Below are 55,499 nucleotides of genomic sequence, written 5' to 3'. Positions count from 1 at the left end.
CAAGCGCGAAATCCTGTAACGCATGCACCTGCTGCGATGTTCGTTAACGCGCAGCTACCGCGTCCCGGTTCCAGTTCACCAACCGCGAGCTTGATTGCTGGCGGTGCCAGTGGATTTCCGATGTGGAGTGCCTACGAGGCCATATCGGTCCAATATCGCACAATTCCCCTCGCGCGGACGCGAAATTTGCTCGGACTTGCCGTTTCTGTCGAGGAACATTCCTGATTTTTATTGGTTTGCGCACGAAAACCGAGGAGGTCGTGAAATGCCAACCAAAGCGTGGAGTCAGCCTATCAAGATTCAAATCGGCTTCGGAAGCCGTCGTGTCGAAGGACCTTTCCAGGCCTTGATCCACCTTGCAGAACACTGGCCACGACGTACCGGACCCCGATTTGTGCGCGCCGGAATCGCCTGTAAGGCCGCAGTAGAGGGTCGGATAGACGCGGAAGATGCGCGACATGAGTTCCTCGAGGCAGCGAAAGAGGTGGGGCTTTATCTTCACTGACTGCGCAAGGGATTGACTACAGACGTGCGCTAAAAAAACGCAGCCCGACAGCGATGGCGGCAATGAAAATTGCCGTCCCGCACAGTCCCAGAGTGATCGCCACGACAGGAAACCGAGAACGAGGCGGATGGTTGGCCGGGAAGATCGGTCGCATTGCAGAGCCTTCATCACCCGAGACATCAGGGCGCTTTCCATCTCGCTGTGTACTGCGAGCGGTCTCGGTCTGCGCCGAATGTGGTCACGGACGGTGAAGATTGATGCTGCAATGATCTAGAAGGAATGTACGCATGGCGGCCCTCCTTTCGGGCACCCAACCAGCATGAGGGCGGAACGTTCCCTGCTGCACCGACGTGATAGCGAAAAAACGGCGTGCTGCCGGGCTGACAGCCCCGCGCTGAAAAGACGCAAATCCTCCGATTTCCATCGCTGACGATCAAGTCACGACACCAGCCAGCCCGGCCGAAGAATATGCCTCGCCGGGCCGGCAGTCGTTGGATCTGGCTTGCGCCTCAGCAACGATCGATATAGCGGCGGCCGTAGCGGTCGCGGTAGTAGCACTGGCCGGGCTGATCCTGGACGTTGCCGATCAGCGCGCCTGCGACACCGCCGACGGCAGCACCCACAGCCGCACCACGGACGTTACCGGTTGCGACCCCGCCCACGACGGCTCCAGTTGCAGCACCCACACCGGCACCGCGTTCGGTGGCGGTGCAGGCACCGAGCGACAGGCCGATGCAGGCGATAAGGATCATCTTCTTCATTGTTACCTCCATGTTTAGACATCAGCCTAACCCCCGCAAGGCGCTCAGGTTCCAACAACGGCGTGGGCCGCGTCACAATTTTTAGATCGTCATCGCAAGCCTCCGCCCCTCTTCCGCCGGGCGGAAGCGCTGGCGGAGTCCGGACCTTAGGAGCTCTGTTAAAGTCCGATCGCCACAGGATTACGCTGAGCGGACGGTTCGGCTTGCATAGGCGGTGCGCAGGCGCTGCTGGTTCAACGCATCCTGCTTGGGCGCAATGCCGAAGGTCCTCGAATATTCCCGACTGAACTGCGACGCGCTTTCGTAGCCGACCTTGTAGGCGGCCTCGGCAACATTGACCGCCTGCGTGACCATGAGCCGGCGCGCCTCCAACAGACGCAGCTGCTTTTGAAACTGAAGTGGCGTCATCGAGGTCAGTGCCTTGAAGTGCTGGTGGAAGGACGATGGGCTCATCCGCGCAATTTCCGCCAGATGCTCGACGCGAAGCGTGTCTGCAAAGTTCGTGTGCAACGTCGATACGGCCCTGACGACGCGCTCGATATTTGATTCCGGCAAGGCCAGTTTGCAGAGCTCGCCGCCATGGGGGCCGCTCAACAGCCAAAAGCAGATTTCGCGCACGATCGAAGGCGCCAGGACAGGGATTGCTTTCGGTGTCGCCAGCATTCGGACCAGACGAAGAATGCAGTCTGCCAACGGTTCATCCACTTTGGCAACAAAGGCACAGGGGCCCGACTCTTCCACCTCCGCCGGCGGCGTGTCCAGTTGCTCGAGAACCTCCCGCAACGTGGCGACGTCGAAATCGATCATGACGCCAACATATGGAGCCTCTTCGCTTGCCTCTACGATCTGGCCTGTCGCGGGGACCCCGACGCTGACGACGAGGCACTCCATCGTTCCATAGCTGAGGCGCTGATCTCCGAGATGCAGCTCCTTTCCGCCTTCCAGTACCACGCAAAGCGACGGCCGATAAATGTTGCGCATCGGCATCATCGACTGAAAGGACCGTACGATATTGAAGCCTTCGATCGCGGTCGGAAACAGCCCCTGGCCACCTCCCTGCTCGTCGATATACGCCGTTACGGCATCCAGCAATGGCCTGTTCACGTTTGGCTCTCGACCCTTCATGGGCCAGGGAAACACCTGACCCCGCGCCGGCATTGTCACGCCTTTTGCAGGAATAGGCAAGTTTCTTGAGGGTTCAGGCATTCTGGTCATGGGACACTCCATCCAGCTTATGGGTGCAACCAAGCGAGGAGTAGTCTCAAGATGGCAGAAATCGCCGCAGGGTCAAGAGATCCTTCCACGAAAAGGGTGTTCTCTGAAGCATCAAGCCGTGAATACGTAGGCAGATGGCGTATCGTCGCCATCTGCGCCGTGCTCCTCCTGATCAATGCATTGTCGCAGATCGATCGAATACTTCCCTTCATTCTCTCGGAAAAGATCAAGGCCGACTTATCTCTCACGGATACCCAGATGGGACTTCTGACCGGTCTCGCCTTTGCAGTCTGTTATGCCCTTCTCTCATTACCGCTTGCGCGCGCTGCGGATAGAGGGTCACCGCGACTTGTGCTGGTGTCCTGCATCCTGCTCTGGAGCGTGATGACCACACTCGGCGGCTTCGCCGCAAGTTTCGCTTTTCTCGCGCTGACCCGCTTCGGTGTCGCGTTCGGAGAGGCGGGAGCGGTTCCGGCAGGCCACGCATTGATCGCGCGCAAGATCGGACCGGAACGACGCGGCCTTGCGATCGGCCTTTTCGCAATGGGAATCCCGCTCGGAACGATGGTGGGTTTTGCAGCAGGCGGCGCCATTGCGGACATCTTCGGCTGGCGCGTCGTGTTGATGGGCGCCGGCGTCATCGGCATCCTGGTCGGCCTGTTGACGGCGCTTGTCGCAGGCCCGACGCCACGCTTGCCGCTTACGACCACCCGCAGCGAACCCTTCCTGCGGACAAGCCTCGATCTTTTGTCGTCTCCGGCTTTCCGCTGGCTGTTCCTGGGCACGGTTTTCCTCGGCTTTGCCGGCGCGCCCTTCTACGCCTTTTCCATACCCTTTCTGATACGGACCTATGGCTTTACCGCAACCGAGGTCGGCGTTTCCTTTGGCATGCTGCAGGGGCTGATGGGCATCATCGGCACGCTGGGCGGCGGGCGCTGGTTCGATCACGCGGTCCGCTCGGGCTCCGGCAGGGTGCTGGGCCCTCCGGCGGTTCTCTTCCTGCTCGCCAGCCTGACAACGACGGCAGCGCTGTTTGCTCCGGCCGGCTGGATGTCCATCGCATTGTTCGTCCCTGGAATGCTGTCGTTCTCCTTCATGCTGCCCTGGGGATTTGGCGCCGCGCACCTCGTTGCCGGGCCGGGCCGGCAGGCCCAGGCGTCCAGCCTCGTGATGATCGGGAGCGGCCTTGCCGGTCCGGCACTTGGACCGCTCTTCGTCGGCGTTATCAGCGATGCCGCAAGTGCAGCCGGCATTTCCAATGGTCTGGGACTGGGCCTCTTGATCGTGCCCCTCGCCAGTGTCCTGTCGGGCATCACCCTGCTCATCGCAAGTCGCCGCATCGGCATCTTCCTTCGCCAGCACCCAACTGAAACTTAAAACAGCTTTCGGGAGCCTCCCATGAAATACAAAACCCTGGGCAATACAGGTCTATTCGTCTCGGAGCTTTGCCTCGGCACGATGACGTTTGGAGGCAAAGGCCTCTGGTCCAACATGGGCAACGTCCAGCAGGGCGACGCCCAGGCTTTGATCGCGCGTGCTCTCGAGCACGGCATCAATTTCATCGATACTGCGGATATATATTCGAATGGCGTCTCCGAGGAGATGATAGGCCGGTCGCTCAAGAACCTTGGCGTCAGGCGGGAAGACGTGGTCATCGCCACCAAGGTCTGCGGTCCGATGGGCCCCGGACCCAACGAAGCGGGCAATTCACGGGCTCATATCTTCGACAGTATCAAAGCCAGCCTGAAGAGGCTCCAGCTCGACTACATCGATCTATACCAGCTTCACAATTTTGACGACGTGACGCCAATCGAAGAGAGCCTGGAGGCGCTCGACGGTCTCGTCAGGCAGGGCCTGGTTCGCTACGTCGGCGTTTCGAACTGGTCGGCGTGGCAGATGGCCAGGGCGATAGGCCACAGCGAACGCCTCAATGTCGTGAAGATCGCAACGTCGCAGAATTACTACACGCTTGCCGGCCGCGATATCGAACGCGAGATCGTACCGTTCCTCGATGCCGAGAAGCTTGGGCTTCTGGTGTGGAGCCCGCTGGCCGGCGGTCTGCTCAGCGGCAAGTTCGGCCGTGGCCGGCAAGTCGAAGAAGGCAGCCGCCGCAGCACCTTCGATTTCCCGCCGGTCGCCATGGATCGGGCATATGACATAATCGAGACCATGGAGCGTATCGGCACGAAGAAGGGCGTGAGCGCCGCGCGGATTGCGCTCGCCTGGCTCTTGCATCAGTCCCGTGTCACGAGCGTGATCATCGGCGCGAAAACCGTCAACCAGCTCGACGACAGCATCGGATCCACGGAGGTCGCGTTGAACTCCGACGAAATGGCCGAACTCGACAAGGTCAGCAGGCTCCCACCCGAATATCCAGCCTGGATGCAGCGAAGCCGTCAGGTGCCGGCAAGACCACCGCTCGGCAAGATCGTCGACGCGGCTCAGTAAGCCCCGCTTTTCGCTCCGCAATTCAGGATTCATGAGGTCGCGCCCCCACAGCGACCTTTGTCCGCCGCAGGGCCCCTCCCCGCCGGCTCTGCGGCGGACACCCCCGCCCAAGAGAAGGAACTGACAATGTCGAAATACTGGACGCTTGATGACATGCCATCACAGACAGGCCGCACGATCCTCGTCACTGGAACGGGTGGCCTGGCTTTCGAGGACGCCATCGCATTGGCCGGCGCCGGTGGTAACGTGATCCTCGCAGGCCGCAATCCGACGAAAGGCGCCAGCGCCATCCGGCGTATCAAGGAAAACGCGCCTGGTGCTGCGGTAACGTTCGAGCAGGTCGATCTCGGCAACCTCGCGTCCATCGAGGCACTTGCCACAAGACTGAGAGGCAGTCGCGCTCATCTGGATGTGCTCATCAACAATGCGGGCGTCATGACGCCCCCCATCCGCAAGACGACGGACGACGGCTTCGAATTGCAGTTCGGCACCAACTATCTCGGCCACTTCGCCCTGACGGCCCGATTGCTGCCGCTTCTGATCAACGGCCGGGAGCCGCGGGTCGTGACATTGTCCAGCATTGCGGCGCGCACGGCCAACGCCGCAATCAACTTCGACGACCTGCAGGCAGAGCACGATTACAAACCGATGCCGGTCTACAGCCAGTCGAAGCTGGCGTGCCTGATGTTCGCTCTGGAACTCCAGCGGCGCAGCGAGAAGGCCGGCTGGGGCCTCTCGTCCATTGCGGCCCATCCCGGGATATCCCGCACCGACCTTCTGCACAACGCACCGGGCCGGCGCAGCGCTCAAGGCCTCCTGCGGTCGCTGTTGTGGTTTTTGTTCCAGCCGGCGTCCCAGGGAGCACTGCCGACCCTGTTTGCAGCGACATCGCCGGATGCACGTGGTGGCGGCTACTACGGTCCCGACACGCTTCAGGAGACACGCGGCCACCCAACGGAAGCTCGGATACCAAGGCAGGCAATGGAAAACCATGTCGCGCAAAGGCTCTGGGAAATCTCGGAGAGGCTGACCGGCGTTTCATTCGAACAGCCGCGGCTGTCGTCGGCAACCGTCGAACCGGTTACGCAATCCCTCGCTCGGGAAGGCTAAAGGATGGACCCGCTCGCAGATCTCGTCGATTGGATAGCGCTGTATGGGATCATTGGCCTTGTTACGGTCGGCCTTGCGGAGCGCTTCGTTCCTGCACTTCCGTCCCACGGTATCCTTGTTGCCATCGGCATCGCATCCCATGACGATGCATGGTCCATCCACACCGCTGTAGCCGGCACGACCGTCGGCAGCTTCCTGGGCGCCTTCGCACTCTATTTCCTTGTCCGCGCGCTTGGCAAATCGAAGTCCGCCGCGATTCTGTACACAGTCGGCAAATGGGTCGGCCTTCCACGAGAACGCATCGACCGAACAGTGTCGTCCCTGCGCGGCCGGGAACGGTTGATCATCATAACGTCACAACTCATCCCGACCATACGTCTGATCTCGCCTTTGGCCGCGGGGCTCTTGGGAGCGAGTGCCATGAGGCTCGCCTCCGGCCTGGCGGCCGGCATCGTGTTGTGGAACGGGCTGTTCATCGCCGCTGGCTATCTGGCCGGACTCGTACTGCCCAGCATCAACTCATCAGCATTCGCACTCAAGACCATGGTGCTTCTCGTTGCCGTGGAGGTGATCGTCGCCCTGATATTCCGTCTGCAGTTTCGGCCCACGAAGCAGCTTCGTCGGGAGGGAAATGCGCGATGACCGGCAAAGCGGCAGACGCAGTCCTCTTCTTTCGCGCCTGGCTCTCCGCGCCGCTGCAGGTCGCCTCGGTGACACCCTCCGGGCGGGCACTCTCATCGCTGATGACCTCAGAGATCTCGGCCGATACAGGAACCGTCATTGAACTCGGGCCGGGGACAGGCGTATTCACAGAGGCGCTGCTCGATCGCGGTGTTGCGGAATCCGATCTTGTTCTCGTCGAATACGGCCTGGAATTCGCCGCCAAGCTCAGTCTGCGCTTTCCCGCAGCCAGAACCATCCAGATGGACGCTGCGCAGCTGCGCAAGGTGACGGTGCTGCCCTCGGCATCGGTCGGCGCTGTCCTGAGCGGTCTGCCTCTTCTATCAATGCCCATGCGGAAAGTGATCGCGATTCTCGAAGGTGCTTTCTCGCATCTTCGCCAGGAGGGCGCGCTTTATCAGTTCACGTATGGCCCGCGATGCCCGATACCGAGACCGGTCCTCGACCGGCTCGGCTTGAAGGCGACGTTTGTTGGCCGGACGTTCGCGAACATCCCGCCCGCGGCCGTCTATCGTATAAGCAGGCGAAAACCGCGCCCCCAACACGTTTGGACAAGCGTACCGCAAATGCCGGATAAAGGGGCAACCTAGAATCCAGCTGTCGTCATGATCAGCCGTCACCGTAACGGGGATCAATGCCGCCGGTGACGTTGTCCCAGCCGGAAAGCGCAATTTCCGCCACGGCTTGCAGCTCGGCGCGATCCGCGCCATCGCGGGCGCGGATCGCCATGCCGCTTTGGACTGTCTGCACAAATCTCGCCAGCCTGGTCGTATCTGCCGTGACCGTGAGGTCACCGTCGCTTTTCGCTCTGTCGAAGCGCGCCTTGAGGAGATCGAAACCGCCCGCGCGCGTCGCTCGCATGAGTTCGGCCAGTTCGGAGTGTCCTTCGCTGCCCACGGCTGCGAGCGTCGCCATGCAGCCGTGCGGCAGATCGCGGTCTCCACCGGTCATGGCGACAGCGGAATCCTGGAGAAACGCCAGCGCCGCCTCTCTTGCGGTCGACGCAGCCCTGAAGCGGGTCCAGACCAGCCCTTCATACGTCGTGTAGTAATATTTGAGCGCCTCGGCATAGAGCGCATCCTTCGAACCGAAAGCCGCATAAAGGCTCTTGGTCCCTATCCCCATCGCTTCCGTCAGATCAACGATCGACGTCGCCTCGTAACCCTTGACCCAGAACAGTCTGGTTGCGGCGGCGAGTGCGGCAACGCGATCGAATTCGCGCGGCCGACCGCGCGAGCGCGGGGTCGGTTCTGAATGGTCGGTACAGGGTGAAACATTATTCTGCATCGACCACTGTATAAATTGATTGACGGCCATTTGCAATGTCGCTAACGATTTATGCATCGATCACTGCATAAAGGAAACGATCATGGAATTGCTTGGAAAGCGCGCGCTGGTAAACGGTGGATCCCGGGGCATAGGGGCCGCGATCGCAATTGCGCTCGCCGAGAAGGGCGCGGATGTCGCGTTCACCTATCAGCGCTCGGCCGACAGAGCTGCATCGGTGGTTCAGGCGATCGAGGAAACGGGCCGGCGCGGGCTTGCCATCCAGGCCGACAGCGCCGACCCGGACGCTATCCGTCGCGCCGTCGGCCAGACGGTCGACACGCTTGGAGGGCTTGATATCCTCGTCAACAGCGCGGGCGTCGGGACCGCCGGCATGACTGCGGATCTGGCACTCGCCGACCTGCAGGCCATGCTTGACGTCAACGTTCGCGCGCCGTTCCTGTTCGCACAGGCGGCGATCCCGCATCTGTCCTCCGGCGGCCGGATCATCTCGATCGGCTCGTCTCTGGCGGAGCGTGTGCCCTTCCCGGGTGTGACGGCTTACGCGATGTCGAAGTCCGCACTCTTGTCGTTTACGCGAGGCCTTTCGCGCGAACTTGGGCCTCAGGGCATCACCGTCAATCTCGTCCTCCCCGGTTCAACGGATACGGACATGAACCCTGCTAATGGGGAGAACGCGGATTATCAACGGAGCCTCACATCGCTCGGCCGCTTTGGCGAGCCCCGCGAAGTTGCCAGCGTCGTCGCATTCCTGGCCGGTCCAGGGGCAGATCTCATCACGGGGGCGGTTCTCAGTGTGGATGCAGGCTTCAACGCGTGATTTTGGCCTCGCATTATCCGGCTTCCAACGCGTAGCGCGACTGAACCCTGCCCTTTCCGGCAGCTTTCCTTCGTCATGTCACGAAATCAAACCGCCCGAACCTTCCGTCACCGGTCTGCCTGATGTCGAGGAGCAGCGCCTCGTCAAACAACCAGTCCCCGGCATTTCCGGGCTCTCCGGGGAAATAGAGCTGGGTGGTGAGAACGCGCCCACCCGGACGCTGGACCTTGAAATGGAAATGGCGCGTTCGGCCGGGATAAAGCGCGGGTATGATGGTGTTGAACCACCACCGCCCCTGCGTGTCGGTGAACTGGTGTCCGCGCAAGCGGAATCCCACGCTGTCATAGTCGCCTTTCTCATCGGCTTGCCATATCTCGACGAGGCTGCCGGCTAAAGGCCGGCAGCGATTGTCGAAGACGAAGCCGGCGACGGTTATTCGCTCGCCTCCGGGCGCATCCGGATAGAGATCCCGATTGAGCGGCGAGTTCGGCCTGAAGAAGGGACCGGCTTCCCGTTCCAGGGTCGGTTCGTCTCCATCGTCACATACGGGGGTAAGCGGCAGCTCAGGAGCGGCCTGCGCAAACGCCCTCGTTCTCGCCGCCTCGATGAAAGGCAGCGTCAGAAAGGCAGTCAGAAGCGAGCGTCTGGTGGAGGACAAGACCGGTCTCCCAGTGTGATGGTCGGTTAATCGGCGCGCCGTCAAGGCTGCAGGCGTTGCGCGGCATTCGCCTGCGCCTCCCGGATAAGGCCTTCATACATATTCTCCTTGCCGGGATACCACGGCATCGTGCCGATGGACCCAAAGCCGGGAATCGTTTCCATATGCGCGACCATGCGCGCACGCATCCGCTCGTCGGGAAGCGGGCCCTTCAGCGCCTGGACATTGTCGCTCATGTGGTCGGGGTTGGACGTGCCGCAGAGGACGCTCGTGACGGCAGGATGCGCCATGACCCATTTCAGGAAGAACTGCGCCCAACTCGTCGCTCCGAACTCGGCTGCAAAACCGGGAAGCTCATGGCCCTCGACCACCTTCATCAGGCGGGCCTTTTCAAGCGGCAGATTGATCAGAACGCCGACGCCCTTGTCGGCCGCAGCGGGAAGAAGACGACGTTCGGCGTCGCGGTTGAAGATCGAGTAGTTCGTCTGGATGAAGTCGACATCATCACGCTGGATGATCGCCAGGAGCTGGTCCTGCGCCGCCGACTCGTGGTGGGTCACGCCGACATGGCGTATGAGGCCTTCCTTCTTCCAGGCCTTCATAAGCGGGACGACGACCGGCGCATTGGTAATGCTGTGGCATTGCATGAGATTGATCGTGTCGCGCCATGTGCGCATGCGCGATTGCCGGAAGCTTTCCATCGCGTGGCTTTCGTCGCCGAGATATTCTCCCGTCGACCAGACCTTGTTGGCGAGGAAGATCTCGTCCGAACCGTCGAGCTCTCCCATGAACTGGCCGACGCTGACCTCGGCCGAGCCGTAAAGCGGTGATGTGTCGACCACACGGCCGCCCGCGGCGACATACCGCTCGAAGACCTGACGCAAAGCGTCGCGCCGGTCACCGGGCTTCAGGTCGAAGGTGAGGAAAGTGCCGAGACCCAGCGCCGTGACCCTTTCGCCGGTCCGCGGCAAGGTGCGGGTAAGGACGTCCGGGTTTGATCCAGTGGTTGGCGACGCCGCATTCGTTTCCTGGGTTTGCGCCGCAGCGTGGCTGGCAAATGCCAGCCCTGTCGCCGCCGCGCCCATCGTGCCGAGGAAACCGCGCCTGTTGATCTTTGACTGGTCCATGAGAGTTCTCCTGTTTCCTTAATCGTCAAAACTGCCAGTTGGCGGGGACCCAGGCGTAACCGCCGTCGGTTTTCAGCATCCGGCCGAGGCCGGGGAAGGGAAAATGGAAGCCGAGCACCGGGAGACGATCGGCGGCCGCCCTGTCAAAGATGCGCCGACGGGAGGCAAGAGCGGTTTCCTTGTCGCGATCCGGGCCTGGAAGCCACGGCCTGTCGACGTTGACGACGGGGTGATAGGCCAGGTCCGCCGTCAGCAGCAACTGGTCGTTTCCGGAATGGACGAGGAAGGTGGCCATGCCCGGCGTGTGGCCGGATGCGACGATCGTCGTCAGGCCCGGCACGATCTCGGCGCCGGCTTCGTAAAGCTCCACATCGTTCATGAACGGCGCGAGGCTGTTCTTGATGTTTGCGGCGAAGCGCAGGCGGAACTCCTCCGGCACCGGCATGTAGGAGAGATCCGGATCGGTCCGGACGAAGAAGTCCCAGTCCGCCTTCGGGACAAAAACCGTGGCGCGCGGAAAGGCCTTGCCGCCATCCGCGGTTCTCAAGTTACCGACGTGATCAGGGTGCGTATGGGAGATAACGATCGCATCGATGTCCGCTGGCGCGAGGCCGACAGCCGCGAGGTTATCAAAGATCTGGCCACCGTTCGGGCCCATGGTCTTGCCGGCTCCGGCTTCGATCAGAATGCGCCGGCCGCCGGTTTCGATCAGCAGCGTGTTAAGGTTGAGTGTCATGTGATCGGCCGGAAGAAAGGCCTGACGCAGGACCTCCTGAAGCTCGGCTTCCGGCGCATCGCTCGCATAGACGCGCGGCGGGCCACCGATAACGCCGTCGCTCAACACTGTTGCGCTGATGTCCCCGACGCGGAAGCGGTAATGCCCGGCATTGCCGGCGAATGCGGGCTTGGCCTGTGCGTTGGCGGTGCCGGAACCGGCCAGGCCGGGTATGAGCATGCTTGATGCGCCTGCGACGGCGGACAGCATCACAGCGCGTCTGTTGAGGGTGAAGGCATTCATCGGTCTTCCCTTTCGCATTGGCCACGCCCGGCTTCGCTACGCAGGGGCCTAAATGACCGGCAAAGGAACCGGATGGAGCGCGGCGTTCAACTCTACGCCAACCATGACACCGGACAATTGATCTGATAAGCTGCATTAAGTTTATCAGCTTGATTAGAAATGCTTCTCAATGAACCCTCTTCGTCTGGACAGCTTCGACGTTTTCGTGGCCATCGTGCGTTGCGGCGGTTTCCGCGCGGCAGCGCTTGAGCGAGGGGTCTCTTCATCGGCCTTGAGCCAAACGATGAACGCCCTGGAAGAGGCTCTGGGTATCCGGCTCCTCAATCGAACGACGAGGAGTGTGTTCCCCACGGAGGCAGGCCAGCGCCTTCTTGAACGCCTGGCACCTGCATTGGGCGACATCAGGCTCGCCATCGCAGAGGTCGACGAACTGCGGGACAGCCCATCCGGTACGCTCAGGATCAACGCGCCCGCGCCGGCCGTCGATCATTTTCTCTGCCCGCTGGTGTTCGATTTCATGGACGCCTATCAAGAGGTGAAGATCGAGATCATCAGCGATGCGGCCGTCATCGATATCGTGGAGCAGGGTTTCGATGCCGGCGTCAGGTTCGGCAAGCAGCTGGCGCAGGACATGATCGCGCTGCCGCTTGGCCCTGCACTTCGCTACGCCATCGTCGCTTCACCGGATTATATTGGAAGGTGGGGACAGCCGCAGACACCGCACGAACTTGTGGATCACGACTGTATAAGACGCCGGTTCCCGGGGGGCACGCTCGTCACCTGGCAGTTCGACGAGGCGGGCGAAGAGATCGAAGTCACGCCAACGGGCCGATTGACGGTCAGCTCCGCGCATAACGAACTGCAAGCTGCGTTGGCAGGCAGAGGGATTGCCCATGTCTTGGATGACTACGCCAAGCCGCATATCCAAACCGGCCGGCTGGTGGAACTTCTCTTAGACTGGAGTCCCACCCTGCCACACTGGTTTTTATACTATCCCAGCCGACGCCTTCCAAGCGCCGCCATGCGCGCCTTTCTCGACTACATGAGGAACTATGACTGGCAGGCCAGGACCTGATGCCGTTCCAGCCGGCATTGCGGCAGGAACGGCTTGTCGGCGATGCCTTATTTGACCCGCTGCCATTCGATCCTGATTTCGGTGCCTTCCGGCCGGCGGAATTGCTCGGACATACGATCGCCATCAACGATGAGCGTGAGATCAGCACGCGTTCGCACGCTGCCGACCCAGTTCGGGAATGTCGCCCCTTCGACACGGTTTCCGCTGAACTCTCCGTTCTCATCGACGGTGTAGGTTCCGAAAAACCCGATGCTGCGTGACATGGCCGTGCGATTTTCATCATCCGTTCCCTCGCCGCGCGTGTTGGAAGCAAACGGCGGGATTCCGGCGTCGGTCAAGACCTCCACGAAATGCATGTCAGGCGTGAAGACCAGAAGCCCATTGGGCTTCTCTCCATAGGCGGCGATATTTTCCCCGCCGGGGTCGATCGTCGCGGATATCATGCGCCAGGTGCCTACGACCTGATTTTCGGTGGCAGTCTGCGCGAAGGCAGCCGACGAAATGCTGACGGCGACAGCCAATGTGATCGGTCGAATGAACATGTCGTTTCCTCTGCTGTTAGGAATGATTGGGCCCGCCGCTGCGGGGTTCACGGATCCTGCCGGTCGGCGGAATTCGCGACATCCCGCTGCGCCTCAAGTGCCGACAGGCGTATGGAAAGCGCCTGCGAGATGGAGGAGTAGGCCGTGCTGCCCAGCGCCAATCGCAATGGTGGTGCCTCGCTTGCGGCAGCCGACAGGATTGCGGCCACGGTGCGCGCCGCATCCCCCCTGATCTCGAAACTGCCATCGGTGATTGCACGGCGAACGGCGCCCGCAGGCGTTTCATCGTAAGCAGTCATGGGATCCGCACAGACCAGATTGGCTCCGAAGTTCGTGCCGGTCGGCCCCGGCTCGGCGATGATGAAGTCGATGCCGAAAGGCGCCACCTCCTGTGCCACGGCTTCGATGAAGCCCTCGATGCCCCATTTGGTCGCGTGATAGAGGCTGAAGCCCGGATAGGCGATCTGCCCGCCTTCGGACGACACCTGGACGATGCGTCCGCCGCCTTGCTTGCGAAGAAACGGCAATGCTGCGCGGATCAAGTGAATGGACCCCGTGAGATTTGTGGCGATCTGTCGATCGATCTCGTCGTTCGTCAGCTCTTCCGCAGCACCGAACAGTCCGTAGCCGGCATTGCTGACAATGACGTCTATCCGGCCGTGCCTTCGGAAGGCATCTCCGATTGCGAGGCTTATGCTTTCCGGCTCGACCAGATCGAGCTGAACCACGTCCAGGCGTTCGCGGTACGTCTGTTCGAGTTGCGTCAGCGCCCCGCGACGGCGGACAGTTGCAACGACCGTGTGACCCTGCGAAAGCAGTCGCTGCGTCATTTCGAAACCGAGCCCCGAAGAAGCGCCGGTTATGAACCATGTCTTTGGCATGTGATCTCCTTATCTTCCATTCGCGAATGTAGATCTGCCGGATTGGTGATATAAGATTTGCAATTTGAGATGAGATAGTGAGGAAAATTCACGAATGGTGCGCCCCAGCCTAAGCGATCTGGCCGCCTTTTCCGCAGTGGCCGATCACCAGAGCTTTCGCAAAGCAGCCGACGTCATGGGTGTTTCGCGTTCCGCCCTCAGCCACGCGATCATCGGTCTCGAGGCGAAACTCGGCGTTCGGCTCTTCAACAGGACGACGCGCAGCGTTTCGCTGACACAAGCCGGCTCACGCCTGCTTGGCCGCGTCAATCCGCTTCTTCAGGATCTCGATCAGGCGCTCGATACGCTTTCGGAGGAACGCGGCACGCCAAGTGGCACACTACGGATCAATGCGAACAAGAGCGGCGCACGCATCCTTCTCGCTGACGTCGTTCCGCGCTTTCTCGATCTCTATCCCGACGTCGAGCTTGATCTCGTATCGGAAGGCCGCCTTGTCGACATTGTGGAACAGGGTTTCGACGCCGGAATACGCCTGTTGGAAGCCGTTCCGAAAGACATGATCGCGGTAAGATTCGGCGGCGACGTGCGTTTCGTCACCGTCGCAGCGCCATCTTATCTGGACGGCAAGGCCAAACCGCAAACACCCGATGATCTTCATCAGCATTGCTGCATCCGCCAACGTCTGCCGAGCGGCAAGCGCTATCGCTGGGAGTTTTCCAGACGCGGCGCCGAAATCTCTGTCGACGTGCCGGGCAACCTCACCCTCGATGACAGTGATCTTCTCGTGCAGGCGGCGGCGGACGGCCGCGGTATTGCTTATGTGCCGGAACATTTCGCGCGCCCGCTCATCGGATCGGGCCGGTTGGTGACCGTGCTGGATGACTGGTGCCCGTCCATGCCCGGCCTGGCGCTCTATTATCCGCGCAGCCGGCGTGTACCATCACCGCTGCGAGCCTTCATCGACCTCCTGCGGGAGGTGGACAGGTCACGATAAGGGCGATACCGCGTGACGTCTGCCCCTGTCAGATGGCCTGCCAGATGGATCGAGACGAGCCTGCCACACGATCGCTCTGGCCCAATCGCGCAGCACAGGCTCGTTCGATATGTCAGGGTGTCGCCGGCTTTCGACGCAAGATCATGCCGCCATGGTGCAAGGTGTTGGCATCGACGAAATCGCCGTCGGCGGTAAAGCCCGTGTCGTCCCAGTACTCGATATGCGTTCCGTCGACTTCATAGCGGCCTTCATAGGCTCGTTCGCGCTGGCCGCGCGCTTCGACATAGCGTCCGTTCGGAAGAAGTTCGTGGCGGACACGGTTGTCGTCGGTGACCCACATGCCGGCGTAGGGATGGTTCGACTGCAAATTTGTTTCCTGTGCTTCTACGGATTGAAACGAAAGGGTGGCAGTGACGAGGGCTGCAAATGCCGGTCGCATGGTCTGGCTCCTTTAGACGTTGCTGTTGGCGGTCTGGTGAGGGCGCGAATACGCGCGGTGCCGGTCCGGCAGACGCGCAGGTCTGCCGGACCGCAGCATCGGTCATTGGGAACGCGGGGCGTTGTTATCCACGACCTGCTGATAGGCAACAAGATCCAGGAAGGCTTCCGCATTGACCACGAGGCCGTCCTTCATCTCGAGAATCCAGACGAACTGGTTGCGGTAAGGTGCGCCGGACGTCGTCGTCGCCGTCCCGTCGAAGCGGATGATGACCGTGTCGCCGTCGGCAAAGATGTTGTGCACCTGCGGCATGATCGGCGCCGCAAGGCGGCTGGTCAGGGGAAGAGAGGCCTGTTCGACGAAATCCTTCTGGTTTCGATAGATGCCGGCCACCGGGCCCGAGCCATGAATTGTCCAGACGACGTCGGGGGCGAGGAGTTCCGCGAAGACATAGGTGCCTCCGCGCCATTTTTCGAAGGCGGCCTCGACGATCGCCTTGTTCCGTTGCTCGACCGCGGCGCTATCGGCAGCCTGCACCTGCGTTGCCGTTGTGTTGGCGATGGCTGGCCCCGGCAGGGCGAGCGACAGCAATGCCACTGTGATCAGAGCCGTATGGCTCGCGCCGGCAACCCGCTGGCGTGTCGGAAAAATGGTCATGGTATCGATCCTTTCTGTTGCTGGGGACTTGGCGGGGCCTGTCGACGAGCAATGAAACCGGATGCACCGTCGATGGGACTCGCGTTTCAACGGTCAGTTACGGCGTTCGACCGCCGCACCGCCGAAGATCAGTTGCTGGACAAGGGGACGTTGCGTGAAGCGGGCGGGAAAGACGGGGGCCGGCGCGCTGATCCGGTCCAGTCGATCCAGTTGCTCCGGCGTGAGCGCCAGATCCAGAGCCTTGAGATTGTCCTCGGCCTGGGCAAGCGTGCGCGCGCCGATGATGGGGGAGACGACGGCCGGGTTGGCCAGCGTCCAGGCAAGCGCCACGCGCGACGGCGTGGAATCGGCCTCTTCCGCGACGGTTCGAACCTCGTTTGCTATGTCGATCGCACGCCGGTTCAGATGCCCGGACGAGGCTATGACACCCTTGCGGGTGGCGGACACGGCTGCCTCTTGCGAATCCTCGACATCGGCAAGGGAGTACTTGCCTGTGAGCACGCCTCCGCCGAGCGGCGACCATGGAAGCACGCCCAGACCCAGAGCCGCTGCCGCCGGCAGAAGCTCATGCTCGACGGTCCGCTCGACGAGGCTGTACTCGATCTGTAGCGCAACGAATGGAGACCAGCCTCTGATATCGGCGAGTGTCTGCATCTGTGCAACGCGCCAAGCAGGTGTGTTGCATATGCCGAGATAGAGCACTTTCCCGGAACGAACGAGGTCATCGAGTGCCCTCATCACCTCGTCCGGCCGGGTCGTCATGTCCCATGCGTGAAGATAAAGAAGGTCGATGCGATCCGTGCCGAGCTGCTTCAGGCTCTGCTCGACGGAGCGAACCATGTTCAGGCGGTGGTTGCCGCCCGAATTTGGGTTGCCCGGGTCGCGTGCCATGGTAAATTTCGTCGCAAGAACGATCCGCTCGCGCTTGTCGGCGATGAAGGTTCCAAGCAGGCGTTCGGCACCGCCATCGGTGTAGTTGACCGCCGTGTCGAGGAAGTTGCCGCCTCGGTCGACATAAAGATCGAAAATGCGGCGCGCCTCGTTGCCGTCGGCACCCCAGCCCCACTCGGAACCAAAGGTCATCGTTCCCAGGCTCAGCGGTGAAACGCGCAAGCCCGACCGTCCAAGAAGTTTATAATCATCAAGCGCCATGTCAGCTCTCTCCTGGTTGCGAGAACAAGGTAGGCGGCTCGATAAGATCAAACAACTTGCCCAATGATGACCACGCTGGTAAATCTATCTAACCAATGGTGATCGATCTGAACGGCATTTCTGTTTTCCTGGCAATCGCGGAAGCGCGCAGCTTTCGCGTGGCCGCGGAGAATCTGGGCGTCACGCGGCCAGCCATCAGCCAGGCCATCCGTCGTCTCGAAGATCGGCTCGGCGTGGCGCTCGTGCGTCGCACGACGCGCAGCGTCAGCCTCACGGAGGCCGGCGAACAACTGTACCAGCGTGTGGCGCCGGCGATTTCCGAAGTCGGACTGGCGCTCGACGCAACGGCAGACCGCGACAGCGCACCAAGCGGGCTCTTGCGGCTGGCCGTGTCGTCCATCGCCGAACAGTTCATTTCCGGGCCGCTTCTGGCGCGTTTCGCGGATGCCTGTCCCGCCGTTCAGATCGACGTGACGGTCACGGACGAGGAGTTCGACATCGTCGCGGAAGGCTATGACGCGGGGGTACGGCTGGGCGAAGTCATCGATCAGGACATGATTGCCATTCCCGTTTCGGGCGATCAGCGCCAGGGCGCCTTCGCCGCGCCATCCTACATCGAACGTTTCGGCATGCCCGCGCATCCTTCGGAGCTTTCAGCGCATCGCTGTATCGGCTGGCGCCCGGCGCCGCACAGCGCACCCTATCGCTGGGAATTCGGCCAGGATGGGCGCGATTTCGATGTGGCAGTCGATCCCCAGATCACCACCAACGACATGTTGCTTATGATCCGCACAGCCTGTGCCGGCGGAGGCATCACCTTCGGCATGGAGGACACCTTCAAGCCCTATGTCGAATCCGGCCAGCTGGTTCCCCTGCTTCAGGACTATTGTCCACCCTTCGCCGGGTTTTTTCTCTATTACCCCAGCCGGCGCAATCTCGCTCCGAAACTGCGTGCGCTCGTCGACCATGTGAAGCGGTGGCGATAGCGCCCATCGTGACATCGCTGTCGTCTTACCTGGCCCACTCTCCTTGAGCCTTGACATTCGTTCGCTACCTTGCAATTATCGTTAGGTAGCAAACGAATGAGTTTTCAATGCACGATCAGGCGGACACCAAAAATCTCTCCGTGGGCGCCTGGACCAAGCGGTGTTATTTCGCCGGCCGGGCCCTTATGGACGAGCGCCTAAGACCTTTCGATCTGGGGTCCACGCAGTGGTATGTCCTCTGGTATCTCGTCAACAACGGCCCGTCCGTCCAGCGCGACCTCGGTCGCGCTCTGGAGCTCGAACGCGCCACCTTGAGCGGAATCATCGCAACGCTCGTGCGCAAGGATCTGGTTGCGCAGACCGCGGATGGCGGCGATCAGCGACAACGTCTGCTGACATTGACGGCGACGGGAGAGGCGCTATGGCGACGGCTCCCTGATCTTTCTTTCATTCACGATGCTGCTTTCGGCGGAATTAGCGAGGCTGATCTGGCCACGACCATACGTGTCCTCAAATCAGCGACAGAACGACTGCAGACCCTGTTGAGAAAGGATTGAGCAGATGACCGTACTGATTACCGGGGCCACCGGGCTCGTGGGTGAGCGACTTGTCCCGCGGCTGGCCGAGACCGGCTTTGCCTGCCGCGTCCTGCTTCGGCCTGGCAAGGATTGCCCCGCGGGCGCCACAGGGGTTACGGGCGATATTCTCGACCCTTCGAGCTTGGCGAAGGCCGTCACGAAGATTTCTGCTGTCGTGCACCTCGCGGCCGTCTTCCGAACGCAGGACACCGATCTCATCTGGAAAAGCAATCTCGATGGGACGCGCAACCTGATCGCCGCCGTCAAGGCCCATGCTCCCGATGCGCGCTTCATTATGTCGAGCACCAGCCATGTCTACAACAAGGACAATCCGCATCCGGGACGGGAAGACGATCCGGTCGATCCACAACACGCCTACCCCGCAAGCAAGGTTGCAGCAGAACGGGAGCTGCGTGAAAGCGGGTTGAATTGGTCGATCCTTCGCTTTCCCTTCGTCTATGGTGATGGGGACGGACATCTCGAATCCCTGCCCGATCACGTCGGCACCTGGCATCCGGCACAGCGCATGAGCACGATCCACCATCGCGACATCGCACAGGCGGTCACGCTGGCGCTCAGGGGTGCTTTCGACCGACGCGTTGTAAACATTGCGGACGAAGCCCCCTCCTCCATCTACGAACTCGCGGGAATCGTCGGGTCCCCCATGAAATCAAGCGCCGAGCCTCTTGCAAATCCATGGTACCTGCATGTCGACACATCCCTCGCCCGCAGCCTCGGCTTCCGCCCCGGCATAAGGACCGTGTATCAGGCGTGGCAGGAGGACATCTCGTAAAGGCCATCGCGGTGGCCAGCTCATGTGCGGCGCGCAGGAGAAAGGTGAGGAAAAGGCTCTTGTTTTCCTTTGCGCCGAGGATTACAGAGCGCTCATATTTGGTCCCGACCGGAAACAAGGATGAGCGAGACGATGAACAGGGTGCTTGTGAGTGCGGCTATCTGCGCCGTTATTGGCATGTTGGCGACACCGGGTTTTGCAGCCTCGACCACCTATCCGCTGACAATCGAGAACTGCGGCGCGACGGTGACCTTCGACAAGGCTCCGGAACGCGCCGTCGGACTTGGCCAGAACAGCGCGGAAATCATGTTGCTTCTCGGCCTTGAAGACAGGATGGTCGGCACGGCGTTCTGGCCGAACAAGGTTCTTCCGCAACTCGCCGAGGCCAATGCGAAGGTCAAAGTCCTGACGGTCGAGTTTCCGACCTTCGAAGCCATTCTGGCGCAGACCCCGGATTTCGTCGCAGCCGCCCTGCCGAGCCTGATTGGCCCGTCGAGCAAAGTCGCCAAGCGCGAGGACTTCGATAAGGTTGGCGTGCCGAGCTACATCTCGCCGAGCACCTGCGTCGCCGAAGGTAGCGCCATGGATAAGTTCGGTTACGGCGACCGGTCGCAGCTCTGGAACCCGGACACGCTTTACCGGGAGATCGACGAGATCGCCCAGATTTTCGACGTGCGCGATCGGGGCGACGCGCTCATTGCCGACCTGAAGAAGCGTGAGGCCGCGCTGCGCGCCGATGCACCGAAGAACGGGAAGAAGCTGTCCTACGTCTTCTGGTTCTCCAGCCCCTCGCCGTCCGCCGACGCCTATCTCGGCGGCAAGAACAGCGCCTCCGGTTATATCGCCGATGTGCTGGGCGGAACGAACGCCATCACCTCCGAGGCCGAGTCGCCTGCGCTCGGCTGGGAGAGCATCATAGCCAGCAATCCCGACGTCATCGTGGTCGCGCAGGTCGATCGCAACCGCTGGGACCTGGACAAGTCGGAGGCCAAGATCAAGTTCCTCACGACGGATCCCGGCACGAGCCAGATGCCCGCCGTCAAGAACAAGGCGATCGTGGTGATGGACGGCCAGGCCATGAACCCGACCGTGCGGACGATCTACGGCGCCGAACAGATCGCCCAACAACTGAAAACGCTTGGCCTGAAGTGACGACCGAGACGATCCGCAGTTCGTCGGGAAGACAACCTCGGCACCTCACGGTCGTCGCGGGGATCATTCTGGGCTCGCTCGTGGCCATAGCGCTGGTCGTCGGGATCAGCGTGGGGATCGGTGACATGCCCATCCCCTTGTCGACCACCTATTCGGCGATCACGAACAGGCTGGGCTGGACGATGGTCCAGCTCAACCCCATCCACGAGACCGTGATCTGGGAGTACCGGCTGAGCCGCGCGCTGGTCGCGGTCTTCTGCGGCGCGGGCCTGGCGCTGTGCGGCGCGATCATGCAGGCGATGCTGCGCAACCCTTTGGCAGAGCCCTACGTGCTCGGCATCTCCGCCGGCGCCTCGACCGGCGCCGTGGCGGTCGTCATCCTCGGCATCGGCGCAGGCGCGTTCTCGCTTTCGGCAGGCGCATTTGCCGGAGCCTTCGCCGCGTTTCTGTTTGTGGCGGTTCTGTCCAACGGAGCACGCGGCGGAGCGGACAGAACGATCCTGGCGGGCGTTGCGGCATCGCAGCTCTTCAATGCGGCAACTTCTTACATCGTCACCACCTCCGGCAATGCCCAGCAGGCCCGCGACGTGATGTTCTGGCTGCTTGGCAGCTTCGGCGGCGTTCGCTGGCCGGAATTCTGGCTGGTCTCCATCATTGTTGGATTGGGATTGATCGTCTGTCTCTTTTACGCTCGCGTGCTTGACGCCTTTGCTTTCGGCGATGAGGCCGCCTCCTCCCTCGGGATCGACGTCGGTCGAACGCGGATCATTCTCTTCGCGCTGACGGCAATCATGACCGCGACCATCGTCAGCATGGTCGGAACGATCGGCTTCGTCGGGCTTGTCGTACCGCATGCCGCCCGCTTCGTGGTGGGTCCCCTTCACGCGCGGCTTCTGCCTGCCTGCGCGGTCACGGGTGCGGTGTTCATGGTTTTGGCCGATATTGCCTCGCGCACCCTCATCCCTCAGCAGGTGCTGCCGATCGGCGTCGTGACCGCACTGGTTGGCGTCCCCTTCTTCTCGATCATTCTCTACAAGCTCCAGCGGGCATCATGAGCATCAGGGCGGAAAATCTGGTCTGGAAGGTCGGCGCGAAGACGATCGTCGACGATGTCTCGCTCATTGCCAAGCCCGGTGAAATGCTGGGATTGCTGGGGCCGAACGGCTCGGGCAAGACCTCGCTGCTGCGGCTGCTGGCGGGACTGAAGCGGCCTCTTTCGGGGCAAGTCACGCTCGACGGGCAAAACATCGGCAGGATCCGCCGACGCGCGATCGCACGGCGCGTGGCCTTCATCGAGCAACACGCAACAACCAACGCCAATCTCAAGGTCGTGGACGTCGTCAAGCTTGGCCGTTTCCCGCATCGATCGATGTTTTCCGGGTGGACCAGCGATGACGATGCTGCCGTCAACAATGCGCTTGATCGAACGGAGCTGACCGCGAAACGGCACGACACCTGGCAGAGCCTGTCGGGTGGGGAAAAGCAACGCGCCCACCTTGCCCGTGCGCTTGCCCAGTCGCCGAAAGAGCTCATCCTGGACGAGCCGACGAACCATCTCGACGTCCACCACCAGATCAGCCTCCTGCGGCTTGTTTCCCAGCTTGAGGTGACCAGCATCATCGCGCTGCATGACCTGAACCATGCGGCGATGTTTTGCGATCGGCTGCTTGTCATGAAGGCGGGAAAGATCTTCGCGTCCGGCGCGCCTGAAGACGTGCTGACCCGCGAGCTGCTCGGCGACGTCTTCTCCGTGGAGGCGCACGTATCGCCCTCCCCCTATCATGCCAGGCCGCACATCCATTTCGTGCGGTAATCGACGCGGTTTGCAAGCCGCCTGAGGTCGTCCAAATTAAAAATCGGAATCACGCATTTCGATATTGCTAATCTTCGCCCTTCACTTAATATGGCGTTAAGTGAAGGGTGAGGCCGTGAACGAGATTTCGGTAACCGCGGACAATCAGTCGGGCATCGGCGAGAAGGTGAAGACCTTCCGTACCGCCCGGCGCATGTCGCTGCGAGCCCTTGGAGATGCGACGGGAACCACGGCGAGTTTCCTCAGCCAGCTCGAACGGGGCCTGAGCGGCGTCAATATCAGTACGCTGATGCGCATCGCCGGCGCGCTCGGCATCAGCCTGACCGATCTTTTCGACGATGGCTCACCGGCCGTCGGCCGGGTACTGCGCAAGGCAGAACGTCCGGCGCTGCCGCCGGCGGAAGGGTATCGCAAGATGCTGCTGTCTCGGCGTCCGATCCGCGACATGGAAGTCTATATCGGCGAGTTCGATCCGGGTGGCTCGACGGGTGACAAACCCTATAGCCACGGGGATTCGCAGGAACTCTTCTTCGTTATCCGCGGCGAGGTGGAACTCACCCTCGGCGAGGAGCGCCATATGCTGTCATCCGGTGACAGCATTGAATATCCAAGCTCGGTTCCGCACAAGACCGTCAATATCGGCACGGAAACCGCTGAAGTCATCTGGATGATCGCGCCGCCCACCAGCGTCGCGGATGAACTCGACCAATACCTGCCTCGGCCCGGCTCGTAGCCCCGGCAGGAACAACGTAACGCGAGCGCTACTGGGAGTATCAACATGAAGAAAATTTCGAGGGCCCTGGCCCTAACGATGACGTGCGCCCTGGCGTTGCCGGCATTCGCACAGGACAAGCCGGTCGCAGGCGAGGTCAAGGAAGGATCGCTGAAGGGCAAGACCCTGACCTTCGTGTCCTATGGTGGCATCTATCAGGATGGTCAGGTCGCCGCCCTCAAGGAATTTGTCGACAAGTCCGGCGTGACGCTGTTGAACGACGGCCCGACCGAAATCGCCAAGCTGAAGGCGCAGGTCGATGCCGGAAACGTCACCTGGGACGTGGTCGATACCGCCGACCTGCCACCCTATGTCCATTGCGGCACGCTCTTCCAGAAACTCGATCTTTCCAAGCTCGACGTCTCGAAGATCCCCCAGGGCCAGGTCGGCGAATGCTCGGTTCCGGCGATGAACTACGGCGTCGTCCTCATGTACAAGAACGAGGCCTACAAGGATAACCCGCCGAAGAGCTGGGCCGACTTCTTCGACACCGAAAAGTTCCCGGGCGTGCGCGCCATCGACGGCTCGGGCGATCCGACAGGCGGCCTGATCGAGCAGGCTTTCAAGGCGGCCGGCGGTGATCCGAAGGCGATGACATCGGACGATATCGAGAAAGGCATCCAGAAACTGCGCGATCTCGGCCCCGACACGATCTACTGGAAAACCGGCGCCGAGAGCCAGCAGCTTGCCGAATCCGGTGAAGCCGACATGATCATGATGTGGACCGGCCGCGCGATGACGGCCGTCAAGAACGGTGCGGCCTATACGCCGGTCTGGCAGGATTGGCTCGTCGTCATGGACCAGCTGACCATCCCGGTAGGCGTCAAGGATACGGATGCGGCCTATGCGCTCATCAACGCCTATCTCGGCGCGAACGCGCAGGCCGTGCTCACGGAAAAAACCTCCTACACGCCCATCAACATGGACGCGAAGCCGAAGGTCGACGAGGCGACGGCTGCCTTCCTCACCTCGACGCCCGAACGCAACGCGCAGGGTTATCAGCAGAACATCCCGTTCTGGGTGAAGAACTTCGATCTCGCCGCCGAGAAGTGGAACGCGCTTCTTTCCGGCAACTGAGCCGATCACCTGCCTTGCAAGCCCGGTCGCGCCGGGCTTGCCTTCCAAACGGGAGATGATGATGACAGCCACGCCCGATGACGGCCAGCGAGCCGGTACAGCCGTCGATGCCGCGCACTCGCCGTTCCTGCCGCGTTTGCGCCCGCGGGGCGCTGTGTGGCTAACCGCTCCCGCCGTTTTGGTGCTGCTCGTAGCGCTTGCCTATCCACTTGGTATCGTGGTCTGGCGCTCTTTTTCCGATCCCGCGATCGGCATCGACAACTACGTCTGGTTCTTCCAGTCGGCCGTCAACCGCACCGTCTTGCAGAGGACCTTCGTCGTCGCCGCCTGGGTCACGCTCGCCTGCCTCATCTGCGCCTATCCCTACGCCTATGCCATGACCATCGTCGGCAGGAACATGCGGCTGGCGCTCATCCTGTGCGTGCTGGTGCCCTTCTGGCTCAGCGGCGTGGTGCGCACGCTCGCATGGGTCATCCTCCTGCAGGATTCCGGCGTCATAAACTCCATCCTGCGCGGCATCGGCCTTTCGCCCGTAAAGCTCATCCGCACGCTTCCGGGCGTCGTGATCGGCATGACGCAGGTCCTGCTGCCCTTCATGATCCTGCCGATCTATTCCGTGATGAAGGGCATAGACACACGTCTGTTGCAAGCGGCGCGGAGCCTGGGCGCACGGCCCTGGAAGGCGTTCCTCCAGATTTACGTTCCGCTCTCTCTGCCCGGCGTTTACGCCGGCGCGATCATCGTCTTCATCCTCTCGCTCGGCTTCTACATCACGCCGGCGCTGCTGGGTGGCCCGCGCAGCATCCTGTTGTCGTCGCTCGTGCAGAACCAGGTGCTCAGCCTGCTCAACTGGGGCCGCGGCGGTGCCATGGGTGTCGTGCTCCTCGTCGCCACTTTCGTGCTGCTCGCCATCGCCGCTCCGTTGATGCGCCAGAAACACACATCCTCCCGCAGGGAGGCGTGACCATGCCGTCCTTCCCGCGCATTCTTCTCGGTCTCTTCTGCCTGCTCGTGGCGATCCTGCTTCTTGCGCCGACACTGGTCGTCATTCCGATGTCGTTCAACGGAAACAAGTCGCTGGCCTTCCCGCCCGTCGGCTTCAGCTGGCAGTGGTACGGAAATTTCTTCAGCAGCCCGGATTGGACGACGAGCTTCTCCAACTCGCTGATCGTGGCCATCATCGTGGCCGTCGTGGCGACCGTAATCGGCACGCTCGCGGCCTTCGGTGTCAGCCGCGCCGCCGCGCGCACGGGCGGCCTGCTGCGTGCGTTGCTCATCACGCCGATGGTCGTGCCCGGCGTGGTGCTGGCGATCGGCATCTATGCGGTCTATCTCGATACGCACCTCGTCGGCACCGTCACCGGCTTCGTGCTGGCACACACCATGCTTGCCATTCCCTTCGTGCTGATCGCCGTGCAGGCGAGCCTCGAGGTCTTCGACCGCCGGCTGGAAACGGCGGCCTCCAGCCTGGGCGCCGGCCGCCTGACCGTGTTCCGCACGGTGACGCTGCCGCTGATCCTGCCGGGCGTGCTATCGGGCGCGCTCTTCGCCTTCATCACATCGTTCGATGAGATCATCGTCGCGCTGTTCATCACCAGCCCCTATCTCAAGACGCTGCCGGTGCAGATCTACACGTCGATAACGCGCGACGCTGACCCAACGGTCGCGGCCGTCGGCACGCTGCTCTTCCTCGCCACGTCGCTCATCATCATCGCCGGCCTCCTCTTGGGCATGCGCCGCGAAAGGACCTGACCATGCCTGTTTCCCAACGCTCCGCGGGTGCCGCGATCGAAATTCGAAAGGCCTCCAAACGCTACGGTCGCTTCACGGCACTCAACGACATCGACCTGCATATCCGTCCCGGCGAATTCATGACCCTGCTCGGTCCATCGGGCTCCGGCAAGACCACGACGCTGAACCTGATCGCAGGCTTTACCGACATCACCTCGGGCGCACTCGAAATCGGCGGAAAGAGCGTCACCGGCCTGCCCTCCCACAAGCGCAACATCGGCGTGGTCTTTCAGCACTACGCCCTCTTCCCGCACATGACGGTGGGCAAGAACGTCGCCTATCCGCTGACGCTGCGCGGCATCAAGGGCAGTGAACGCGACAAGCGCGTCCACCGCGCCCTGGACATGGTGAAGATGGCCGACTTCGCCCATCGCTACCCCAGCGAACTTTCGGGTGGCCAGCAGCAGCGCGTGGCACTCGCCCGCGCGCTCGTCTTCGATCCGCCGCTTTTGCTGATGGATGAACCGCTTGGTGCGCTCGACAAGAAGCTGCGCGAATGGCTGCAACTGGAGATCAAGCGCATCCATCGTGAACTCGGCACCACCTTTGTGTATGTCACGCACGACCAGGAGGAAGCCCTGGTGCTGTCCGACCGCATCGCCGTGTTCAACGGCGGCCGGATCGAGCAGATCGGCACGGGGCGGGAACTCTATGACAGCCCGGCGACGCTCTTCGTTGGCCGCTTTATCGGCGAATCCACCATTTTGCGCGGAACCGCCGAGATTTCAGGCGGCGACACGGTCGTGACCATCGGTGGCCAGAAAGTTCTCGCGCATGGCCATCTGGCCGGTGACGCGCGTCCGGTCATCCTTCTGCGGCCCGAGCGTTTGGCGCTGAAGCGCACCGGCGCGGATATCGTGTCCGGCGAGAACCGTCTGGCAGGTACGGTCGTGGAAGCGATCTATCTCGGCTCCGGCTCGAAATATGAAATCCGGCTGGCCGACGGCACCACCGCGGTCGTGCGCAGTCCGCTGGGATCCGCGGATTTCGCGATCGGCGACACCGTCGACGTTACCTTCCAGCCCTCCGATCTTATCCTCCTCCCCGACGATGCCAGCGCCGACGTGACGCTGACCTGAACCGAAAGCTCTGCCATGGACGTCAAGACCAACGGTAACATCTCCTTCTGGTATGCCGATATCGGCGGCTTGCCGCAGAAGCGTTCTCCCCTGCCCGGCGACCGCACCGCCGATGTCTGCATCATCGGCGCCGGCTATACGGGCCTGTGGACCGCCTACTATCTGAAGAAGGCCAATCCTTCGCTCGACATCGTCGTCGTGGAGCGCGAATTCGCCGGCTTCGGCGCATCCGGCCGCAATGGCGGCTGGCTTTCCGGCGGGTTCGGATGGTCGCGCGAAAAATACCTGAAGACATCTACCCGTGGCGCCGTTGTCGACATGCAGCGTGCGATGGCGGGTACGGTCGACGAGGTGATCCGGGTGGCGGAAACGGAAGGCATCGATGCCGATATCCTGCGCGCCGACAACCTGACCGTCGCCACCAACCAGCCCCAACTCGACCGCGCGCGGGAGGAGTATCAGTTCTATCTCGACTGGGAGATGCCGCCCGAGCAGATCGAAATGCTGTCGGCTGAAGAGGCCGCCAAACGCATCCGCATCGCAAATGTGAAAGGCGGCTTCGTCATTCGCGATATGGCGCGCGTGCAGCCGGCGAAGCTCGTGCGCGGGCTCGCTGCGGTGGTCGAGCGGCTTGGCGTTCCGATTTTCGAAGGCACGGCCGTCACCGCTTTCGAGAAGGGCCGTGTGACGACCGATCGCGGCACGGTGCTCGCACCCGTCATCATCCGTGCGACGGAAGGTTTTACCGCCGGCCTGCCGGGAGAAGAGCGCACCTGGCTGCCGCTCAACAGCGCGCAGATCGTTACCGAGCCCGTGCCTGACGCGCTGTGGGAGCAGATCGGCTGGGAGGGGCATGAACTGCTCGGCGATGCCGCGCATGCCTATTGCTACGCTCAGCGCACCCGCGAGGGCCGCATCACCATGGGCGGACGCGGCGTGCCCTACCGTTTCGGTTCGAAGACAGACATCAACGGCCAGACACAACAGGCAACCATCGAAGCGCTGCACGCCATCCTGACGCGCCTGCTGCCGCAGACGAAGTCGTTGAGGATCGATCATGCCTGGTGCGGCGTGCTCGGCGTGCCGCGCGACTGGTGCACGACGGCCGGCTTCGACCGGCAGACGGGGATCGGCTGGGCCGGCGGCTATGTCGGCCTCGGCGTCTCCAGCTCCAACCTTGCCGGGCGCACGCTCGCCGATCTCGTCCTTGGCCGGGAAACGGCGCTGACCGGCCTGCCGTGGGTCAACCGGACGGTGCGCAAATGGGAGCCGGAGCCATTCCGCTGGCTCGGCGTGCATTCCATGTACCAGCTCTATCGAATTGCCGACGAACGCGAATTCGCCGGCCTTGCCCAAACATCCAGGCTCGCCGCGATCGCGGACGCTATTACCGGCCACTGACGCCTTTCAAGGACATACTCAATGATCAATTTCGAGAATTTCGGCGACCTTCACGACCGCGAGATCGGCGAATTCACGCCCAAACCCACTTCTATCGCCGGCGACCAGATGGAGGCGACGCTGGAGCTGTGGAGCAGTGCAAACGGCCAGATGGAGACGGGTATCTGGGAATGCACGCCGGGTCGCTTCACCGCGGACCGCAGCCAGAATGCCGAAATCTGTTACATTCTCACCGGCCGCGTGACGCTTCACAATGGCGACGGCACCTCCCGGGAAATCGGTCCCGGCGAAATGTTCGTCCTTCCGCTCGGCTGGCGTGGGGAATGGACCATTCACGAGCAGACCCGCAAGATTTATACGATGGTCGCAGGCGGCGTTTGATATAACCCGAACCAGCCGGTTCCTGAGATTGGATTGTTTATTTCAGTGTCAGGAACCGCTCTTATGAACACCTCCAGGCCAACCGTGCTGTTTGGCTGGAACAGGCGGTTCGGAGTGAACGCCCCATTTCCGCAAGGGAAATCCGCAGGACTTCAGAGTTTCGCCAGCTTTCGGATGAAAAGCCCGAAGAGCTCTGCCTGGCTCGTGATGTTCAGCTTCTGGTGGATGTTCTTCCGGTGAATTTTCACCGTCCCTGAGGTGATCTTAAGCGTCGCGGCGATCGATGCGTTGGAATGGCCGCGCAGGATCAATGACGTTACCTCGATCTCGCGCGGTGTCAGCACGCCGTTCGTCATCCGGTTCAAAGTATCATTGATGGGATCGTGTCCCGGCACGGGGCCCGCACCGGTATCGCTGCCGACGACACTCCAATGTCTCTCGCAGATGGTTCGAAGCAGGGGCTCCGCACCGCGGATCAGGGAAAGATCCCGTCGGCCGAAGGCCGGCGCGGTGACGGGACGCGTGAAGCTGATGACAATTCCGGTCCAGTTCGGCGTGCGGCACAGGATACCGACCTCATCCCTGATGCCCGTCAGGACATAGTGCTGGCGATAATATTCCGAGCTGTAGAAATGATCCGGCGCCATGTCCTTCAGCCGAAGGATCGACGTCTTCTTCGTGTCCAGGGCCGCGCCATAGAAGGGGTCGAGCAGGTAGGGACCGGCGGTATAGGCGTCGATGATGGTTCGCGCCCGCTTCGGATCGATGTTGTGGTAGCAGCAGACAGGCTTTTCCGCGCCGCGATAGGCGAACACCATCAACACGTCGAAATCGATGATGGTCGCAAGGGCCGCTTCAAGGCTTTGTCCAAAGCTTTCCGTACCGACGGCCTTCATGGCGCCCGCAAGCGCACTGTTCCATGCTGCAAACCCCTGATCCAACCGCTGCCCCTTGCCCGTTTGCCGACGTCGAAACCCGACAGCGCGTTCTATCCCCCCGGGGATATTTTCACGCAACGACATCACGCCCTAGGCTAACCGCAACAACGGGAACAAGTCATGCCGAAATCTCCGGATACGAACAAATCCTTCGAAACGAAATTGCAAGAGATCGACGCCCGGTCAGTCCATATCGGCATGGTGGACCCCGAAGGCGAATTCCGCGACAAGCTGGTCTCCGCCGAAAAGGCGGTGAAGCTCGCCAAGGACGGCTATCCGTTCTGCGAGGTTCTCTATTTCTGGGACATTGCCGAAAACACCTATCGCGATGGATCGTTTATCGATCGGCCGGCCAAGCTCGATGCGACGACGATCCGCACATATCCCTTTGCCGAAAACATGGCGCTGTGCATCGCGGATTTCGACGGCGAATTCGGCCGTCGCTCGCCACGCAATGTCTGCCTGGCGCAGATCGAAAAGGCTGCCGAACTCGGCTTTGACGTGCATGCCGCCTTCGAATTCGAGTTCTTCGTTTTCGATGAGACCGCAGAGAGCATGAAAGCGAAGCAGTATCGCGATCTCACGCATTTCGCGCAGGGAAACCGGACCTATTCCCTTCAGACGTCGGCGCTTCACGGCGATCTCCTGGCCGGCCTCGAAACGACGATGGAGACCATGGGCGTCAGGCTCGATGCCATCCACACGGAACTCGGTCCCGGCTGCTTCGAAGCGCCGCTTTATCATGCGAAGGGTATCAAGGCGGCGGACGACGCGATGCTTTTCAAGAATTTTGCCCGTGCGTACTTCGCCCGCAATGGCAAGACGGTGAGCTTCATGTCAAAGCTGTCACCCAAGCTGTCCGGTCAGTCGGGCCACCTTCATCTGTCGCTGCGCGACCGTGATGGCCGCCCGGTCTTCTCCGATCCATCAACGTCTGATGGCCTCAGCAAGGCGGCGCGGCATTTCCTTGGCGGCCTCCTGAAGCTCATGCCGGAACTTCTGGCCATGTGCTCCTCCACCGTCAACGCCTACAAGCGCCTCGTGCCGGGCGCCTGGGCACCGACGGCAGCCAATTGGGGGGTGCAGAACCGCACTGCTGCCGTGCGTGTCATCAACGACCAGCCGGAAAGCACCCGCATCGAGTTCCGCGTGCCGTCGGCGGACACCAATCCCTATCTGGCCCTGTCGATGATGCTGGGCGCGGGCCTCGCCGGCATTCGCGAAGGAATCGAGCCGCCACCGGGCAGCGCTGCGGACTTCTATGCATCGAAACCGGCGCCGGAAACCGTCTTTCCGCGCGATCTCCATGAGGCGGCTACCCGCTTGCGCGCGAGCAGCAAGGCGAGAGAGCTGTTCGGCAGCGATTTCGTCGAGAGCTTCGCGGAAAGCCGGGAGGTGGAGCATGCCGAATATCAGCGACAAGTCAGCGAATGGGAGATCCGGCGCTATCTGGGCGTGGTCTGATGCCGCGCCCCAATGAATGATCAAGAGAGGAAGAAAAAATGAAAAAGGGAACAGCAGATATCAGCTCCAACATCGGCGCCATGAAGCGCCGGTCCGTGCTCAAGGGCATCGGCGGTCTCGGCCTGGCCGCCGCCGGCAGCGGCTTCCTGGCGTCACGGCGCGATGCCGCAGCGGCAGAAAGCCTCAACTACATGTGCTGGGAAGGTTATAACGCACCCAGCATTCTGGAGCCGTTTCAGAAATCGAAGGATGCCTCGATCTCGATCGACCTGATCACCGACTCGGCCGGCGGTTTCGCCAAGCTCGCAGCCGGCGCATCGCGTGATTTCGACCTCGTGTCCTCCGACAGTCCCTGGATCCAGCGCATGGGACCGGCGGGCTTCTGCCGCTATATAGACGAAGCGGATTTCGCCGACCAGTTCGCCGAATTCTACCCGCAATTCCGCGCGCCCTTCGCACCGCTCGCATTCGAAGGAAAGGCGACCGGCCTTCCGACCCGCTGGGGCTGGGTCGGCCCGACCGTCAACACCAAGTTCGACAAGCTGGAGACATGGTCGAGCTACGCGCCTGTCTTCGACAGCGCCTACAAGGATAAGATCTGCCTCCTCGACTGGGGTGACTGGCCGATCATGCCGCTGGCGCTCTATGCCGGCATCAACCCCTACGAGGAGCTGGACGACGCGGCGCTCGAAGAGGTCCGCAAGGTCCTGCGCGCCGCCTTCAAGAACACGCGCGCCATCGTCGCCGACCTCGCCGTGGCGCAGAAGGGCCTGATCGACGGCTCTTTCCGCGCCCTTATCGGTGGCGGCACCTATGCGACCTCGGCGCTTCGCATGAAGGGCCACGATTACATCCAGTCCATCGTGCCCGAGCCGAAGAACGGCTTGAAGCAGGGCATCATCTGGATGGAAGCGACCGGCCTGATCGACAACGGCAAGAACTCGCAGATCGCGGCGGACTTCCTGAAATACATCGTGTCTTCCGATGTCGCCAAGCAACTCGCAATCACCGAGGCGACCTGCAACCTGGTGCCGAACAGCAAGGCCGAGGCGCTGTTCTCCGAAGAAGAGAAAAATGCCTTGCAGATGGACTACATGTGGACGGCCTGGGACAACAGCCAATTCCACACCGTAGCGCCCAATATCGACGACATGCTGGCGATCTGGCAGGAAGAGCTCGCCGCTCGCTAGTCGCGCAGAACAACGACAGGCCGCCCGATGGGCAGGCCTGTCCGTTCCCATTGCAGATATCAAGGAAATCGAGCTTGGCCAGCCCCATCATCGATGCATCCGGCATCGTCAAGGACTATGGAACGGCACGTGCGCTTCACGGCGTTTCGCTGCAGATCGGCACCGGCGAATTCGTTGCGCTCGTCGGTCCGTCGGGCTGCGGAAAGACGACGCTGCTGAAAATCCTTGCAGGCTTCGAGGAGCCGACAGGCGGGCATCTTCAAATTCAGGGCAGGGATATGCGCGGCGTACCGGCGGCAAGCCGCCCCACGCGCATGGTTTTCCAGAAACTCGCGCTCTTTCCGCACAAGACGGTCGCGGAGAACATCGGTTTTCCCCTCAAGCTCCAGAAGGTCGGCAAGGCGGAAGCGAACGGCCGCATTCGCGCGATGCTCGACCTGATGCATCTGAAGCCGGACTATCTCGAGCGCTATCCCGCACAGCTTTCCGGCGGCGAGCAGCAGCGCGTGGCGCTCGCCCGTGCGCTGGTGTCCCACCCCGGCGTGCTGTTGCTGGACGAGCCCATGAGTGCGCTCGACGCCAAGCTCAAGAAATCCCTTCAGGCAGAACTGAAGAAACTGCACCGCGAACTCGGCACCAGCTTCGTGCTCGTGACACATGATCTTGAGGAGGCGATGATGCTGGCGGACCGCATCTGCGTGATGCGCTCAGGACACGTCGTTCAAGTCGGAACGCCCGCTGACATCTACTACCGTCCAGCCAACATGTTCGTCGCGGGCTTCATCGGCGAGACCAATTTCCTGCCCGTGACCGCAAGCGCCGCCGGTGACGGGATGGCGGTCGTTTCGCCCTTGGTCGCCGCCGGGAAAACGACCATCGCGTCCGAGCATGTCTCACCGTCCGTGTCCGCGAAAGGCACGGCGCTTCTTGTCCGCCCCGAGACCATTCGTTTCGTGAAGGGGGATGCCGCTCCCGGCGAATGGGTGCTGGACGGCCAGGTGGAGGAATATTTCATCAAGGGTGCATCGACGCAGTACCGTGTCCGCGTCCGCGGGCTCGACAACGCCGTCATTCTGGACCTTCCCGGCTCGATCGTACTGCCGGCCGCTGTCGGCGAGGCGGTGCGCATCGGCTTCGACCCCACCCAAGCCTTCCTTCTTTCGGAGTGAGCATGAGGATCGAACGCAAATCCTGGAACGATCCGGTTTTCGTCGCCACGGTCGCGCCGCTCGCGCTGGTCATGGTCGCGTTCTTTCTCGTGCCACTCCTGATGACCGCGGTCCTGACCTTCCAGACCACGCAATATTACCGGCTCGTCTGGACGTGGGACCTCAAGATCTGGACCGAGGTCTTCTCCAAGCCGCATTACTGGACGATCATGCTGCGCACGGTGGCGATGGCGCTGATCTGTGTCGTTCTGACCGTGCTGATCGCCTTTCCGGCCGCCTATGCGCTTGCCACGCGGCTGAAGACCTTCAAGACGCAGATCCAGATCCTGATCATCTTCGCCTTCCTGACCGATGCGGTGCTCAAGACCTTCGGCTGGATCCTCATTCTCGACAAGAATGGCGTGGCGAACTGGCTGCTGATGCATTTGGGCTTCCCGCCGGAAATGCTGAACCTGCTCTTCACGCCGACCGGCACCATGATCGGCATGGTCTACAATCTCGTCGCTTATCCCATGTTCACGATCTACCTGTCGCTGGTGCGTATCGACCGCGACCTGATGCTCGCAGCCTATGATGCCGGGGCGTCACGAATTCGGACCTTCTTCGAGGTTACGCTGCCGTTGTCGCGGCCGGGACTTTACTCCGGCGCGGTGCTGGTCTTCGTGCTCAGCCTTGGCGCATTTCTCGAACCCAAGGTGCTGGGCGGCGGTACGTCTCCGCTCGCATCCGAACTGATCCGCCAGAGTTTCGAGACCCGTGTCAACTGGCCGCTCGGCGCGGCGCTGACCATGGTGCTGATTACCATCGGCGCGCTGATGCTTGCCACGTGTGCGACATTCGCCCTTCGCCGCCCGTCCACCGGGAGGAGACCCGCATGATGTCACAACGCATGCGCAACGCGCTCGTCGATACCACACTGGTCGGCTCGGTCGTTCTTCTTCTCGTGTTCTTCTACGCGCCGATCGCCACGCTGGTCGCGTTTTCCTTCACGTCGAGCCGCGTGCTGACGCTGCCGATCGAAGGTTTCTCCCTGCAATGGTACGGCGAACTGTTCAACAAGCCGGACTTCCTGCCCGCCGTCCTGAACTCCGCCGCCGTTGCAACGATCTCAACGCTCTTCGCGACGGTACTCGGCACAGCAGGGGCCGTCGCATGGGTCAGATACCGTTTCCGCCTCCAGAGTGCATTCCGCGGGCTCACCTTCGCGCCGCTCCTGTTTCCGCAACTGCTGCTCGGCGTGGTCATGCTGTTGTGGTTCTCGGTTCTCGGCAGTTGGCTGGGTTTTTCGACCGGCCTTGTCACGGTTATCATCGGCCACGTCGTCTACATCACACCCTTCGCACTGGTTGTCGTGGCGGTGCAGGTCTACGGCTTCGACGAGACGCTCGAGGACGCTGCCCGGGATGCCGGCGCAAGCGGTTGGGAAGTCTTCCGCGAGATTACGTTTCCGCTGCTCTGGCCCGGCATCTTTTCTGCCGCCATCTTCTCCTTCCTGCTCTCCTGGGGGAACTTCTACGTCTCCTATTCCCTTGCGGGAACGGCGCGCACGCTACCGATCTTCGTCTATAGCGGCATCGCCGTCGGCTCGTCGCCGATCTATCCTGCGCTCGCCACCGTCAATCTCGTGCCGGCCCTTCTCCTAGTCATCGTCGCCGAAGTGCTGCGACGCCGCGCGCTGAAGCGGCAGGCTTCCAGCATTGCCACATCTTAAAAAGCAAGGTTCCAACATGCCTGTTGATACACTCACCACCACCAGCAACTGGAGTTTTCCCACGGTCGTGCGCTTCGGGAACGGCCGCATCGCTGGCCTGGGCGAGATGGTACGCGAACTCGGCGCAAGCCGGCCGCTCGTCGTCACCGATGCCGGTCTGAAGGATCTTTATCCCGTACAGCGTACGCTTGAAGCGCTGAAAGCGGCAGGTCTTGCGGCCGGGTTCTACTGGAATGTCAAACCCAATCCGACCGGCGGCAATGTCGCCGACGGCGTCGAGGCCTTTCGCGCCGGCGACCATGATCTGGTGGTGGGGATCGGGGGTGGCAGCGCGCTGGATGCGGCCAAGGCAATCGCCTTCATGGCCCGCCAGACGATCCCCATGTGGGATCTTGAAGATATCGGCGACAACTGGAAACGCGCCAACACCGCCAGCCTCGTGCCTGTCATCGCCATTCCGACAACAGCCGGGACAGGCTCGGAACTCGGCCGCTCCTCGGTGATCACGCATGAGGACGACAGGCGAAAAGTGATCGTCTTTCATCCGCGCATGATACCCGAAATCGTCGTCATGGACCCGGAGCTCACCGTCGGACTGCCTGCGCATATCACCGCCGCAACAGGCATGGATGCCCTGTCCCACGCGCTCGAAGCGCTGAGCGCCCCCTCCTTCCATCCCATGGCGGAGGGCATTGCGCTCAACGCGCTGCGGCTGATTCACAAATGGCTGCCGATCGCCACGCACGACGGCAGCAATCTGGAAGCACGTGGTCAAATGCTGATCGCTTCCGGAATGGGCTGTGTCGCGCTGCAGAAGGGCCTGGGCGCCATCCATGCGCTCGCTCATCCGCTTGGTGCTCTCCACGACGCACACCACGGCCTGCTGAACGCCGTGCTGATGCCATATGTCGTCGCGTTCAATGCCCCGGCGATTGCGGATAAACTCGAACTGCTGGCCCGCGTTCTGGATCTCCCGCGCAAAGACGCGGACGGTGTCATCGACTGGATCGTTTCACTGCGCGGCGACCTCTCCATTCCGGACAAACTGTCGGGCATGGGATTGAAAGACATCGACCTCGACAAGGTGGCGCAGATGAGCCTGCTCGATCCCTGTGCCGGCGGCAATCCGGTCAAGCTCGACGAAGAAAGTGTGCGCGGCATTCTTTCTGAAGCGAAGTAGCCCCTACCCGCATAGAAACCGATTTCACAACCTTGCCCCGGTCGTCGTGCGACTCCGGCAGGCAAGGAAAGCCTGACAAGCCGGCAGGATCTTGCCTCGCTTAACGCGAGGCGAGATCCTGCCGCCTTGCTTTCGTCTGGCCCACGCCACTTGGCTAGTCCGGTGGCCTTACTGCCCTTCTCCTGCAATCCGACATGCCGTCGCGGCAGAGCTGATGAGTGCGCCTGGCCGCCATCCTCCACGGATCTGTGAAGCGAACCACGCACGCGTTGGTGACCGTTTTGCGTGCACGCCGGAACGTCGGAGCAAAATCAATTTGACGTAACGCGACAAATTCACTATTTTGATTACATTCAATATACTGAACAAAAGCGGAGGATGGACGTGAGCGGACGCGGAGTGGAGCGTGTCTTGGACATGATTGAGTGGTTTGCCGCCTCACCGGAAGGCGCAAGCCTCTCCGAGATCGCGGCTGCTCTCGCCATGCCAAAGTCGAGCGCGCTTCTGATGCTGCAGTCGCTGACCGAACGCGGCTACATTCATCGTCTTGGCAGCGGCGAATACCAACTACTCAGGCTGCCGGGCGAAATATCGCCGGACGGCCGCAATTACGGTGCACTCATCGCTCTCGTTTCGCCCTATCTTGCAGACGCTGTGCAGCAGACCGGCGAGACAGGCTTTGTCGCCGTCTTGGAAGGCCCGTCCATCCGCTATCTCAACAAGGTGCTGCCGAAACGCGAAATCCTCTATGATCGCGATATCGGTCCGACACGCCCCGCGCATAAAGTCGCCAGCGGCGTGGTTCTGCTGGCAGCCGGAAGCGATGCGGAAATCGAGGCTTACGCCGTGTCCGCCTCACTGTCCGAGGCAGAGCGTTCGAAGCTCCTGAACGCCGTCGAAAGCGCCCGCAAATCAGGCTTCTACGTCAATCCCATGGGGATCGTCGAAGGCGCAGCGGGCGCCGCCGCGCCGATCATGGGCGCAAACGGCAAGGCGATCGCCGCGCTCAACATCTCCGGGCCTCAGGTCCGGTTCGTCAAGAATTCCGACCGCATTTCTGAAGTGGTCCGGGAAACGGCGGTGACGATCAGTGAGGAGCTGGCGCGCCGCAGTCGTCGTTTATCCAAAGGGAGGTAAGAATGAAAATCGTGGCTCTGACAGCCGTTGCAGGCCTGTTTGCCGGCATCGCCGGTTTTGCGCAGGCACAGGACGTGCCGGCCGGATATCCGGAAGACTACGCCAAGATCATCGAGGGTTCGCGCTCGGAAAAGGGCCTGATGATCTATTCCAACATGGCTGACAACAATTGGCAGCCGATCATCGCCGGTTTCAACGCAAAGTATCCCTGGATCAAGGTCGAGACCGTCGACCTCGGCTCGGGCACCGTGCACTCGCGCTGGGAAGCCGAGAAGGGATCGAGCGCCCGCACCGCCGACGTGCTCGTATCGGGCGCCAACGACCGCTGGGCGGCGTATGGCAAAGACGGCCTGATGGACGATTATAAAAGTCCGGAAGCCGATAAGCTGCCGGAATTCGCGCGTCCCTATCCGGGCGTGAACGTGCTTTCCACCGATCCGCTGGTCATCACGTACAATGCGGCCCTTCTGACGGAAGATCAGCGCCCGAAGGGCTTTGCATCGCTGGTTGAGGCCGCGACGGCCGATCCCGGCAATTTCAACGGCAAGATCACGACCTATGATGCGGCCCGCAACAGCTTCGGCCTGACAGCCTGGTGGGCCTACATGGACAAGAAGGGTGAGGCCGGCTGGGACGGTCTGCGTAAGATCGGCCCGATGATCCGCGGTGAAACCTCCGGCGGCCCGATGAACGAAAAGATCGCCACCGGCGAATATCTGATGGGTATCGCCGTGTCCGGCATCACCATCTTCCCGCGCCTCGAGCAGCCGGGCGGCGAGATTCTCGGTTTTGCCTTCCCCGACGACGGCACGATCATGATGCTGCGCGGCATGGGCATCCCCAAAGGCGCGGCCAACCCGAACTCCGCCAAGCTGTTCGTCGACTACGCGCTTAGCCAGGACGGCCAGACACAGGTCGGAAAGGGCGGTCTGGTGCCGTATCGCGAAGACGTTCCGGAAGACCAGGTTCGCTACACGTTCCAGAAGATCGGCGAGATCGTCGGCGAGGACAATATCATCACGGCCGGTTTCGACCAGCGCCTGATCACCGAAGCGGGTCCCTTCGTCGAGAAGTGGAACGCCGCACTCGCCGGCAAATAAGCCGACCCGAAGGGCCGTCGTCTGGTCGGCCCTTCCACCAACCCTGACAGGAAAATTCGATGACGGATATCAGCCACCCCGGCGCGGCCGGACGGGGGATAGACCGATCACAGGCGATCTACTGGGGCGTTGCGGCGCTGACGACGATCCTCGTGTTTGGTCCGATCACCCCCATCATCTTCCAGGCCTTTCTCGACAAGCCGCTCTATGATGACAGCGCGGTCGTCACGATCGGCAACTTCACGCGCCTTTTCAGTGAACCCGGCATGGCCGGCGTGTTCTTCAACACGCTCTATTTCGGCGCGCTGACCATGATCGTGGCCCAGGTATTCGGTGCCGTCATGGCCGTGCTTGTCGGCAGAACCAATCTACCGGGCCGCAAGTGGCTGGGCGAGATCTTCATCTGGCCGCTCTTCGTCTCGAACCTCGTCATCGCTTTCGGCTGGTTCACGATGTACGGCCCGTCGGGCTTCATAACGCTGGCTGCCAAGACATATCTCGGCGGCGCGCCGTGGAACCTTTACACCGTGACCGGCATGGGAATCGTCGCGGGCCTCAGCCAGGCGCCGCTCACCTATCTCATGTGTCTGGCCGCCGTCACCAAGGCCGATCCGCTGCTCGAAGATGCGGCGCGATCCACCGGCGCAGGTCCCTTCCGGGCGCTGTTTTCCGTCACCATCCCCATGATCCGCCCGGCGATCATCTACTCCGCGGTGCTGAACTTCGTCGTCGGCATCGAGATGCTGGCGATCCCGCTGCTCTTCGGCGGACCGTCCGGCATCCAGACGGTCACGACCTTCCTCTACAATGCCGGCATCAACGCGGCGGTCCGGCCTGAATACGGCATCGTTGGCGCTGCGGCAGTGATCCTGCTCCTCGTTGTCGCCTTCCTCGTCTGGCTCCAGGGCTTCCTGATGAAGGGTGCAGGCCGTTTCGTCACCGTACGCGGCAAGGCCAGCCGTCCCTCGACGCTGGATCTGGGCGCTTGGCGCTGGCCCGCTTTCCTGTTCGTCTTCGCCTTCGCGTTCCTCACGATCATCTCGATCTTCGGAGGCATCTTCATGCGCTCGGCCGTGAGCTTCCTCACGCCCCTTATCCCGTTCTGGAAAGTGCTGACGACGGCGAATTTCGAGCATGTCCTGGGCTCGGCCAACTATGTGCGCTCGATCGTCAACTCCGTCCTCGTGGCAACGATCGGCGCGGCGATCGGCACCTTCTTCATCCTGGTGATCGCGCTCGTTGCCCGCCGGTCGGATTTCCGTCACAACCGCGCGCTCGAATATATCGCGCTTTTCCCGCGCTCGCTCCCGGGCATCATCGCCGGCCTCGGCTTCTTCTACGCGGTCATCTGGCTTCCCGGAGCGGATGTCATCCGCGGCACGATCCTGGTCCTGATCCTCGCCTTCATGATCCGCTACATCCCGGTTGGCTTCGGCGCCATTGCGCCGGCGCTCGCCCAGGTCGGCGAAGAGCTCGACCGTGGTGCCCGTATATCCGGAGCCGACTGGTGGACGACGGTCACGCGCATCATCGTGCCGATCCTGAAACCGGCATTGTTCAGCTGCTACGCCCTGCTCTTCATCCACTTCTTCAAGGAATACGTGACGGCAGCGTTCCTCTATCAGCCTGGATCCGAAATCATCGGCACCACCATGCTGCAGCTGGTCGCCCAAGGCGATAACGGCCCGGTCTCCGCACTAGCAACCATTCAAGTCGTCATTACCGCCGCGTTCGTAATCCTTGCACGCCGCGTCATGGGAGCCAAAATCTATGGCTGATCTCGTTCTTCAGAACCTGACCATCAAATACGGTGCGGTCACGGCCGTCGACAACCTCAACATCCACGTCGCATCCGGCGAATTCCTGACGCTGCTCGGACCGTCGGGATGCGGCAAGTCGACCTCGCTGTTTGCCGTTGCCGGCCTCAACCACGCGACGTCAGGCACCATCCGCGTCGGCGAGCGGGTGCTTTTCGATGGCAACCCGAGCAACACCGTCCCTCCGGAACGGCGCAACATCGGTCTCGTCTTCCAGTCTTATGCGCTGTGGCCGCACAAGACGGTTGCCGAAAACCTGGCTTTCCCGCTGACGCTGCGAAAGATCGGCCGGGCTGAGCGCGACGAGCGCATCAAGGAAGCGCTGGGTCTCGTGGAGATGCTGCCCTATGCGGATCGATATCCGTTCGAACTGTCCGGCGGCCAGCAACAGCGCGTGGCGCTTGCCCGCGCGCTCGTCTACCGGCCGCCGCTTCTCCTGCTCGACGAGCCCCTGTCGAACCTCGATGCGAAGTTGCGCGAGCGCGCCCGCGTCTGGCTGCGCGAGTTGCAGGAGCGGTTGAACGTGACCACCATCTACGTAACGCATGACCAGGCGGAAGCCCTGGCCGTCTCCGATCGCATCGCCGTCATGAGCATGGGCCGGATGCGCCAGCTCGGCACGCCGCGTGAGATCTACGAGCGCCCCGCCGACAGCTTCGTCGCCGACTTCATCGGTTCGTCGAACTTCTTCGATGGCACGATGCTTGAAAACGGCACGGACAAAGCCCGCATCCGCCTGGCTGATGGCAGCGAGATCGTCACACCGCCGGGTGCCGCGGCAAGGGACGGGTCCGTGGTCGTCGCCATCCGCCCGGAGAAGATCGAGCTTTCCAGCTCGGCCGGCCAGAACACGATGCGCGTCTCGATCGATCAGCGGACTTATCTCGGGTCGGTCTGGCAATATGCCGTGCGCTCCGGCTCAATCGAGTTCCGCATCCAGACCCCCGTCGAACTGAAGGAGGATTCGGTCCTGGTGCATATCCCGCAGGAACATTGCGCGGTCTTCCCCGACAAGCCCGGCGCGAATTGAGGTCCCCGATGGCAGACAGCAAGAAAACCGTTCGCTTTCAGGCAGACCGCATAGGCCCCCTGCGCGGGATCCGTGTCGTTGACCTGAGCCGCGTCGTCGCCGGCAACATGTTGTCGCTGCAGCTTGGTGATTTCGGTGCGGATGTCATCAAGGTCGAGCCGCCGCAGGGAGACTCGCTGCGCGAATGGCGCGATAACGGCTATTCGCTGCACTGGAAGACCTATGGCCGCAACAAACGCTCGATCGTACTCAACCTGCGCCAGCCCAAGGCCCTGGAAGCCCTGAAGAAGCTACTGGCGAAAGCCGATGTCTTCATCGAGAACTATCGTCCCGGCACGCTCGAGAAGATGGGGCTTTCGCCGGAAAGCCTGCTCGAACTCAATCCGAGGCTTGTCATCGTGCGGATATCCGGCTTCGGGCAGGACGGCCCCTATGCGGAACTGCCCGGGTTCGGCACGCTGGTTGAGGCCATGAGCGGTTTTGCGTCGCGCACCGGCTTTCCGGATCGCGAGCCGGTACTGCCACCGCTTGCCCTGGCCGACATGATCTCCGGCCTCACCGGCGCAAACGCCGTGATGATGGCGCTGTTTGCCCGCGAACGCGGCGATGCTGCCGGCCAGGTCATCGACCTGTCTCTTCTCGAGCCGATCTTTGCGTCGCTCGGCCCGGAAGCCTCGATCTATCAAGTCACCGGCAAGGTCAAGCAACGCTCCGGCTCGGGCTCCAACACGGTATCGCCGCGCAACGTCTATCTGTGCAGCGACGGGAAATATGTGGCCCTGTCGGGATCCACCCAGGTCATCGCAATGCGCATCTTCGACATCATCGGCCGACCCGACATGAAGGACGATCCACGTTTTTCCACGAACATGGAACGCGTCCGGCATCGTGAACTGGTCGACGCCGCCCTTGGGGCATGGTTCGTCACCCGCACCCGGGACGAAGCCCTCGCCGTAATGCGCGGCGCCGGCGCCACCGTCGGACCTGTCTACGATATCGCCGATATCAGCACCGACCCGCATTTCGCCGAGCGGGAGATTATCGTGGATGTCGAGGATGCCGATCTTGGCAGCATTTCACAACACAACATCTTTCCGCGCTTTTCCGCGACGCCCGGGGTCTTTCGGCATCCGGCGCCTGATGTCGGTGAGCAGACCGAGGCGATCCTTTCCGAAATCGGCATGACGCCGGCGGATCTGGAGGACGAGGCGTGATCTCCTCGCTGCTTTACGTTCCTGGCAACGCACCGCGCTTCCTGGAAAAAGCGGGACAGCGAGGCGCCGATGTCGTCATCATCGACCTGGAAGATGCGGTGCCGGAAAATGCCAAAAGCGAGGCCCGGGACGGTCTGGCGAAATGGGTACCGGAGATCAAGAAAGGCGGCTGCCAGGTCTATGTTCGTGTGAACCAGTCCTACCGGCTGCTCGACGATGCAATCGCAGCCGTAACGGCCAATGCCGACGCGCTCTATATTCCGAAGGTCAGCAGCGTCGACAGCCTCGTTCATCTGGCGGAAGGTCTTTCCGGGCATGAAGCGGATCGGCACCCGATCGGCTTCGTTCCTCTCATCGAGGACATGAAGGGTCTGCTGGACGTCCGGACGATCGCCCATGGCCCGCGCGTGTTCGCTCTCACGTCCGGTGGCGAAGACCTCGCGACGGCGATGGGTGCAAAGCCGACGCCTGAAGTTCTGCGCTATCCCAAGTTGATGATCCATTATGCGGCCAAGGAAGCGGGTCTGCTTTCCTTCGGATTGCTGAGAACGACCGTGGATTTTGCCGACAAAGCCGCCATACGAGCTGCCGCCCTGGAAGCGCGCGACTTCGGATTTGATGGTGCGACCTGCATTCATCCGTCGGTCGTGCCCATTCTCAACGAGTGCTTCGCGCCGACCGCAGAGGAAGTCGAATGGGCCCGCAAGGTCGTATCGGCCAGCAGGCAGGAGGCGGCGGCAGGGCGAGGCGCCTTCATGCTGGACGGCCAGTTCATCGACGCGCCGATCGTGACGCGCGCCGAAAATCTACTTCGCAGATCTGAGAAAGGACGAGCCGCCACATGACCCATGATATCATACAGGGCGTCGAGCATGGCACGCGAGGCCGGCGCATTCTCGTGAGCCACAACAAGATCGCCGAAAAGGCGATCAGGCTGCTGAACCAACACGATATCGACGTTTTCTTTTCCCCGCCCTACGACCCGTCCGACGTTGTGGCAAAGCGCGCCGCCGAGCTGGAAATCGACGGCCTGATGGTGCGCCAGGGACGCATCAACGCGGAGGTTATCGCCGCATCGCCAAAACTCAAGGTCATCGCCAAGCATGGCGTCGGCGTCGACAATGTCGACATTGCGGCGGCGGCCAAGCTTGGTATTCCCGTGCTTCGGGCTATGGGCTCGAATTCACGCGCCGTCGCCGAGCACACGATCGCACTGGCGCTGAGCCTGATCAAGGAAGTGCTTCCGCTCGACAGGGCTGTGAAGCGCGGCGAATGGCCGAAGCCGACCTTCACGGGCAAGGACGTCCTTGGCGCCACGATCGGCCTCATCGGTTATGGCGGGATCGGCAGGGAGACGGCGCGAATGGCCGAAGCGCTCGGTATGGAACTCGTGGTCCACGATCCCTTCGCACCGGAAGCCGCCGAGGCCGATGGCTTCGTATCCATCGGTGATATCGATGCCATGCTGCCGTCAGTCGACGTGCTGAGTATCCATTGCCCGCTCACGGCGACGACGCGCAATCTCATCGATGCGCGACGACTTGGATTGATGAAGAAATCGGCGGTTCTCGTGAACACCGCGCGCGGGGGGATCATCAACGAAGCAGACTTGGCACAGGCGCTTGCCGGCGGCACCATCGCGGGTGCCGCCCTTGACAGCTTTGCCACGGAACCACCGCCCGCCGACAGCCCGCTGTGGACATTGGAGACGCTCATTGCGACGCCGCATATCGGCGGCGTGACCTATGGGTCTGCCGATGCGATGGCGGTCATTGCCGCCCGGCACATCATCAGCGTTCTCGATGGCAACCCGCCCGATCAGCGCTCGATCGCCACTCCAACCGAACTGTCTGCCTGAGGCTTGCAATGACTTATGGATTTCGCATCAAACTGAACTGGGACCGCATCGAGCCTTCGCTCGTGGACGCCTTCCGCAACCTGCCCGTCGCCAATGTCAGCGATTCCATGTCGCGCATCTGCGGGCTCGGCACGAGCATGCGGCCGATGCACCGCTCCGGTACGCTCGCCGGCCCGGCTTTGACGGTGCGCACGCGCCCGGGCGACAACCTGATGCTGCACAAGGCGATCGACATGGCGCAGCCGGGCGATGTCATTGTCGTTGATGCCGCCGCTGATATGGCCAATTCGCTGATGGGCGAACTGATGCTCGCGCACGCGATCCGGCGCGGTGTCGCAGGCTTCGTGCTCAACGGCGCCATCCGCGATGCCGAGGCGTTTCTGGAGCACAATCTGCCCACCTTCGCGGTCGGCGTGACGCATCGGGGGCCATATCGCACAGGCCCGGGCGAAATCGGTCTTCCGATCGCGATCAACGGCACGGTTGTCGAGCCGGGCGATCTGATTCTCGGCGATATCGACGGCGTGGTCTGCGTGCCGAAAGCGCACGCGGCTGACGTTCTCAAGGGAACGATCAAAAAGCACGAGGCCGAGGCTAAGCAGATGGCCGAAACCAAGGCCGGCACCGTCAATCGCGACTGGGTCGACAAGGCGCTGAAGGAAGCTGGCTGCGAATTCCTGGAGTAGCCTGGAAAATAGCCTGGAGCTCTGCAGGCGCCAAGGCACCTTCAACGACGCCAGCCGGGCGATTCTTCGCCCGACGTCGGCCACGCTTGGAGCGATTGCTACGAGGCCATCTGAAGTCTCGAAGCGCCTGGCGTGGCGGCATCATCGAAACGGAACTGCCCCACCAAATCCCGTAATTTACGGGCTTCGGCAGCAAGGTTCATGGACGCCGCCGTGGATTGTTCCACCATGGCCGCATTCTGCTGTGTCGTCTGGTCCATGGTGTTGACGGCCTTGTTGACTTCCACCAGGCCAACCGACTGTTCCTTGGCCGCTGTCGCAATGGCGTTCATATGCTGGTTGATACCGGAAATGCGCTCTCCGATCTCGTTGAGCGCGACACCCGTCTCGCGCACAAGCCGCACGCCGCTTCCAACTTCCGCAGACGACGTGTTGATCAGCGCTTTGATCTCCTTGGCGGCTGTCGCAGAGCGCTGCGCGAGTTCACGGACTTCCTGCGCGACAACGGCGAACCCCTTGCCGGCTTCCCCGGCACGCGCGGCTTCGACCCCGGCGTTCAGCGCAAGCAGGTTGGTCTGGAAGGCGATTTCATCGATGACCCCGATAATATTTGAAATCTGTTGCGAGGAGCTCTCGATCCGCTGCATCGCTTCCTCCGCTTGGCGTACCACGTCAACCGATCGGACAGCGCCATGATCAGCCTCCGTTGCGGCGGCGCGGGCCTCCTCGGTGCGCTTGCTGGAATTGCTCACGTTCGCCGTGATTTCATCGAGTGCAGCCGCGGTCTGTTCGAGTGAGGCCGCTTGACGTTCCGTGCGGTGAGCAAGATCGTTGGCGCCGGACGAAATTTCCTGCGTGCCGCCGTCGATGGCCGAAATTGCCTGGGAGATCGCCATCAGCGTTCCGCCCAACTGGCTCAGAGACGCATTGAAATCGTGGCGAAGGCTCTCGAAATCCGGCGAAAACGGCTCGTTGAGCTGGAAAGCAAGATCGCCTGATGCCAGGCGCTTGAGGCCACCGGCGAGGCCGGAGGTTGCGATGCGCAGCCGCTCGGCCGCGTCGGCCTCCGCCTTCTGCTGCGTCGCGATACGGTCGCTCTCCGCCTGCTCGCGAGCCCGCGCAGCCTCCATCTCGAGTTGGCGTTTGGCAATCGCCGCCTTGCGGAACACCTCGACCGCGGCGGCCATCGTCCCGATCTCGTCCTTGCGACCAAGCCCGGCGCAATTCACATCCGTATCACCATCGGCAATTTTCACCATGCCTGCTGACAGCTGAAGAATGGGAGCCGTCACGGATCGACGAAAGAAGACAAAAAGGGCGATGGACAGGATCAGCGTCAGTCCGAGAATGGCTTTCAGCATGTCGTTGATGGTATTCGCGGTCTGGGTGCTCTGGTCGGAGATCGATGCGGTGACCGTCTCGATTTGATCGCCGGCGTGCTCCATCGCGCTTTCAAGCGCCGAGAACTGCGTCATGAAATCCGGTAGCGCACGCATCGCATCGACAGGGCTTTTCTCCGCCGCTGCCACCATCTTGGTGGCGCTGTCGATGTAGGTGAGGAGCGGCGGCTCGACATCTGCAAGCGCCTTCTGCGTGACGGGATCTTTCGCCAGCACCTTGTTCTCGTCGATCACGCTGCGGAACGAGGCGATGTGCTCCGCGAGATCGGCTTTCACCTGGTCAAACTTGATACCGGCCGCGGGATTGGAGGCATGCAGCGCGGCAAGTACATCGGCGCGAAGGGCGTCATGCATCATGTCGGCCTGCATGTGATTGCGAAGGATCTGCCCCGACCCGGCAATATCGACGGCATCCGCATTCATCGTCGACGCCGACCAGATTCCGACGCCGGCAGCGCCCCCTGCGATGAGAAATATGGCAATGCTCGCGGCGGTGATCTTGTGTTGAATTGATGCCATTGTGCTGTCCCCAAAAGTATGGAGCCATTATGTTAGATTAACCTTAATAACCGATGAACCCTTCCTGTTTGCAGCGAATCGAGCCGGTATCTGTCGCTGAGACAGCATTCCGGCTGAGGACAGGCCGGCAACAACCGCCGCAACAGGCGCAATTTTTTCCGAAAAAACTCTTGAAACGCGGATTGCTTGCAACCAAATCGACTGCCGCCAGCCGCTGGATAGGGCTGGTTTGCTGGAAGCGTCGTCTTTCGGCGCTCCGTACCCATGTTGCTTCAAGGAGGATATGGCTATGGCAACATCTTACGATTACGCACCGCTGTTCCGCTCGAGCATCGGCTTCGATCGGGTCTTCAATCTTCTGGAAAACGCACAGCGTGCCCGCTCGATCAGCGACTGGCCGCCCTACGACATCGCCAAGACGGGCGATGACAGCTACCGGATATCGATCGCGGTCGCGGGTTTCGCACAAGACGACCTCGACATCACGTTCCAATCCAATCTCCTGACCGTCACAGGCAAGAGACAGGAGGCGTCGGCGGAAGGCTACCTCCATCGAGGCATCCCCGCCCGCTCCTTCGAACACCGCTTTGAGCTCGCCGATCATGTCCGGGTGAACGCTGCGGATCTGAACAATGGCCTCCTGTCGATCGACCTGGTTCGCGAAATCCCTGAGGAAATGAAGCCGCGGAAGATCGCCATTCAGAGCGCTCCGGCGCTTGAACAGTCTTCCGCCCCGGCGCAGATCGAGGCACAAGAAGCCGCGTGAGCAGACGCCAGTCGGAGGGCGCCGTTGCGGCGGCGCCCAAGCACATCCAAGGCAAGGAAGGAGAAGCTGGATGAAACCCGATATGTTCGAGCAGCCCCTGTCGATTCTTGTCGGCCTCGGCTTTCCGGCCGAGGTTCGTTCGGTAATGGAGGCTTACCGGCACCTCGTCGAGTGGCCGGCATCGTCAAGGGACGCCGCCCATTCGGTCGCTCTCAAAGCTTGCAACGCGGCACTGCGCGGCGAGATCGAAGCGGAAACGGCACGCGGCCTGTTCGCTGCCTTTGCAGAAAAACATGAGCTGCTTGCACCCGACAGCCATATTCTTGCAGCATCGCGATTGCATCGAGACCGTGATCCGCATGTGCGCTAAGGTGCACAATGGTGAACGGTGACATCGGTAAGCCGGCGTTGAATTGCGGAGAAGCCCGAAATGACCGTCGAAGAGATTCTGTTCGATCCGAGTGAATGGGTACCCAACAATCCGCGGCTCCCGGTTCTTCTCTATGGATCGGTCGAAAGTGAAAAGCCGTTTGAAGCGCTTTTTGCGGCCAATGGCTGGATCGGCATCTGGACCAACGGGGTTTTCGACTATCAGCATTACCATACGAGAGCCCATGAGGTCCTGGGTGTGTCGAAGGGAAACGCCACCCTCCTGATCGGCGGGCCGGGAGGCCGTCACTTGCATGTCTCGAAGGGCGATTGCCTCGTCCTTCCAGCGGGCACCGGACACCAAAATCTCGGCTGCTCTGACGACTTCGAGGTGGTGGGCGCATACCCACCTAACCAACATGCTGATATCCAAACATCTGCCGCCTCCGCCGAACAACTCTCGACGATCGCGTCCGTGCCCCTGCCCCGTACCGATCCGGTATATGGTTCATCAGGTCCATTGCTCGCCCGCTGGCGGTAGATCCGCCTTGAACCGAGAAGAGCCGCCGTTCCCCGTTCGCCGAAAACGATTTACGGAATGACAAAGAAACCGGTGAAGGCGGTCGTCATATCGCCCGCCTTCGGCATCACGGGCATCGATCCGTCGCTTGTCCTTTCACCGTCCGCGGACATCGCCGAAACACGCAAGAAGATCGAAGCGCAGGCCGCCGACATGATCGCCCAAAGATGGACGACGATGGCCGGCGACAACGCACAGGGCAAGATCACAGCGGGGACCGCTGAGGGCATCGACGGGCTCTGCGCCGCCGCCGTCAAGGTGGTGCTTGCCGAGCCGGGCATCGAAAGAAACCCGGCCTACGAGCAGATCTTGTCGTCCTATTTCACGCGCAAGGCCGGCATTCTCAACATCGGGACGCAGTAAGCCATCGGCTTCAGTTCGCCGAGTAGGACAGGTTGCAGACGGACGATCCCACCTTCGTCAGCTTGATCACCTCCGCACCATCGACCCAGTCCGAGATGCTGATCGCACCCGCGCCCACGGCGTCGGCGGCACCGTAGCGTTCCGCCAGCGCCGCCCCCAGCGCATCACACGCCGCAACGTCGGCGGGATTGAACATGACGAAGCGCAGCTTTTCATCGGTGTCGAACAACAATGATACCTGACCGGGCACACCCTCTATCTCGCGGGAAAGCTTGACAAGCGGCGCGTATTTTTTGCCCCCCTGCTCATAGATCTCATTGCCGGCTGGCGCATGCTCGGCAGCACCGTCGAGCACCGCGATGGACTCCTTGGGCGACATGCCCCATCGCGTCGTTTCCCAGCCTGCATAGGCCGGCGCGGAGACCGAAAGGGACAGGGCGATGGCCGCAAAACCGGAGCGCGTTGTGATCGTCATGGCGTTTCCTCTTGTTGAATCCGATCATCAGACGCACGCCGGACTGCAAACCTTGGTCGAAACCGTCCGGCGCGAGCAAGGCTGGGGGTGGTTTGCAACGGGTGGTGCTATTGACGCGTGCCGTTGGCGGGCCGCCTCCAATAGGCCGTTACGGACGTCTTGCCAAGACGTGGCAGTCTCGTCGACAGGCACGCTCGAAGTTCAGCGGCGACGCCATGCTCGCATCCCGCCCAGACGCTGAGTCCGCCTGCTTTATCGTCGATCTGCGTTTCCACCGCATCAAGGATCATCGCGGGATCTCCGGCCGGACGTCCGTTACGCAGTAACCACTCAATATGCAGACCTGGCCCGGGACAGAGATAGGCTGTTTCGGCGATATCGCTGACCTCGACAACGGCTTTTATTTCCGCTTGTCCGGCAAGCGATTCCGCTATGCGGGCGATCGCAGGCAGCGCCGTTTCGTCTCCGATCAGAAGCAGCTTTTCGCCGGGAGGCGTTCCACCGCCGCCCGGACCCATGAGGCCGGCTATCTCACCCGGTATCGCCCGGTGTGCGAAGGCAACGCCTGGGCCGGATGTCGTTTCGTGATGCAGCACGAAATCGATGGCAAAGGTGGATGTCCGCTCATCAACCCACCGTATCGTGTAAACGCGGCTGGAAAGCGTGTCGTCCCCGGCCGGCCAGGTCAGGCGGCCACTTGCCGATTGGCGCGGCCAGCGCGGCACCTTTCCGTCTGGCGGGAAAAGCAACCGGACATGATGGTGGTTCGTGTTCAGGAATGCAGGCAGTCGGCCAGCCCGAAAGACGACGCGTCGCATTCTTGGCGTAACCGCTTCCGCGCGCTCGACGCGAACCTCCTGGAAATTGGCTGGAACGGCGTCTGTTGCGCCCTCACCCGACCATTCGACCTGCGCGTCCGCAGCAAACTCGAACACGTGATCTGCAATGAAGGTTCTTATGACGGCGAGTTCCGATGCCGTCGACGCGGTCGCCTCGATGGCGAAGCCCGCAAGAGACCGCCGAAGGCGCACATGCCCATATTCGCTCATAATGTCAGCGCCATCAGCTTGGCGCTCGACATGAGCATGTGTTTCAAGATGGTCCAGGAAGACCGTCAGGAAGAGATCGGGGTTCGCCAATTGCACATCGGCCGTTGTCTGTACGGCTCGCGTCATGCCTTTTCGCCCTGCCGAACCGGCAATTCACGCTGATCGAGCTTCGCCAACTGCCGATAGGCCAGTCCTATGCCGGCGAAGGAGACAAAAGTCGCGATGCCGAACAGGATGGCGTAACCCAGGCGATCTGCGAGGAAGCCGGCGATGGAGGCCCCGACGAGATAAACGATGAGTTCGGCACAGGTGAGAATGGTGAAATCGGTGCCGGGCTGCTCGTTGGAAGACGACTTCATGAAGAGCGAATAGATGGCAACGAGTTCCATGTAGCGGATCAATGACTGGAAGGCCGACGCGCTCATGGCGACGATCGGACCGGGCAAGACATGGGCCGCGCAAAGCGTGAACACGAGGAAACAAACCGTTCGGAGCACGCCTAGTGTCACGAGCGCGGCTTTGAGGCCGGCCTTGCGAATGAGAAATGCACTGATGACGGCGCCGACCAATCCAGCCGTCGGTCTCTCCCTGACGACACTTTACCTGCCGGCGACCGCCGTCCGCTTCTGGACGACCGGGCTTTCGGAATCGGGCCTCGTGATCATGCGCGCGATGGAGGGGCCACTTGTCGTCGAGCAGCGCCGACACCGGGTCGAGGCCCCTGAAGGCGATGTCATCTTCGCGATGGCGGACGCACCGCTTACCATCGAGTTGCCGCTCGGGGGGCGTTTTGATTGCGCCTATCTCCCAAGCCACGTCGTGAATGCGTCGGATATGCAGCTTTCCGCCATTCTCATGCAGCAGATTTCCGCAAGCTGCCTGCCGTTGCAACTGTTGATCACCTATGCGGGCTACATGCTGCAGCAACAGCGGCAGAATGACAGGCACGCCGATATGATGGTGCGCCACTTCTACCAGTTGCTGCCCGTGCTCGTGGCTGAACTTGCCGCCGACACGAAGCGGACCGGCAGTCCGGACCGACTGACGGCGATCAAGACGGCGATTGCAGCAAACCTCGCGGACAGCACATTTTCAGTTACCGGTGTCGCCCGACAACAGGGTGTTTCACCACGCGCTATTCAGAAGCTTTTTAAGCGGACCGGCACCACATTTTCGCGCTACCTTTCAGAGCGCCGCCTGGAGGGTGCAAAAGACGCCCTTATGCTGGGCAACAGCAGCATGTCCGTCACACAGGTCGCATTCGATTTCGGTTTCGACGACCCGGCCTATTTCAGCCGGGCTTTTCGCAAGCGATACGGCATCTGCCCGAGGAATCTCCAGATTGCCGCTCGCAAGTCAGCGTAGGCGTGGCCACTTGGGCCCGTCGCTGGACCAACTTCCTTGGTGAGCACGATTTAGGCGGGTGAGAGGGCGTGCAAACCACGCCTCCTCTTGACGCCGGAAACGAGCGCGGACATAAAGTTGCACGATACAACTTTATAAGGTCTGCGCATGATGATGGGCGTATCCCATTCGACAATCGATGCCCTCCGGGCAGCCTCCCGCCAACTTGTCCGGCAGCTTGGCTTCATGGGCGGAGACTTTGCTGGCACGGAGCTCCCCCCCTCTGCAGTCCACGCTCTCATCGAAATCGAGAAGGGAACGGCAACGGCGCGCGATCTGGCCGCAATTCTCCGCCTTGAAAAGTCCAGCATCAGCAGAATGCTGCGCAAGCTCGTCGAATCCGGCGACGTGCAATGGGTTGCCGGCAAAGAGGATTCTCGAACCAAACTTCTTTCACTGACATCGGCTGGACGAAAACGCGTCGCTGCCATCCATGCCTTCGCCCGCGAGCAGGTTGTCGGAGCGCTGGAACGTCTGGAACCGGGGCAAGATCAAGTTGTTCTCGACGGCATGCGGCTTTATGCCCGCGCACTGTCGCCCCCAGACGACACCGCCCGATCCGAGGGTATCCACGTGCTGGATGGGTATCGGGCCGGCCTCATCGCTGAGATAACCGGGCTGCATGCGCTCTACTATTCTCAGGCATACGGGTTTGGTCAGCCTTTCGAAAGCGTCGTCGCAAGCGGCTTGGCCGAGTTTTGCGGCCGCCTGGACAGGCCGACAAACCAGATATGGGTGGCAATGCGTGATGGCCGGATCCTTGGTTCGGTCGCCATCGACGGCGAGGATATCGGGCCGGATACCGCTCATCTCCGCTGGTTTATCGTCGACCCTGCCCTTCGAGGGATGGGGGCAGGAAAGTGCCTCCTGGACGCAGCTTTGGCCTTTGTGGACGCGCATGGCTTCAAGCAGACGCATCTCTGGACCTTCGCCGGCCTCGACACGGCGCGATATCTATACGAATCGCGTGGCTTCGTTCTCGCGGAGGAACAGCTTGGAACCCAGTGGGGCAACGAAGTCCTCGAACAGCGTTTCACGAGAACCAAGCCTTGAACATTCCGGAGTAACCCGAGCTAGCACCTGAGAGCTTGATAGACCGTGCAGAGGGCGGGACATTACCGACACTGGCGCCGGGGACCTCCGTCGAAGGGCTGGTATGTATTGTCTTCAGGGCGGTAAGACCTGTAGCGTTTGCTGCACCTGGAAATATGATCGTCCAGATCCGCGGTGACTTGCTCGCCGTTGAGGCCACGGTTCCCGAGCGCGCGATGGGCGCTTAAAAGAACCTCTTCAGCCGCGCCGGCTTCCGGTTCGGACACATTGCTTTCAACCGTCATGTACGGCGTAATGCAATGCCTCCGCTTGCGTGGGCCATGGCGATCAGGCAGATCACGCCACGGCGCGCCAGATCGCAGGACCCAGAAGATACCGTTCAACACGCGTCGGTCATCGACGCGAGGCACGTCTCGCGGCTTGTTAGGTAATAGCGGCTTGATCATGCGCCATTCAAAATCTGTCAGGTCATATCGGCTCATCGTGAGCCCTGAACCAGAAATCGTCGCGATGTGAAAGCGTAAAAGCAGAAGACGACCTCGCATTGGAGGCAGTTCGATGCTATCGTTCGTGCAATATAAAACGGGGCAAGACAATCATGGATTTGGCAATTCCCAGCGCAACGAATCTCAGCCTGTTCGTCAGCGCCACACTGGTGTTACTTCTCGTGCCGGGACCGGCAGTTCTTTACATCTTCGCGCGCTCGGTCGAGCAGGGTCGCTCTGCCGGGCTCGTTTCGATCCTTGGCATCCATGCGGCCACGCTTGTTCATGTCGCCGCCGCCGCTGTGGGGTTGTCGGCGCTGCTGGCGTCATCCGCGCTCGCCTTCAGCGTCGTAAAGTATGCCGGCGCGGCCTATCTGATCTGGCTTGGCCTCAAGAAGCTTTTCGGCCCCTCGGACATTCCCGACGTTGAGGGCGGTTTACCGACGCGAAGCCGCATGCGCCTCTTTCGTGAGGGCTTTATCGTCAATCTCCTCAATCCGAAGACAGCATTGTTCTTTCTGGCTTTCTTGCCGCAGTTCGTTGACGTCAACCGTGGTCATGTGGCTATGCAGATCGCTTTTCTCGGGCTCGTTTACACAGCGATTGGCGTTCTGACGGACAGCTCCTACGCACTTGCCGCCGGCACGGCAGGCAAGTGGCTGAAGCGCAGTCCCGTTTATCTCAAGGCTGAACGCTGGGTCAGTGGTTTCGTGTATATCGGTCTTGGCTTGACGGCCGCTTTCGCTGGCAATCAAAAGAAATAGACCGTCCGTCCTCCTCTGGAAGTTGCCCTAAAAGGCGAGCACGTCGGTGACGATCTGGAATTAACGGCACGTCGTTGTAAAAATCAGATTGTCGTCCGCGTTTATGGGTTCACGACTTAATACGCTCCGCCTGCCCTTCCCTCAGGAGGGGCAGGCGATTTATCGATGGAACTAAAGGCCGCTACGCTCGTTTGCGAGATCAGCTGGTTGCACGATTTCGCAAGGAGGCGAGGAGACCGAGGGTACTTATCGCATCGTCCGCACGCCCGACCTCAATACGCTTCGGAAAATCTCGCCGTTGGCCAGTGCGCCCTAGCTTGTCAGTCTTTGGGCATGTGTCACGACATCTGCAATGGTGTTGCGAAGCCACAGGTGAGCAGGATCGCTCGCGCGACGCTCATGCCAGACCTGCACAAACGGGAATGGCGCTATCGGAAACGGCGGCTCGAAGAAAACCAGAGAGGGATCGGATTCATGGAGTGCGAGCGCATTGCGCGCGACCGTCAGGACGAGATCCGTTCCATGGATCAGCCGCGGTGCGTTGCCCCAATGGGGCAGCGTGACCACGACGTGTCGCGTACGGCC

General features: G+C 61.5%; 59 protein-coding genes and 3 pseudogenes. 43 read left to right on the top strand and 19 right to left on the bottom strand.

The features are described from left to right. The first annotated feature begins 265 nt into the window (after positions 1-265). Positions 266-505 (top strand): DUF982 domain-containing protein, encoded by a 240-nt coding sequence (locus GR158_RS05910; RefSeq protein ID WP_160870340.1) that lies wholly within the window; start codon positions 266-268, stop codon positions 503-505. 509 nt (positions 506-1,014) lie between these two features. On the opposite strand, the gene GR158_RS05905 is transcribed toward GR158_RS05910, so the two are convergent. Then, positions 1,015-1,266, bottom strand: coding sequence for a glycine zipper domain-containing protein (locus tag GR158_RS05905; RefSeq protein WP_134646443.1), 252 nt, complete (start codon positions 1,264-1,266; stop codon positions 1,015-1,017). 180 nt (positions 1,267-1,446) lie between these two features. Then, on the bottom strand, positions 1,447-2,391 hold the full coding sequence (locus tag GR158_RS05900; RefSeq protein ID WP_202402181.1) for an AraC family transcriptional regulator: 945 nt from the start codon (positions 2,389-2,391) through the stop codon (positions 1,447-1,449). 141 nt (positions 2,392-2,532) lie between these two features. Here GR158_RS05900 and GR158_RS05895 point away from each other — a divergent pair, with 141 nt between their 5' ends. The 5 genes from GR158_RS05895 to GR158_RS05875 all read left to right on the top strand — a co-directional run bounded on the left by GR158_RS05895 (position 2,533) and on the right by GR158_RS05875 (position 7,310). Beyond that, entirely contained in the window at positions 2,533-3,858 is a 1,326-nt protein-coding gene (locus GR158_RS05895; RefSeq protein WP_160870339.1) for an MFS transporter, read from the top strand. A 21-nt stretch (positions 3,859-3,879) separates the two neighbouring features. Continuing rightward, positions 3,880-4,929, top strand: coding sequence for an aldo/keto reductase (locus GR158_RS05890; protein ID WP_160870338.1), 1,050 nt, complete (start codon positions 3,880-3,882; stop codon positions 4,927-4,929). Positions 4,930-5,055: 126 nt separating this feature from the next. Then, the gene (locus tag GR158_RS05885) at positions 5,056-6,039 is read left to right on the top strand and encodes an oxidoreductase (protein WP_160870337.1); all 984 of its coding nucleotides are present in this window, start codon (positions 5,056-5,058) and stop codon (positions 6,037-6,039) included. A gap of 3 nt (positions 6,040-6,042) precedes the next feature. Then, entirely contained in the window at positions 6,043-6,681 is a 639-nt protein-coding gene (locus GR158_RS05880; protein WP_160870336.1) for a DedA family protein, read from the top strand. Further along, positions 6,678-7,310, top strand: coding sequence for a class I SAM-dependent methyltransferase (locus tag GR158_RS05875; RefSeq protein ID WP_160870335.1), 633 nt, complete (start codon positions 6,678-6,680; stop codon positions 7,308-7,310). The genes GR158_RS05880 and GR158_RS05875 overlap by 4 nt, the downstream gene beginning before the upstream one ends. Before the next feature lie 19 nt (positions 7,311-7,329). On the opposite strand, the gene GR158_RS05870 is transcribed toward GR158_RS05875, so the two are convergent. After that, complete coding sequence (locus GR158_RS05870) at positions 7,330-8,007, bottom strand: TetR/AcrR family transcriptional regulator (RefSeq protein WP_160870630.1); 678 nt, start codon at positions 8,005-8,007, stop codon at positions 7,330-7,332. 79 nt (positions 8,008-8,086) lie between these two features. On the opposite strand from GR158_RS05870, the gene GR158_RS05865 reads away from it, so the two are divergent. Then, positions 8,087-8,827 carry an SDR family oxidoreductase gene (locus GR158_RS05865; protein WP_160870629.1) on the top strand — a complete coding sequence of 247 codons (741 nt, stop codon included), beginning with the start codon at positions 8,087-8,089 and terminating at the stop codon, positions 8,825-8,827. A 73-nt stretch (positions 8,828-8,900) separates the two neighbouring features. On the opposite strand, the gene GR158_RS05860 is transcribed toward GR158_RS05865, so the two are convergent. Genes GR158_RS05860 through GR158_RS05850 form a run of 3 tightly spaced genes read right to left on the bottom strand, consistent with a single transcriptional unit; the run spans position 8,901 to position 11,630 of the window. Then, complete coding sequence (locus GR158_RS05860) at positions 8,901-9,485, bottom strand: intradiol ring-cleavage dioxygenase (RefSeq protein ID WP_160870334.1); 585 nt, start codon at positions 9,483-9,485, stop codon at positions 8,901-8,903. A gap of 41 nt (positions 9,486-9,526) precedes the next feature. Next, on the bottom strand, positions 9,527-10,612 hold the full coding sequence (locus tag GR158_RS05855; RefSeq protein WP_160870333.1) for an aldo/keto reductase: 1,086 nt from the start codon (positions 10,610-10,612) through the stop codon (positions 9,527-9,529). 25 nt (positions 10,613-10,637) lie between these two features. Then, positions 10,638-11,630, bottom strand: a complete 993-nt coding sequence (locus GR158_RS05850; protein ID WP_160870332.1) for an MBL fold metallo-hydrolase — start codon at positions 11,628-11,630, stop codon at positions 10,638-10,640. Positions 11,631-11,799: 169 nt separating this feature from the next. Here GR158_RS05850 and GR158_RS05845 point away from each other — a divergent pair, with 169 nt between their 5' ends. After that, the gene (locus tag GR158_RS05845; protein ID WP_102761912.1) at positions 11,800-12,705 is read left to right on the top strand and encodes a LysR family transcriptional regulator; all 906 of its coding nucleotides are present in this window, start codon (positions 11,800-11,802) and stop codon (positions 12,703-12,705) included. A 47-nt stretch (positions 12,706-12,752) separates the two neighbouring features. On the opposite strand, the gene GR158_RS05840 is transcribed toward GR158_RS05845, so the two are convergent. Together GR158_RS05840 and GR158_RS05835 are read right to left on the bottom strand one after the other, a co-directional pair. Continuing rightward, positions 12,753-13,247 (bottom strand): lipocalin-like domain-containing protein, encoded by a 495-nt coding sequence (locus tag GR158_RS05840; protein ID WP_160870331.1) that lies wholly within the window; start codon positions 13,245-13,247, stop codon positions 12,753-12,755. Between the two features lie 47 nt (positions 13,248-13,294). After that, positions 13,295-14,128 carry an SDR family oxidoreductase gene (locus GR158_RS05835; protein WP_160870330.1) on the bottom strand — a complete coding sequence of 278 codons (834 nt, stop codon included), beginning with the start codon at positions 14,126-14,128 and terminating at the stop codon, positions 13,295-13,297. Between the two features lie 94 nt (positions 14,129-14,222). Here GR158_RS05835 and GR158_RS05830 point away from each other — a divergent pair, with 94 nt between their 5' ends. After that, the gene (locus tag GR158_RS05830; protein ID WP_160870329.1) at positions 14,223-15,122 is read left to right on the top strand and encodes a LysR family transcriptional regulator; all 900 of its coding nucleotides are present in this window, start codon (positions 14,223-14,225) and stop codon (positions 15,120-15,122) included. Between the two features lie 112 nt (positions 15,123-15,234). Here the strand turns inward: GR158_RS05830 and GR158_RS05825 are convergent, their stop codons facing one another. From GR158_RS05825 to GR158_RS05815, 3 genes are all read right to left on the bottom strand, one after another. Next, complete coding sequence (locus tag GR158_RS05825) at positions 15,235-15,561, bottom strand: Atu4866 domain-containing protein (protein ID WP_160870328.1); 327 nt, start codon at positions 15,559-15,561, stop codon at positions 15,235-15,237. 102 nt (positions 15,562-15,663) lie between these two features. Then, complete coding sequence (locus tag GR158_RS05820) at positions 15,664-16,218, bottom strand: nuclear transport factor 2 family protein (protein WP_160870327.1); 555 nt, start codon at positions 16,216-16,218, stop codon at positions 15,664-15,666. A 93-nt stretch (positions 16,219-16,311) separates the two neighbouring features. After that, positions 16,312-17,370, bottom strand: coding sequence for an aldo/keto reductase (locus GR158_RS05815; protein WP_160870326.1), 1,059 nt, complete (start codon positions 17,368-17,370; stop codon positions 16,312-16,314). A 95-nt stretch (positions 17,371-17,465) separates the two neighbouring features. Here GR158_RS05815 and GR158_RS05810 point away from each other — a divergent pair, with 95 nt between their 5' ends. From GR158_RS05810 to GR158_RS05750, 13 genes are all read left to right on the top strand, one after another. Next, positions 17,466-18,356 (top strand): LysR family transcriptional regulator, encoded by an 891-nt coding sequence (locus GR158_RS05810; protein ID WP_160870325.1) that lies wholly within the window; start codon positions 17,466-17,468, stop codon positions 18,354-18,356. 107 nt (positions 18,357-18,463) lie between these two features. Continuing rightward, positions 18,464-18,913 carry a MarR family winged helix-turn-helix transcriptional regulator gene (locus GR158_RS05805; RefSeq protein WP_160870324.1) on the top strand — a complete coding sequence of 150 codons (450 nt, stop codon included), beginning with the start codon at positions 18,464-18,466 and terminating at the stop codon, positions 18,911-18,913. A 4-nt stretch (positions 18,914-18,917) separates the two neighbouring features. Next, positions 18,918-19,727, top strand: a complete 810-nt coding sequence (locus GR158_RS05800) for an NAD(P)-dependent oxidoreductase (RefSeq protein WP_160870323.1) — start codon at positions 18,918-18,920, stop codon at positions 19,725-19,727. 132 nt (positions 19,728-19,859) lie between these two features. Then, positions 19,860-20,879, top strand: a complete 1,020-nt coding sequence (locus tag GR158_RS05795; RefSeq protein ID WP_160870628.1) for an ABC transporter substrate-binding protein — start codon at positions 19,860-19,862, stop codon at positions 20,877-20,879. Positions 20,880-20,941: 62 nt separating this feature from the next. Further along, positions 20,942-21,934, top strand: coding sequence for an iron ABC transporter permease (locus tag GR158_RS05790; RefSeq protein WP_160870627.1), 993 nt, complete (start codon positions 20,942-20,944; stop codon positions 21,932-21,934). Further along, on the top strand, positions 21,931-22,692 hold the full coding sequence (locus tag GR158_RS05785) for an ABC transporter ATP-binding protein (RefSeq protein WP_160870322.1): 762 nt from the start codon (positions 21,931-21,933) through the stop codon (positions 22,690-22,692). The genes GR158_RS05790 and GR158_RS05785 overlap by 4 nt, the downstream gene beginning before the upstream one ends. A 115-nt stretch (positions 22,693-22,807) precedes the next feature. Further along, entirely contained in the window at positions 22,808-23,425 is a 618-nt protein-coding gene (locus GR158_RS25595; RefSeq protein ID WP_306039579.1) for a helix-turn-helix domain-containing protein, read from the top strand. Between the two features lie 78 nt (positions 23,426-23,503). After that, positions 23,504-24,541, top strand: a complete 1,038-nt coding sequence (locus GR158_RS05775) for an extracellular solute-binding protein (protein ID WP_371731620.1) — start codon at positions 23,504-23,506, stop codon at positions 24,539-24,541. A 58-nt stretch (positions 24,542-24,599) separates the two neighbouring features. Beyond that, positions 24,600-25,505 carry an ABC transporter permease gene (locus GR158_RS05770; RefSeq protein ID WP_371731619.1) on the top strand — a complete coding sequence of 302 codons (906 nt, stop codon included), beginning with the start codon at positions 24,600-24,602 and terminating at the stop codon, positions 25,503-25,505. 2 nt (positions 25,506-25,507) lie between these two features. After that, positions 25,508-26,293, top strand: a complete 786-nt coding sequence (locus tag GR158_RS05765) for an ABC transporter permease (protein WP_160870320.1) — start codon at positions 25,508-25,510, stop codon at positions 26,291-26,293. A gap of 2 nt (positions 26,294-26,295) precedes the next feature. Continuing rightward, the gene (locus GR158_RS05760) at positions 26,296-27,411 is read left to right on the top strand and encodes an ABC transporter ATP-binding protein (protein WP_160870319.1); all 1,116 of its coding nucleotides are present in this window, start codon (positions 26,296-26,298) and stop codon (positions 27,409-27,411) included. 15 nt (positions 27,412-27,426) lie between these two features. Then, a complete protein-coding gene (locus GR158_RS05755) occupies positions 27,427-28,812 on the top strand; it encodes an FAD-binding oxidoreductase (RefSeq protein ID WP_160870318.1) in 1,386 nt (461 codons plus the stop codon). A 21-nt stretch (positions 28,813-28,833) separates the two neighbouring features. After that, positions 28,834-29,193, top strand: coding sequence for a cupin domain-containing protein (locus tag GR158_RS05750; protein ID WP_134646397.1), 360 nt, complete (start codon positions 28,834-28,836; stop codon positions 29,191-29,193). A gap of 152 nt (positions 29,194-29,345) precedes the next feature. Here GR158_RS05750 and GR158_RS05745 read toward each other — a convergent pair whose 3' ends face one another. Further along, positions 29,346-30,134 (bottom strand): helix-turn-helix transcriptional regulator, encoded by a 789-nt coding sequence (locus GR158_RS05745; protein WP_160870317.1) that lies wholly within the window; start codon positions 30,132-30,134, stop codon positions 29,346-29,348. Positions 30,135-30,251: 117 nt separating this feature from the next. On the opposite strand from GR158_RS05745, the gene GR158_RS05740 reads away from it, so the two are divergent. The 14 genes from GR158_RS05740 (at position 30,252) to GR158_RS05675 (ending at position 45,687) form a co-directional block, all read left to right on the top strand. After that, positions 30,252-31,595, top strand: coding sequence for a glutamine synthetase family protein (locus GR158_RS05740; RefSeq protein ID WP_160870316.1), 1,344 nt, complete (start codon positions 30,252-30,254; stop codon positions 31,593-31,595). A gap of 38 nt (positions 31,596-31,633) precedes the next feature. Further along, positions 31,634-32,785, top strand: coding sequence for a PotD/PotF family extracellular solute-binding protein (locus tag GR158_RS05735; RefSeq protein WP_160870315.1), 1,152 nt, complete (start codon positions 31,634-31,636; stop codon positions 32,783-32,785). Between the two features lie 74 nt (positions 32,786-32,859). Continuing rightward, positions 32,860-33,954: an ABC transporter ATP-binding protein gene (locus GR158_RS05730; RefSeq protein ID WP_160870314.1), complete on the top strand. Its 1,095-nt coding sequence runs from the start codon at positions 32,860-32,862 to the stop codon at positions 33,952-33,954. A 2-nt stretch (positions 33,955-33,956) separates the two neighbouring features. Beyond that, a complete protein-coding gene (locus tag GR158_RS05725) occupies positions 33,957-34,832 on the top strand; it encodes an ABC transporter permease (protein ID WP_160870313.1) in 876 nt (291 codons plus the stop codon). After that, the gene (locus tag GR158_RS05720) at positions 34,829-35,665 is read left to right on the top strand and encodes an ABC transporter permease (RefSeq protein ID WP_160870312.1); all 837 of its coding nucleotides are present in this window, start codon (positions 34,829-34,831) and stop codon (positions 35,663-35,665) included. Before GR158_RS05725 ends, GR158_RS05720 begins: the two co-directional genes overlap by 4 nt. Positions 35,666-35,681: 16 nt before the next feature. Continuing rightward, positions 35,682-36,845: an iron-containing alcohol dehydrogenase gene (locus tag GR158_RS05715; RefSeq protein WP_160870311.1), complete on the top strand. Its 1,164-nt coding sequence runs from the start codon at positions 35,682-35,684 to the stop codon at positions 36,843-36,845. A 285-nt stretch (positions 36,846-37,130) separates the two neighbouring features. Next, positions 37,131-37,982 carry an IclR family transcriptional regulator gene (locus GR158_RS05710; protein ID WP_202402166.1) on the top strand — a complete coding sequence of 284 codons (852 nt, stop codon included), beginning with the start codon at positions 37,131-37,133 and terminating at the stop codon, positions 37,980-37,982. A 2-nt stretch (positions 37,983-37,984) separates the two neighbouring features. Continuing rightward, positions 37,985-39,082: an ABC transporter substrate-binding protein gene (locus GR158_RS05705; RefSeq protein ID WP_160870310.1), complete on the top strand. Its 1,098-nt coding sequence runs from the start codon at positions 37,985-37,987 to the stop codon at positions 39,080-39,082. A 59-nt stretch (positions 39,083-39,141) separates the two neighbouring features. Next, a complete protein-coding gene (locus GR158_RS05700; protein ID WP_134646379.1) occupies positions 39,142-40,860 on the top strand; it encodes an iron ABC transporter permease in 1,719 nt (572 codons plus the stop codon). Further along, the gene (locus GR158_RS05695; RefSeq protein ID WP_134646377.1) at positions 40,853-41,929 is read left to right on the top strand and encodes an ABC transporter ATP-binding protein; all 1,077 of its coding nucleotides are present in this window, start codon (positions 40,853-40,855) and stop codon (positions 41,927-41,929) included. The genes GR158_RS05700 and GR158_RS05695 overlap by 8 nt, the downstream gene beginning before the upstream one ends. An 8-nt stretch (positions 41,930-41,937) precedes the next feature. Continuing rightward, on the top strand, positions 41,938-43,143 hold the full coding sequence (locus GR158_RS05690) for a CaiB/BaiF CoA-transferase family protein (RefSeq protein WP_160870309.1): 1,206 nt from the start codon (positions 41,938-41,940) through the stop codon (positions 43,141-43,143). Next, complete coding sequence (locus GR158_RS05685) at positions 43,140-43,988, top strand: CoA ester lyase (protein ID WP_160870308.1); 849 nt, start codon at positions 43,140-43,142, stop codon at positions 43,986-43,988. The genes GR158_RS05690 and GR158_RS05685 overlap by 4 nt, the downstream gene beginning before the upstream one ends. Continuing rightward, entirely contained in the window at positions 43,985-45,001 is a 1,017-nt protein-coding gene (locus GR158_RS05680) for a hydroxyacid dehydrogenase (protein WP_160870307.1), read from the top strand. Before GR158_RS05685 ends, GR158_RS05680 begins: the two co-directional genes overlap by 4 nt. An 8-nt stretch (positions 45,002-45,009) precedes the next feature. After that, positions 45,010-45,687 carry an RraA family protein gene (locus GR158_RS05675; protein WP_134646369.1) on the top strand — a complete coding sequence of 226 codons (678 nt, stop codon included), beginning with the start codon at positions 45,010-45,012 and terminating at the stop codon, positions 45,685-45,687. A gap of 98 nt (positions 45,688-45,785) precedes the next feature. Here the strand turns inward: GR158_RS05675 and GR158_RS05670 are convergent, their stop codons facing one another. Further along, entirely contained in the window at positions 45,786-47,606 is a 1,821-nt protein-coding gene (locus GR158_RS05670) for a methyl-accepting chemotaxis protein (protein WP_134646367.1), read from the bottom strand. 289 nt (positions 47,607-47,895) lie between these two features. Between GR158_RS05670 and GR158_RS05665 the strand changes: the two genes are divergently transcribed. The 4 genes from GR158_RS05665 (at position 47,896) to GR158_RS05650 (ending at position 49,684) form a co-directional block, all read left to right on the top strand. Then, positions 47,896-48,372, top strand: a complete 477-nt coding sequence (locus GR158_RS05665; RefSeq protein WP_160870625.1) for an Hsp20 family protein — start codon at positions 47,896-47,898, stop codon at positions 48,370-48,372. A 70-nt stretch (positions 48,373-48,442) separates the two neighbouring features. Beyond that, positions 48,443-48,742: a DUF982 domain-containing protein gene (locus tag GR158_RS05660; RefSeq protein ID WP_160870306.1), complete on the top strand. Its 300-nt coding sequence runs from the start codon at positions 48,443-48,445 to the stop codon at positions 48,740-48,742. Positions 48,743-48,802: 60 nt separating this feature from the next. Beyond that, the gene (locus GR158_RS05655; protein ID WP_160870305.1) at positions 48,803-49,282 is read left to right on the top strand and encodes a cupin domain-containing protein; all 480 of its coding nucleotides are present in this window, start codon (positions 48,803-48,805) and stop codon (positions 49,280-49,282) included. 57 nt (positions 49,283-49,339) lie between these two features. Beyond that, positions 49,340-49,684, top strand: coding sequence for a hypothetical protein (locus tag GR158_RS05650; RefSeq protein ID WP_160870304.1), 345 nt, complete (start codon positions 49,340-49,342; stop codon positions 49,682-49,684). A 10-nt stretch (positions 49,685-49,694) separates the two neighbouring features. Here GR158_RS05650 and GR158_RS05645 read toward each other — a convergent pair whose 3' ends face one another. The 3 genes from GR158_RS05645 to GR158_RS05635 all read right to left on the bottom strand — a co-directional run bounded on the left by GR158_RS05645 (position 49,695) and on the right by GR158_RS05635 (position 51,633). Next, entirely contained in the window at positions 49,695-50,159 is a 465-nt protein-coding gene (locus tag GR158_RS05645; protein WP_160870303.1) for a hypothetical protein, read from the bottom strand. A 107-nt stretch (positions 50,160-50,266) separates the two neighbouring features. Beyond that, a complete protein-coding gene (locus tag GR158_RS05640; RefSeq protein ID WP_160870302.1) occupies positions 50,267-51,334 on the bottom strand; it encodes a siderophore-interacting protein in 1,068 nt (355 codons plus the stop codon). After that, positions 51,331-51,633, bottom strand: coding sequence for a hypothetical protein (locus tag GR158_RS05635; RefSeq protein ID WP_160870301.1), 303 nt, complete (start codon positions 51,631-51,633; stop codon positions 51,331-51,333). Before GR158_RS05635 ends, GR158_RS05640 begins: the two co-directional genes overlap by 4 nt. Before the next feature lie 127 nt (positions 51,634-51,760). Here GR158_RS05635 and GR158_RS05630 point away from each other — a divergent pair, with 127 nt between their 5' ends. After that, positions 51,761-52,573 (top strand): AraC family transcriptional regulator, encoded by an 813-nt coding sequence (locus GR158_RS05630; RefSeq protein WP_160870300.1) that lies wholly within the window; start codon positions 51,761-51,763, stop codon positions 52,571-52,573. A 153-nt stretch (positions 52,574-52,726) separates the two neighbouring features. Beyond that, positions 52,727-53,665, top strand: coding sequence for a helix-turn-helix domain-containing GNAT family N-acetyltransferase (locus GR158_RS05625; RefSeq protein ID WP_160870624.1), 939 nt, complete (start codon positions 52,727-52,729; stop codon positions 53,663-53,665). A 62-nt stretch (positions 53,666-53,727) separates the two neighbouring features. Here GR158_RS05625 and GR158_RS05620 read toward each other — a convergent pair. Both GR158_RS05620 and GR158_RS05615 read right to left on the bottom strand, forming a co-directional pair. After that, positions 53,728-53,811, bottom strand: a pseudogene (locus tag GR158_RS05620) (BA14K family protein); the annotation flags it as partial. Between the two features lie 168 nt (positions 53,812-53,979). Continuing rightward, positions 53,980-54,147 (bottom strand): annotated as a pseudogene (locus GR158_RS05615) (transposase); the annotation flags it as partial. A gap of 116 nt (positions 54,148-54,263) precedes the next feature. Here GR158_RS05615 and GR158_RS05610 point away from each other — a divergent pair. After that, on the top strand, positions 54,264-54,914 hold the full coding sequence (locus GR158_RS05610; RefSeq protein ID WP_134646351.1) for a LysE family translocator: 651 nt from the start codon (positions 54,264-54,266) through the stop codon (positions 54,912-54,914). Positions 54,915-55,226: 312 nt separating this feature from the next. Here the strand turns inward: GR158_RS05610 and GR158_RS25250 are convergent. Continuing rightward, a pseudogene (locus GR158_RS25250) lies at positions 55,227-55,499 on the bottom strand (LysR family transcriptional regulator); the annotation flags it as partial.

The organism is Shinella sp. AETb1-6, assembly GCF_009826875.1.
Classification (GTDB): Bacteria; Pseudomonadota; Alphaproteobacteria; order Rhizobiales; family Rhizobiaceae; genus Shinella; species Shinella sumterensis.
This window is presented reverse-complemented; position numbering and strand designations above follow the sequence as displayed.

Coding starts and splice junctions, on each gene's coding strand:
- GR158_RS05910 (WP_160870340.1), top strand. CDS start 266: ATGCCAACCAAAGCGTGGAGTCAGCCTATCAAGATTCAAATCGGCTTC.
- GR158_RS05905 (WP_134646443.1), bottom strand. CDS start 1,266: ATGAAGAAGATGATCCTTATCGCCTGCATCGGCCTGTCGCTCGGTGCC.
- GR158_RS05900 (WP_202402181.1), bottom strand. CDS start 2,391: ATGAAGGGTCGAGAGCCAAACGTGAACAGGCCATTGCTGGATGCCGTA.
- GR158_RS05895 (WP_160870339.1), top strand. CDS start 2,533: ATGGCAGAAATCGCCGCAGGGTCAAGAGATCCTTCCACGAAAAGGGTG.
- GR158_RS05890 (WP_160870338.1), top strand. CDS start 3,880: ATGAAATACAAAACCCTGGGCAATACAGGTCTATTCGTCTCGGAGCTT.
- GR158_RS05885 (WP_160870337.1), top strand. CDS start 5,056: ATGTCGAAATACTGGACGCTTGATGACATGCCATCACAGACAGGCCGC.
- GR158_RS05880 (WP_160870336.1), top strand. CDS start 6,043: ATGGACCCGCTCGCAGATCTCGTCGATTGGATAGCGCTGTATGGGATC.
- GR158_RS05875 (WP_160870335.1), top strand. CDS start 6,678: ATGACCGGCAAAGCGGCAGACGCAGTCCTCTTCTTTCGCGCCTGGCTC.
- GR158_RS05870 (WP_160870630.1), bottom strand. CDS start 8,007: ATGCAGAATAATGTTTCACCCTGTACCGACCATTCAGAACCGACCCCG.
- GR158_RS05855 (WP_160870333.1), bottom strand. CDS start 10,612: ATGGACCAGTCAAAGATCAACAGGCGCGGTTTCCTCGGCACGATGGGC.
- GR158_RS05850 (WP_160870332.1), bottom strand. CDS start 11,630: ATGAATGCCTTCACCCTCAACAGACGCGCTGTGATGCTGTCCGCCGTC.
- GR158_RS05845 (WP_102761912.1), top strand. CDS start 11,800: ATGAACCCTCTTCGTCTGGACAGCTTCGACGTTTTCGTGGCCATCGTG.
- GR158_RS05840 (WP_160870331.1), bottom strand. CDS start 13,247: ATGTTCATTCGACCGATCACATTGGCTGTCGCCGTCAGCATTTCGTCG.
- GR158_RS05835 (WP_160870330.1), bottom strand. CDS start 14,128: ATGCCAAAGACATGGTTCATAACCGGCGCTTCTTCGGGGCTCGGTTTC.
- GR158_RS05830 (WP_160870329.1), top strand. CDS start 14,223: ATGGTGCGCCCCAGCCTAAGCGATCTGGCCGCCTTTTCCGCAGTGGCC.
- GR158_RS05825 (WP_160870328.1), bottom strand. CDS start 15,561: ATGCGACCGGCATTTGCAGCCCTCGTCACTGCCACCCTTTCGTTTCAA.
- GR158_RS05820 (WP_160870327.1), bottom strand. CDS start 16,218: ATGACCATTTTTCCGACACGCCAGCGGGTTGCCGGCGCGAGCCATACG.
- GR158_RS05815 (WP_160870326.1), bottom strand. CDS start 17,370: ATGGCGCTTGATGATTATAAACTTCTTGGACGGTCGGGCTTGCGCGTT.
- GR158_RS05810 (WP_160870325.1), top strand. CDS start 17,466: ATGGTGATCGATCTGAACGGCATTTCTGTTTTCCTGGCAATCGCGGAA.
- GR158_RS05805 (WP_160870324.1), top strand. CDS start 18,464: ATGCACGATCAGGCGGACACCAAAAATCTCTCCGTGGGCGCCTGGACC.
- GR158_RS05800 (WP_160870323.1), top strand. CDS start 18,918: ATGACCGTACTGATTACCGGGGCCACCGGGCTCGTGGGTGAGCGACTT.
- GR158_RS05795 (WP_160870628.1), top strand. CDS start 19,860: ATGAACAGGGTGCTTGTGAGTGCGGCTATCTGCGCCGTTATTGGCATG.
- GR158_RS05785 (WP_160870322.1), top strand. CDS start 21,931: ATGAGCATCAGGGCGGAAAATCTGGTCTGGAAGGTCGGCGCGAAGACG.
- GR158_RS05775 (WP_371731620.1), top strand. CDS start 23,504: ATGACGTGCGCCCTGGCGTTGCCGGCATTCGCACAGGACAAGCCGGTC.
- GR158_RS05770 (WP_371731619.1), top strand. CDS start 24,600: ATGATGACAGCCACGCCCGATGACGGCCAGCGAGCCGGTACAGCCGTC.
- GR158_RS05765 (WP_160870320.1), top strand. CDS start 25,508: ATGCCGTCCTTCCCGCGCATTCTTCTCGGTCTCTTCTGCCTGCTCGTG.
- GR158_RS05760 (WP_160870319.1), top strand. CDS start 26,296: ATGCCTGTTTCCCAACGCTCCGCGGGTGCCGCGATCGAAATTCGAAAG.
- GR158_RS05755 (WP_160870318.1), top strand. CDS start 27,427: ATGGACGTCAAGACCAACGGTAACATCTCCTTCTGGTATGCCGATATC.
- GR158_RS05750 (WP_134646397.1), top strand. CDS start 28,834: ATGATCAATTTCGAGAATTTCGGCGACCTTCACGACCGCGAGATCGGC.
- GR158_RS05740 (WP_160870316.1), top strand. CDS start 30,252: ATGCCGAAATCTCCGGATACGAACAAATCCTTCGAAACGAAATTGCAA.
- GR158_RS05735 (WP_160870315.1), top strand. CDS start 31,634: ATGAAAAAGGGAACAGCAGATATCAGCTCCAACATCGGCGCCATGAAG.
- GR158_RS05725 (WP_160870313.1), top strand. CDS start 33,957: ATGAGGATCGAACGCAAATCCTGGAACGATCCGGTTTTCGTCGCCACG.
- GR158_RS05720 (WP_160870312.1), top strand. CDS start 34,829: ATGATGTCACAACGCATGCGCAACGCGCTCGTCGATACCACACTGGTC.
- GR158_RS05715 (WP_160870311.1), top strand. CDS start 35,682: ATGCCTGTTGATACACTCACCACCACCAGCAACTGGAGTTTTCCCACG.
- GR158_RS05705 (WP_160870310.1), top strand. CDS start 37,985: ATGAAAATCGTGGCTCTGACAGCCGTTGCAGGCCTGTTTGCCGGCATC.
- GR158_RS05700 (WP_134646379.1), top strand. CDS start 39,142: ATGACGGATATCAGCCACCCCGGCGCGGCCGGACGGGGGATAGACCGA.
- GR158_RS05695 (WP_134646377.1), top strand. CDS start 40,853: ATGGCTGATCTCGTTCTTCAGAACCTGACCATCAAATACGGTGCGGTC.
- GR158_RS05690 (WP_160870309.1), top strand. CDS start 41,938: ATGGCAGACAGCAAGAAAACCGTTCGCTTTCAGGCAGACCGCATAGGC.
- GR158_RS05680 (WP_160870307.1), top strand. CDS start 43,985: ATGACCCATGATATCATACAGGGCGTCGAGCATGGCACGCGAGGCCGG.
- GR158_RS05675 (WP_134646369.1), top strand. CDS start 45,010: ATGACTTATGGATTTCGCATCAAACTGAACTGGGACCGCATCGAGCCT.
- GR158_RS05670 (WP_134646367.1), bottom strand. CDS start 47,606: ATGGCATCAATTCAACACAAGATCACCGCCGCGAGCATTGCCATATTT.
- GR158_RS05665 (WP_160870625.1), top strand. CDS start 47,896: ATGGCAACATCTTACGATTACGCACCGCTGTTCCGCTCGAGCATCGGC.
- GR158_RS05660 (WP_160870306.1), top strand. CDS start 48,443: ATGAAACCCGATATGTTCGAGCAGCCCCTGTCGATTCTTGTCGGCCTC.
- GR158_RS05655 (WP_160870305.1), top strand. CDS start 48,803: ATGACCGTCGAAGAGATTCTGTTCGATCCGAGTGAATGGGTACCCAAC.
- GR158_RS05650 (WP_160870304.1), top strand. CDS start 49,340: ATGACAAAGAAACCGGTGAAGGCGGTCGTCATATCGCCCGCCTTCGGC.
- GR158_RS05645 (WP_160870303.1), bottom strand. CDS start 50,159: ATGACGATCACAACGCGCTCCGGTTTTGCGGCCATCGCCCTGTCCCTT.
- GR158_RS05640 (WP_160870302.1), bottom strand. CDS start 51,334: ATGACGCGAGCCGTACAGACAACGGCCGATGTGCAATTGGCGAACCCC.
- GR158_RS05635 (WP_160870301.1), bottom strand. CDS start 51,633: ATGAGCGCGTCGGCCTTCCAGTCATTGATCCGCTACATGGAACTCGTT.
- GR158_RS05630 (WP_160870300.1), top strand. CDS start 51,761: ATGACGGCGCCGACCAATCCAGCCGTCGGTCTCTCCCTGACGACACTT.
- GR158_RS05625 (WP_160870624.1), top strand. CDS start 52,727: ATGGGCGTATCCCATTCGACAATCGATGCCCTCCGGGCAGCCTCCCGC.
- GR158_RS05610 (WP_134646351.1), top strand. CDS start 54,264: ATGGATTTGGCAATTCCCAGCGCAACGAATCTCAGCCTGTTCGTCAGC.